The sequence below is a fragment of the Caballeronia sp. 11_S32 genome (assembly GCF_056930355.1).
In genome coordinates, this window is sequence record NZ_JBXOWH010000001.1 from 280,211 (window position 1) to 337,881 (window position 57,671).

Below are 57,671 nucleotides of genomic sequence, written 5' to 3' on the forward strand. Positions count from 1 at the left end.
CGGCGAACGCAGCGAAGACGAAGGTCTCTTCGTCGTGCAGCATGAATACTGGGTGAACGTCATGCGCGACGCCCTCAAGAAGGAACAAGGGGAGGCACTGGCATGAGCTTCGATTACCAGAAAATCTGCGCGACGCTGTACCGCGAAGCGCGCCTGCTCGATGACCGTCAATGGGACGAGTGGCTCGGCTGCTATGCGGAAGACGTCACGTACTGGATGCCCGCGTGGGACGACGACGATCAAATCACCGACGACCACGAAAGCCAGATCTCGTTGATGTACTACCCGGATCGCGGCGGCCTGGAAGATCGCGTGTTCCGCATCAAGACCGAGCGCAGCGGCGCTTCCATGCCCGAGCCGCGCACGAGCCACAACGTCACCAACGTGGAAGTGCTGGCCGAGCGTGAAAACGAAGTCGACGTGCGCTACAACTTCGACACGCTGAGTCATCGGTACAAGATCACCGATCATTTCTTCGGCACGATGTTCGTGACCCTGCGAAAGGTCGACGACATTCTGCTGATCTCGCACAAGAAGATTGTGCTCAAGAACGATTACATCCGTCAGGTGCTCGACGTCTACCACGTCTGATACCCACGGTGATGAGACAGGAAGTAGGAGGCAACATGTCCAGCTATAACATTGCACTGAATTTCGAAGACGGCGTGACGCGATTCGTCGAATGCAAGGCAGGCGAGAAGGTTCTCGATGCCGCCTTTCGCGCCAAGATCAATCTGCCGATGGATTGCTCCGACGGCGTGTGCGGCACCTGCAAATGCCGCGCCGAAAGCGGCAGCTACGATCTCGGCGATGACTACATCGAAGACGCACTGAGCGACGACGAGAAGGAAGGCGGCCTCGTGCTCACGTGCCAGATGGTTCCGTCGAGCGATTGCGTGATCGCGGTCCCGGCGTCTTCCACCGCGTGCAAGACCGCGCAAAGCAAGTTCGCCGCGACGGTCACGAAGGTCGAGCAGCATAATGACGCCGCCGTGGTGCTCGAACTGGACGTGGATGCCGCCACGGCTGCGCCGGTCTTCCTGCCGGGCCAGTACGTGAATATCGATGTGCCCGGCAGCGGCCAGCATCGGTCGTATTCGTTCTCGTCGGCGCCCGGTGAAACGAAGATCAGCTTTCTCATCAAGAAGATTCCCGGCGGCGTGATGAGCACGTGGCTCGAATCCGCGCAGGCAGGCAGCACGGTCGAACTGACCGGGCCGCTCGGCAGCTTCTATCTGCGCGCGGTCGAACGGCCGTTGCTGTTCCTCGCGGGCGGCACGGGTCTCGCGCCGTTCCTCTCGATGCTGGAAGTGCTGGCGCGCGCGAACTCGCAGCAGAAGATTCACCTGATCTACGGCGTGACGCGCGATCTCGATCTCGTGCAGGTCGAAGCCATCGATGCCTATACGGCGAAGCTGCCGAACTTCACGTTCAGCACGGTCGTTGCCGATGCGGATTCGGCTCATCCGCGCAAGGGCTGGGTCACGCAGCACATGCCGGCGGAATCGTTGAACGATGGCGATGTCGACGTGTACCTGTGCGGTCCGCCTCCGATGGTCGATGCGGTGCGCAAGCACTTCGACGATAACGGTGTGAAGCCCAACAGCTTCCACTACGAGAAATTCACTCCCAACGTCGCACCGGTGGCCGCATGAGCACGCAACGATTTGCCGGCAAGGTGATGGTCGTCACAGGCGCGGCGCAGGGCATCGGACGCGGCGTGGCGCTGCGTGCGGCCGCCGAGGGCGCGAAGGTGTTGCTGGTGGATCGCGCCGACTTCGTTGCCGAAGTCGCCGCCGAAGCGGAAGGCGCGGATACGGCAGGCTTCGTCGCCGATCTGGAGACGTATGAAGGCGCGGCGTCGGCGATGGCGTTTGCCGTGCGCAAGTTCGGCGGCATCGACATTCTGGTGAACGGCGTAGGTGGCGCGATCCGTATGCGTCCGTATGCCGAGTTCGAGCCCGCTCAGATCGACGCGGAAATTCGCCGCTCGCTGATGCCGACGTTGTACGCGTGCCATGCGGTGCTGCCGCATCTGATCGCGCGCGGCGGCGGAACCATCGTCAATGTGTCATCGAATGCCACGCGCGGCATCCGGCGCGTGCCGTATTCGGCGGCCAAAGGCGGCGTGAACGCGATGACGCAATCATTGGCGATGGAATACGGGGAGCACAACATTCGCGTGGTCGCGGCGGCGCCGGGCGGAACCGAAGCGCCTCCGCGACGCGTACCGCGCAATGCCGCCGGCGATAGCGAGCAGGAAAAGATCTGGATGGGCGAAGCGGTGGAGCAGGTCAGGGAATCGACCTTTTTCAAGCGCTATGGCACGCTCGACGAGCAAATCGCGCCGATTCTCTTCCTCGCTTCGGACGAGGCGAGCTATATCACGGGCGCGGTGTTGCCGGTGGCTGGTGGCGACAACGGCTGATTCAGCGGAGACACATTTCATGAGTGAACGCAAAGCTATCGTCCCTGCGGGAATGGAAGCCGTGTACGAGAAGATTCGCTACGCGCCCGCAGTCAAGGTCGGCAATACGATTTACGTGTCCGGGCAGATCGGGCGCGACGCGGCCATGCGACTCGTCGAGGATCGCGAAGCGCAGATCGTGCAGGCCTTCGAGAATCTCAAGCTCGTGCTCGAAGAGGCGGGCGCATCGTTGAGCGATGTGGTCGACGTGACCACGTTTCACACCGACATGCGCGATCTGCCCTTGTTCATGCAGGTGCGCGACCGGTATCTCACGACGCATCCGCTGCCGGCATGGACGGCGATCGGCGCGCATATGCTCGGCGGCGCGGCGGGCTATATCGTCGAAATCAAGGCCGTAGCCGTGCTGGGTTAGCCAGCAAACTGATTCATCCACGACAAGAATCACAAAGAAAGACCTCAGCGCAGTCCGTCAACGCAGGAAGAACATCAGCAAGACCCGCGACCCTGCTGCCCTTCGAAGGCAGCAGGCAAGGACGCGTTGCGTCCAGCGAAGCCGTCGAATCAATAAAAAACAAAATCGCGGAAGTAAATCGAGTCCTATATCAAGGAGACATCATGCGCCACATAGACATTCAAAAGTTATGCGACGACGCCAGGTTCAGGAAGTTTCATCTGCTGCTTCTTTGCTGGTGCGCGCTCATTATCATTTTCGATGGTTATGATCTCGCGGTCGTCGGGATCGCGCTTCCGTCGATCATGAAAGACATGGGCATTCAGCCGACGAGCGCCGGATTCATGGTGAGCTCCGCCTTGCTCGGCATGATGATCGGCGCGGTTTTCCTGGGCACGATCGCCGATAGAATCGGACGCGTGCCCGCGATCGTGATCTGCCTTCTGCTTTTCAGCGTATTCACCGCCGCAGCGGGATTTACCCGCGATCCCGTGACATTCGGCATCGCGCGATTCCTCGCGGGATTGGGCATCGGCGGTGTCATGCCGAACGTGGTCGCGCAAATGACCGAGTATTCCCCGCGCAAGATCCGCAGCACGATGGTCACCGTGATGTTCAGCGGCTACTCCGTCGGCGGCATGCTGGCGGCGCTGGTCGGAAAAGCGATGATCGAGCGTTACGGCTGGCAATCCGTGTTCATCGCGGCGGGCTTGCCTGCGCTTCTCGCGCCCGTGATCCTGAAGTTCATGCCCGAATCGCTGGCGTTTCTCGTGCGAACGGGCCGCTCGGAGAGTCTGAAGAAGATTCTTCCGCGCGTCGATCCCGCCTACGTGCCGCAACAGGCCGATAGCTTTTCGCTGTCCGAACGCGAAGCCGCGCCCGGCTCGACGATCAAGCGACTGTTCGCGGAAGGCCGCGGCTTGAGCACCGTCATGCTGTGGATCGCGTTCTTCATGTGCCTGTTCATGGTCTACGCATTGAGTTCGTGGCTGACGAAGCTCATGGCGAGCGCCGGGCATAGCCTCGGCTCCGCGCTCACCTTCGTTCTCGTGCTGAACTTCGGCGCGATGATCGGCGCTATCGGCGGCGGATGGCTCGCCGACCGCTTCAACATCAAGCACGTCCTGATCGTCATGTATGCGCTCGCGGCCATTTCCATCAGCCTGTTGGGCGTCAAGGTGCCGGTGGGCGTGCTGTTCTTCCTCGTCGGGCTGGCGGGCGCGTCGACGATCGGCACGCAGATCGTCACGTATGCGTTCGCGGGACAGTATTATCCGACCGCCATTCGATCGACGGGCATCGGCTGGGCGTCGGGCGTGGGGCGCAGCGGTGCGATTCTCGCGCCCATCGTGATCGGCTTTCTCGTGAGCAAGGCATTGCCGCTTCAGCAAAACTTCGTGGCCATTGCCATTCCGGGTGTCATCGCGATGCTGGCGGTTTGCCTGATCGATTCGCGCCGGCCTCGGCCGGACCGCATCGCTCCCGTCGCCGCGGAAGCCGATCCGGCGTAGACAAAACCATGAGACCGCGCTGCGCATTCATTCCTTCGGCGTTGCTGGTCGCGGGGCGCGCTTCGGCTGCTCGGGGGCGCCGCGTTGTATCGGCGCTCTCGTGCATGCGTCCGGTGGCGTGACATAGGGCAGGTCGTTGCAGCAGCACGCATAGACCGGAAAGCCGTATGCGTTCGTGCGGATGATGGTTGTCGGCCCGTGCAGCGGGCACACCGCTTTCATGACGCCTCCTGAAACACATTGCTCAACCGTTTCTATCGTACACGCCGTTTTGCCGGCCTGCCGGATGATCGCCGAGGGATTGCAGACTGGTTCGCAACAGGAACGACACGAGCTCCGCCTGGCGATGCGTGTCGGTTTTCGAAAGCACTCGCTTGAGATAACTGCGCGCAGTGCCGATTCCAATGTTCATCTGCCTGGCGGCCTGCCGCAGATCGGCTCCCTGAACGAGCCCGGCCGCGAGCGCAGCTTCGCGAAGCGTGAATCCGAACGTCGAGCTGAGGGACGAAGCATCGATCGCCGGCGGGCGATCCGGCTCCATGATGAAGACGATCGTGCGCGCGGCCGCGACCTCCAACGATGACGGGCAAGGCGGTCCCACGGGTATGACGCGCGCGACGAGCGGGCTTTGCGGCGGATTGCGATGAATCATGCATTTCCACGCCGATAAACCGAGCGTCGCCGATTCCGGCGCGCTGCGTCGTGTGCCGCCGAATCGTGTCGCCGATGCAATCGCATCGTCGAGGCTCTTTGCGTCGTCGGGGCGAATTGCGGATAGCCGGTGCGCTTCCAGCAGCAGGCCATCGCGCGATCGGGCCAAGGCTTCGGCGCAGGGATTCGCGAGAAGCGGACGCATCTTTTCATCGAGCAACACGACCCCGATATTCAGTCGCTCGATCGCTTCAAACGCGGCCGATGCCCGCCCTTCCGAATCCGCGATGCGTTGCCAGACTTTCAACGCAGTGACGAGATGCGAACCGATGAGACTCGTCGCGCGAACATCTTCCGCCGTGAAATCAGCCGCCCCCGCGTTACGCGCGATGGCCAGAAGTATTCGATGATCCGGCCCGCGAACGAGCGGTGCGACGATTCCATAGAAGCCGCCCGCCGGACGCACCGCGATGTTATACAGGTCCGATTTCCTGAACTCGGCATCCGATATCGCCGATGTCTGGCGCAATGCCGTGCCTGTGGGAATGGCTTCGATCCAGTCGGGAAGCCTGTGCTCGAGTTCTCGCCGAAGACGAATGACGTCATCCGCGCGAAAACCGCTGGAAATAGCGAGATTCGGTCCGTTCGACGCGGCCGCGTGAAGTATCGCCTTGTGCGCGCAGCCGGCTTGCGCCACGGAAGCTATCGCGGCTGGCCAGTTCTCCGGGGCCAGTGTCGCCTCGTAGATATGCTGGATCGCCCGATGAATTGCATCGGCCCGGTGCATGCCGCCTCCCGCCTCGAGTCTTCGCGCTTTTCACGTTCCCGCTTTCACGTTCCGGATGTGGGTCATTTAAGTAAGCCCGACGAAAAGTATATGTAAATTTCCAGCGATGTTCCTCCCAAATGGGAGTATCGATTCGCACGCGAAAGACGGACACTCAATAGTCATACGAAGACGTCCTTAACAACCGCGCGGGCCGATCGCACGTTCGTTAGAAAGCATTCGTCGACGAAACGCGGGGCATGGCCTCGCCAATTCGCATGGTCGCGAACATCAAGAAGAATTTCGTGTGGAGGTCGGCGATGAAAAGCAGCATGCGCATATCCCGTTCTTTGGCGCTGCCGGTATTGGCAATGGCCATGGTTGCGTTGCCTTCGGCCGGCTCGGCACAGACGCTTCCCAAGCAGGGCAATATCGAGGCGACTTATGTCGCGACAGGCGCGGACGTTCGCGAGATCGGCGCCGGCGGCGAAGACGCGGTCTATCTTTTCGAATCGACGCTTCTGATGACGAACGACAGCAAGGCGCCGTTGATGCATAACGTCACGGCGCGCTGTGTCGAAGCCGGTTTCAGCGCGGGCACCACGAGCGGCTACTGCGTGTACACCGACAAGGACGGCGACAAGTTTGTCGAGTCATTCAGCTATCGCGGCGGGTCGACGACGGGCAAGGGCACGCTCACTTCGGGCACGGGCAAATACAAGGGCATCGAAGGAAAATTCGACTGGCAGCAAGTGCAGGTCCTGCCCGCGGACAAGGGCACCTACAGCTACGTAGGCAAAAAGAGCGGCAGCTACCGTATTCCTTAGCCTTCAGTGAGACATCAGCACGGGCACGGTCATCGAAGCGAGAAAGGTGCGCGTCACGCCGCCCAGCACGAGCTCGCGCCAGCGTGCATGGCCGTATCCGCCCATCACGATGAGATCGGCGCCTGTATCGGCGGCGCGTGACAACAGCGCGTCGCCGGCGGACGCATCCGTTCCCGCCGTGCCCGACGCGACTTCCACCTTCACGCCATGCCGCGCGATGCACGCGGCGATGTCGGCGCCCGAGACGTGCTCGCCGTCGGACTTGCCCCCGCTGCCGTGGGTGTCGATGGTGACGACGGTCGCGCAGACGCATGATTTCAGCAACGGCAATGCGTCGTGGACGGCGCGCGCGGCTTCGCGGCTGCCGTCCCACGCGATCATCGGATACTGGCCCGGCGAGGGGAAGAAGCCCGTGTAGGGAACGACCAGCACCGGCGTTCCCGCCGACATGATGACGTTCTCGCGAAACTGATCACCGATATACGACTCGGGATCGCCCGGATCGTCCTGACCCGCGACCACGAGATCGGCGCATCGCGCGTGGTGCGATACGGCGCGGTCCGGCTGCCCGCTCGGCGCGATCCATTCGCCCGACACGCCGGCACGCTTCACCTCAGCGTGGAACAGCCGCTCGATGGCCCCCGATTGTTCGCGGCGCATGGTCGCCTGCACTTCGTAGTAGCCGGCGCTGCCGGCCATGACGTTGAACGCGCGCGCGTTGGGCTGAAACACCGCATAGAGGCCGATCAGATGCGCGTCGAAACGCTTCGCGAGGTGCAGCGCGGTTTCCAGACGCGGATGGGCGCGCACGCTCGAATCGAGGTGCACGAGAATCGTCTTGTAGCTCATGGAGTGACTCCGCGAGTCCGCTGAAAGGGGTTGGTTTCCGAGTCTACGGAGACCCCGAGCCACGCGGTTGACCCAGATCAACGGAACCCGGCCTTGCGGGACGACGCGCATGCGATTGATTCAGGTCAATTGCAGCGCCATCCTCCGACGATAGAGTGGGCGCGTCCGATCCACCTCATGCGTCCAGCAGGGAGCGCGCAGATGAAGGCACTCGTCTATCACGGTCCGGGGAACAAGTCGCTCGACGAGCGGCCACAGCCGGCGCTCGCAGCCGCCACAGATGCGATCGTTCGCGTGACGCGCACGACCATTTGCGGCACCGATCTGCATATCCTCAAAGGCGACGTGCCGACCTGCGAGCCCGGCCGCGTGCTGGGGCACGAAGGCGTGGGCATCGTCGAGCAGGTCGGCGCGGCCGTATCGGCGTTCAAGCCCGGCGATCACGTGCTGATCTCGTGCATTTCCTCGTGCGGAAAATGCGAGGCGTGCCGGCGCGGCATGTATTCGCATTGCGCGACGGGCGGCTGGATCCTCGGCAACAAGATCGACGGCACGCAAGCGGAATACGTGCGCATTCCCCACGCCGATACGAGCCTGTATCCGATTCCGGCGGGCGTCGAGGAAGAGGCGCTCGTCATGCTCTCGGACATTCTTCCGACCGGCTTCGAGTGCGGCGTGCTGAACGGCAAGGTGCAGCCCGGCAGCACGGTGGCGATCGTCGGCGCGGGGCCTATCGGTCTTGCCGCCTTGCTCACCGCGCAGTTCTATGCGCCGGCGCAGATCATCATGATCGACCGCGACAAACATCGGCTCGAGGTGGCGAGCACCTTCGGCGCGAGCGCATGCATCGATATCGCGAGCACGGAGCCGGTCGGCGAGATCATGCGTCTCACGGAAGGCGCGGGCGTCGATTGCGCGGTGGAAGCGGTGGGCTTGCCGTCGTCCTTCGAATTGTGCGAGGAGATCATCGCGGCGGGCGGGACCATCGCGAACGTGGGCGTGCATGGCGTGAAGGCGGATCTGCATCTCGAGAAGCTCTGGGACCGCAACATTACGATCACCACGCGCCTCGTGGATACCGTCAGCACGCCGATGCTGCTCAAGACCGTGCGCGCGGGCCGGTTGCAGCCGACGAAGCTCATCACGCACCGCTTCACGCTCGATCAGGTGCTCGATGCCTATGAAACCTTCAGCCACGCGGCGGAAACGAATGCGCTGAAGGTCATCATCGAAGTGGCCTGATCATGGAAAGCACGCACAAATCGAAAACGCTCGTGGTGTGGTACTCGCGCACCGGCAGGACGCGCGCACTGGGCGCCGCGCTGGCCGCGCGGCTTCACGCCGATTTCGAAGAGATCACCGAGCCGCTCGATCGCGGCGGCGCGGCCGGCTTCCTGCGTTCGCTCGCCGAAACGGTGTTCGGCTGCGATGTGCGCGTCGGGGCTGCGCTGAAGGATGTCGCGGCGTACGATGTGGTCGTGATCGGCACGCCGGTGTGGGCCGGGACGCTCAGCGCGCCCGTGCGCGCCTGGCTCGCCGCGAACCGGCGCAAGCTGCGGCACGTGGCGTTCTTCTGCACGCAGAGCATGCGCCGCGAGACGAACGCGTTGCGCGACATGGCGAGACTCACGGGCAAGCAGCCGGTCGCGCGCTGCGCGATCGCCGGTCATCCGCGCGCAGCGGACGAAGACCGGCTCGTCGAAGTGTTCGTGGACCGCATCGAACGCAAGCTCGTGCGCATCGACAATCTCAAGTGGGCGGCTTGAACGGGCAGCCGCGAAAGCAGGCGACATCATGTACCGCAATATCTTCTTGGCTCTCGATGGCAGTGACTGCTCGCAGCGCGCGCTCGATGAAGCGCTGCGCATCGGCGCGGGCGCCAGGGTGCGCGTCGTGCTCGTGCTCGACACGGCCGCGCTTTCGTCATATCCGGTGCGGTATCGCGCGAGCATGGCCGAGGAGGGCCGGCGCACGCTCGAAACCGCGCGCGCACGCCTGACCGGCGCCGGCATCGAATGCGAAACGGAACTGGCGGAAACCCGCAACGTGACCGATTCCGTGGCGCAATGCCTGCAGCGCCGCGCGGCGGATATGCCCGCCGATCTCGTCGTGATGGGCACGCATGGCCGCACCGGATTGAAGCGGCTCGCGCTCGGCAGCGTCGCGGAGGTATTCGTCAGGCGCTCCGAGTGCCCGGTATTGCTTACGCGCGCGTCGAAAGACGCGTAGGCACGTATGTGCAAACCGCATTGATCTGGATCAAAGCGGCGTCATGATCGATCGCAGACACTAAATGGATATGTTTTGCCCATTGAAACGTCGCATCACCGCTCTGCGAGGTATCGGCATGAACATCACGTTTTCGAGTCAGGCGCCCGTCTACCAAGGAGATGCGCCTTCGCTCACATTCGCCGCCGTCGCGGACGGCGAGCACGTCGAGTGCACCATATCCGCCGAGGCGCTCGAAGATCACTTCGGCGCCGCGTCATGGCGGGAGGAAGACCTGCAGCGGGCATTCGAGAGCCATCGGTCTTCTATCGAAGGGGCCGCCGAACAATTGCTGAGCCGCGTTGGCGCGACCTCGGTCATGCTGCGCAGCGGCTTCTTCCGCTTCCGCGAAGCGCGCGGTCAGACTTCTTCGAGCCGAGCCTGATCGAGAATCCGCACTTCCTTGCCGCGCGCGTCGATCACGCCGGCCTTTTGCAGCTTCGAGAACATGCGGCTGACGGTTTCGATCTTCAGGCCGAGAAAGCTGCCGATTTCCTCGCGCGTCATGCGCAGGACGAACTCCGCGCGCGAATAGCCGCGCGCCTTCATGCGCGTCGAGAGATTCAGCAGGAAGGCCGCGACGCGCTGTTCCGCCGTCATCGTGCCGAGCAGCATCATCAGGTTCGATTCGCGCACGATCTCGCTGCTCATCAGACGATGCACATGATGCTGGATCGTCTTGACTTCGCGGCACAGCAGTTCCAGGAGATCGAACGGAATGATGCAGACAACGCTGTCTTCCAGCGCGATGGCATCGCATGTGTGGTGGTCCGCGCTCACGCCGTCGAACCCGAGCGCGTCGCCCGCCAGATGGAAGCCCGTGACCTGCTCGTTGCCTTCGCGATGCATGATGACGGTCTTGAAGCAGCCGCTGCGCACGGCGTAGAGGCTGCGGAACGTATCGCCGCAGCGATACAGCGCTTCGCCGCGCCGCACCGTGCGCGTTGTGCAGATGAGCGCGTCGAGGCGCTCGTAATCGACTGTCGACAGGCCCGTGGGCATGCAGACTTGCTTCATCGAACACGTCGAGCAGCGCGTGCGGGAATTGTCAGCGGGAACGACGAACATGCTGCGCCTCCTGTCGGGACGGATTCGCGCAGAGGGAACGTGCTTCGGATCAGAAAGCCTGGAGCATCGATGCGCGGCCATTGGATCCCATGCATCGAATTATTCGCCGCGCCATCTCGAAAATATATCGGCGATGGCGGATCGTGCTGTAGGCATTCCGGAAGCCGTGTAGGGAAACCCTGACACGCGCCCGCGCGAGGTCAGCCGGTTTCGTCCTCGAAGAGCTTGTGGCGCACCGCATAGCGCACGAGCGCGGCCTCGTGCGGCATCTGCATCTTGTCCAGGACGCGCGCCTTGTACGTGCTGATGGTCTTCGCGCTCACGCACAGCGCCTCGCCGATATCGCTGATGGACTCACCCGCGCACAGCCGCCGGAACACCTCGAACTCGCGGTTCGAGAGGCGCTGATGCGGCAGCGTTTCGGCGGGCTCGGTCAGGCTCTGAGCGAAGCGCTCGGCCATCGCGAGGCTCACGTATGCGCCGCCCGCCGCCACCTTCGTGACCGCCGCGACCAGCTCCGCGCTCGCGCTTTCCTTGGTGAGATAGCCCGATGCGCCGGCCTTGAACGCGCGCGCGGCGTATTGCTGCTCCGCATGCATGGTGAGCACGAGAATGCGCAGCGCGGGCTTCTCGTCCTTGATCTGCTTGAGCAGGTCGAGCCCGCTGCGTCCGGGCATCGACAGGTCGAGCACGAGCACATCGGCGTCGGTCGAGCGAGCGAGCGCGAGGGTGCTCGGGCCGTCGCTGGCTTCGCCGGCGACTTCGAAGCCGCTCGCGTTGCCGAGGATATGGCGCAGACCGTCGCGCACGAGCGCGTGGTCGTCGGCAATCAGCACGTTGATCGTCATGGATGCGGTTCCGCGCGTCAGCCGTTCGCGTCGCCTTGCTCCGCCTCGCGGCCCGGCACCAGCAGCACCGGACAACGCGACAGACGCACGAAGCTCTCGGCCACACTGCCGAGCACGAGGCGCCGCCATCCTCGCCGCCCATGCGTGCCCATGACGATGAGGTCGGCGTGGAAATCGTCGGCGCAATGGCGGATCCGTTGAGCGATGTCGTCGCCCGCATATTCGACTTCGCAGACCCGCGGCGTGCCTTTCACACCCGCTTGCGCCATGCGTTCGGCGGCCATCGCCGAGAGCCGCCGGCCTTCTTCGAGCAAGGCATCGCGCAGGCTGGGATAGAACGCGCTCGTGGCCTCGTAGGAAACCGGCTGCATGTCGACGACATAGAGCGGCTGGAGCTCGGCGCCGCTCGCGTGCGCGATCTTCAGCGCTTCGTCGAACGCCTGCATGGCGGTCGGGCTGCCGTCGATGGGCAAGAGAATGCGGCTGTACATGACGACCTCGTGGTTCGATGTGACGGCACGGCGCGGGCCTGCGATCGATTCTACGGATACATCATCCGGCGCCGTTGACTCAAATCAAGGGAATATCGACGACGATGCGAAAGCCCTGGCCGGGCGCGCTGTGAAACTCGATGACGCCGCCGAGCTGGCGCACGCGCTCGCTCATGCCGAGCAGGCCGAAGGCGCCGACGGCGCGGGGCTGCGCGAGGTCGGCGCCGCGACCGTCGTCCTCGATCGACAAGCGGCAGCGCGAGCGCGCGCAGATGATCTCGATGCGCACCCCGCTCGCGCGCGCATGCCGCACGACATTGGTGAGGGCTTCCTGCACGAGCCGGAAAACCGAGGTGGACGCGATAGTGTCGAAGCCGGTTTCCTCGCCTTCGATGCGCAGATGGATATCGAGATCGTAGCGCCGGCGAAAGTCGCAGACGAGCCAGTCGATTGCGGCGAAGAGGCCGAGATCGTCGAGCACGGGCGGGCGCAGGCCGGCGGCGATCCGCCGCACCGAAGCGATGATCGTGTCGATCTGTTCGAGCGATTGCTGTTTGACGCGGACGCCTTGCCCGGAGGTGTCGAGGATCGAAAGCTGCATTTTCAGCGCCGCGAGCTGCTGGCCGAGATCGTCGTGCAGTTCCCGCGCGATCGATGCGCGCTCGTTTTCGAGCGCGGTCTGCACGTGCGCGGACAGCTCGCGGGCGTGTTGCAGTTCCGCGAGACGCAGCCGGTCGGTCATGTCGCGCGTGACCTTGGCGAAGCCGATCAGATCGCCGTGCGCATCGCGCAGCGCCGTGACGACGACGTTCGCCCAGAAGCGCGTCGAATCCTTGCGAACGCGCCAGCCCTCGTCTTCGACGCGTCCGTCGCGCGCCGCCGTGGCCAGCTCCACTTCGGGCTTGCCCGCCGCGATATCGTCGGGCGGATAGAAGACGGAAAAATGACGCCCGATGATCTCGTGCGCGTCATAACCCTTGATTCGCCGCGCGCCGTGGTTCCAGGTCGCGACGTTGCCGTGCGCGTCGAGCAGGAAGATGGCGTAGTCCTGGACCGCGTCCACCAGAAGGCGGAAAGCCGCGTCCGTTTGCAGTGAAGGCGCGAGCGGTGTGCTTTCGTTGTCCGGTTCCGGGGCGCAGGAGTTCATCGTCGTTGCAATGGGCAAGCGCGCATGCAACGCCCGACGCGTCGCGTTCTATTGCGCGGTCAACTGAAAAGGCGGCAAGGGCATTTCGTCGCCGTCGAGGAAAGCGGTTGCGCACCGGACCGCGAAACCGAGCGCGCCGTCCTTGCTGGCGAATGCGCCCAGGTTGCCCAGCGAGGTTGCGTGACCGTCCTCTTCGAGAATCGACGCCGTCGCGACGAATGCATTGCCCTTGCGTGTGACGGAGGGCTGAAAAGCCGCTCCCCGATGATAGATGATCATAGGTTTTTCTCGTCGAAATGATCGAAGGCGCGAGCGGCGTGCGTGCCGCCGCGCGCCCGGAATGAAGCGTGCTAGCGAACGCCGGTGTCCTGCGGCTGGCGGGGGTTCCCCGCGGGCTGCCGATGATCGATCTCGGCCATGCCATAAGCGAACGCATAGCGCACGGCGCCGATCGCACTCGCAAATTCGCCGAGCATGCCGCTCGCGCGGCGCGTGCCACTCGGATCTCGAACGACGAGCATCGCCGCGTACTTGTCCTGGTCAAGCACGGCGGTCGCGCTCAGAACGTGTCCTTTATAGACGACGTCGTTGGGTTGGGTCATTGCTCTCTCAGGTTCTATGTATCTGGTCAGGCAAACACGCCATCGGAACGAAATGCCGCCAGCGCATATGCCTGCGAGCAGTAAGCCTAACCGTTCAGATTTTGTCTTCTCACCCGATTTAAGCTTTTTTACTTTTCCTCGGTATACGCTTAAGTCTGATGAAGCGTAGCGTCCTGGTCACGCGGCATCGTTGCGTCTCGCGCGCAGGAAACGGGCAACCGATCGCACGGCGAGAACGAACAGCGCGCCGGACAGACCGAGGTCGGCACGGCTCAAAAGGTCGGTCAAATAGAACGTCGATTGCGCGACGAACGGGTGGTAAAGCACCTCACTGGTCAAGCGTTTCATCGTCTCACCTCGCCACTTCGGAAGTCGGGCAAGACCTTGCTGCGAATGATGGCTGATGCCGATGCGGTCCCGTCCTGTCACGTACTTTGCCGGTCACGAAGGGTGCCCGTCCTGCTCAGGTGTCGACGTGTTCTGCCCGATCGTCCGCGTTTTCGTGTATTGCTCGTAACAGGCATCGATAGCGTCGAGGTAATTGCGACACGAGCCGGCATCGCACGGTAAAACCGACGCGCCATGCGTAATCAATCTTCATACGCATGCACGAACGCCTCCGATCATTCCGCCAAACCCTAGCCGTCGCCCGACGATTTTTTTTCGGCTTGAAACGTCGCGGACAATAATCGCAAAGCACCGGGCTCGGCCCCTCCAACACGGAGACTCCGCAGATGAAAGGGCACTTATCGGTTGGCGTGATCGCAGTCGCTTTGGCAGCAATCATCGGCGGATGCAGCGGAGGAAGTTCGAACTCCGACACGGCCGCGACGACCGGAGGCGCCACCCCGGCCGCCTCGGGACCTTCGTCCGCATCGAGCCCGGCGGGGGCATCGAGCCCTTCGGGGGCATCGGCGGGTGGCGGGGCGAGTGCACCGTCGGGGGCGAGCGCTCCCACGACGAACAGGCCGTCCGCATCGAGTCCGATGGACGTCACCACGTATCACAACGACATTCGCCGCACCGCGCAGCAACTCGCGGAGACCCGGCTCACCCGCGCCAACGTCAATCCGTCGACGTTCGGCAAGCTCGGCTTCTATTCCGTCGACGGCGCCGTCGATGCACAGCCGCTCTTTCTCGCCAACGTGCCGGTCGCGGGCGGCACGCATAACGTGCTCTACGTCGTGACCGAGAACGCGAGCGTCTATGCGTTCGACGCCGACACGGGCACCGTGCTCTGGCGCGTCTCCACGCTGCTCGCGGGCGAAGTGCCGAGCGACGACCACGGCTGCGATCAGACCTCGCCGACCATCGGCATCACGGCGACGCCCGTCATCGATCGCTCGCGCGGGCCGAACGGCGCGATGTATGTCGTCGGCATGTCGCGCGACAGCGGCGGCGCGTATCACCAGCGCATTCACGCGATCGACATCGCGACAGGCGAGGAGCTCTTCGGCGGCCCGGCGGAAATCACCGGTTCGTATCCCGGCACCGGTTCGGGCAGCGTCAACGGCGTCGTGCCGTTCACGCCGGGCCAGTACATCGAGCGCGCTTCGCTGCTGCTGCTGAACGGCGTCGTCTATATGTCGTGGAGCTCGCACTGCGATACGCTGCCGTACACCGGCTGGGTGATGGGCTACAGCGCCGATACGCTGAAGCAGACGAGCATTTTGAACATCACGCCGAACGGCGAAATGGGCGGCATCTGGATGAGCGGCGCGGGGCTCGCGTCGGATGGCACGTCGATCTATTTCCTCGACGGCAACGGCACCTTCGATCCGACCATCAACGCGCAGGACATGCCTATCCACGACAACTTCGGCAACGGCTTCCTTAAGGTCACGCCGTCACCCACGCTGCATGTGGCGGATTACTTCCAGCCGTCGAACACGGTCATGGAGTCGAGCCAGGATCTCGATCTGGGCTCGGGCGGCGTGCTCGTGCTGCCCGATGTCACCGATATCAACGGCAATGTGAAGCATCTCGCGATCGGTGGCGGCAAGACGCGCGCGCTTTATATCGTCGATCGGGACAACATGGGCAAGTTCGATTCGAACAGCGATCACATCTATCAGGAGCTGTTCTCGACGATCTCCGGCCCGATGTTCACCGCGCCCGCGTACTTCAACAACACGATCTATGTCGGCCCGGCGGGCGATCATCTCAAGGCGTTGCCGGTTCAGAACGCGGTGGTGGCGACCACCGCTTCGAGTCAGAGCCAGAGTCCGGCGGGCAACTGGAGCTTCCCGGGTCTCGCGCCCGTGATCTCCGCGAACGGCAATGCGAACGGCATTGTATGGGGCGTGGAGAACGTGACGCCGGCCGTGCTGCACGCCTATGACGCGAGCAATCTCGCGAACGAGCTCTACAGCAGCAATTCGGCGGGCTCGCGCGATCAGTTCGGCCCGGGCAACAAGTTCGTCTCGCCGACGGTCGCGAACGGCAAGGTCTTTGTGGGCACGAAGACGGGCGTCGCCGTGTTTGGCTTGATCGGCGGTTGAAGTAGTCACGCCGTGACCGCGCAAGCGAGTCTGCGCGGTCACGGCGTGCCGGTAGAAGCGTCAGACGATCACGCGTTGGACATCACGCCGCGCTTGTCGTCGGCGCGTTGCTCGTTGCCGTGGCGCAGGCGCACGCTGCACACCGCCGCGATCAGCAATGCAACCGCGAGACACACGAGACCGTTCATCGCGCGGCCGGTCGTCTGCTCGATGATGCCCATCACCGTCGGTCCGACGAAGCCGCCCAGCAGGCCGCACGAGTTGACGAGGCCGAGGCCGCCCGCGAGCGCGCTGCCCGAGAGCCGCGACGACGGGAACGTGAAGATGATCGACTGCACGACGAAGAACATCGACGCGGACAGGCACACGCCCAGAAGCCCGATCGCGGGCGTCGACCATGCCGCGATCAGCATGCCCGAGGCCATGATGACGAGCCCGCCGATCAGCATGCGGCGGCTCTTCGACGAATCGCTCGCGAAGCGCGGCAGCGTGGCTGCGCCGATGGCCGCGGCGACCCAGGGCGTCGCGGTGAGCAGGCCGATCATCAGCGGCGAGAAATGCCCCGATTTGCCGATGATCCCCGGCAGAAAGAAGATCACCGTGTAGATCGTCAGTTGATGGCAGAAGTAGACGAGAATCGCGAGCCACACCTGGCGATCGCCGAGGACGCTGCGGAAAGCGCCTGCGCCATGACCGCTGCCTTGCGCGTCGTGCTCGGCGGCGAGGCGGCGCTCCAGCGCGAGGGCTTCGTCGCGCGAAAGCCAGGGCGCGCTCGTCGGGCGATCGGGCAGCATCTTCCACACGACGAAGGCGAGCAGGATCGCGGGCAGGCCTTCGATCACGAAGAGCCATTGCCAGCCGTGAAAGCCGAGCATTCCGTCGAGCTCGAGCAGCGCACCGCCGAGCGGCCCGCCGACGATATTCGCGACGCACACGCCGAGCAGGAAATAGCCGGTCGCGCGGGCGCGTTCCTCACGGCCGAACCAGTACGTGAGATAGAGCATCACGCCGGGAAAGAGGCCTGCTTCGGCGGCGCCGAGCAGAAGGCGCATCACATAGAACGAGGTCTCGCCGGTGACGAAGGCCATCGCGACGGAAAGCGCGCCCCACGTCACCATGATGCGCGTGATCCAGAAGCGCGCGCCCACTTTGTGCATGATGAGATTGCTCGGAATCTCGAAGGCCGCGTAGGTCAGGAAGAAGAGGCCCGCGCCGAGTCCGTAGGCGGCGGCGGAGATGCCGAGGTCGACGCTCATCGAATGCTTCGCGAGCGCGATATTCGTGCGATCGAGAAAGCTGATCACGTAGACGATCACGAGCAAGGGCATCAGCTTGCGCAGCATCAGGCTGTTGAGCGACGCGTGCTGTGCGGCGCTCGTGGTGTTGGGCTTGGACATGATGACTCCCGGAATCAGAAAGGACGCGCGATGCGCGTATGCAATGCGGTGTCGGGAAGGCGTTTCAAGGACGTGTCTCCGTAAGCGTTGTATTTTTTGTGTTGTGATTGCGTGAGCACGCGCCGCATGCACGGCGCGTGCGATTAGAGGATCAGGGGATCAGAAGTTGACGTTGTCGCCGCCTTTGAGCGACAACATCTGGCGCGCTTCGGCGGGCGTCGCGACTTCCAGCGACAGCCCTTCGATCACTTGCCGGATCTTGCGCACCTGCGCCGCGCTCGATTCGGCGAGCTGGCCCGGACCGATCCACAGCGAATCCTCCAGACCGACCCGCACGTTCGAGCCCTGCGCAACGCCGATCGAGCCGAGCGGGATCTGGTTGCGGCCCGCGCCGAGGATCGACCAGACATAGTCGTTGCCGAAGAGGCGGTCGGCGGTGCGCTTCATGTGCGCGAGATCCTCGGGATGCGCGCCGATGCCGCCGAGCAGACCGAACACGCTCTGCACGAAGAACGGCCCCTTGACGAGCCCGCGATCGACGAAATGCGCGAGGTTGTAGAGATGCGAGATGTCGTAGCACTCGAACTCGAAGCGCGTGCCGTTGGCCGAGCACGAGGTCAGGATGTATTCGATATCCGCGAATGTGTTCTTGAACACGAGGTCGCGGCTCTTCTCCAGATGCTGACGCTCCCAGTCGTGCTTCAGATCCTTGAAGCGATCGAGCATCGGATAAAGGCCGAAGTTCATCGAGCCCATATTGAGCGATGCCACTTCCGGCTGGAAGTGATGCGCGGGCTTCAGGCGTTCCTCGACCGTCATGTGCGGGCTGCCGCCCGACGTCAGATTGATGACCGCATCCGTCTCCGAGTTGATGCGCGGCAGGAAGCGCTGGAACACGGCGGGGTCTTGCGTCGGGCGGCCGTCTTCGGGATCGCGCGCGTGCAGATGCAGGATCGCCGCGCCTTCCTTCGCGGCCGCGAGCGCGGCTTCGGCGATCTGGTCGGGCGTGACCGGCAGATACGGCGACATCGACGGCGTATGGATCGCGCCCGTCGGCGCGCACGTGATGATGACCTTGCGTTTCGTTGCCATGGGTTCCTCGTTGTTCCTTAGAGCGTTTCGACGTTGCCGCAGACGGAGAGCGCCTGCCCCGAGATCGCGCTGCCGGCGGGCGAGCTGAGATACAGCACGCTGGCAGCGATTTCCTCTTGCGTGACCATGCGGCGCAGCGAAATCTTCGCGAGATACTGCTTTTCCATCTCTTCGTAACTGATGCCGAGCTGCTTCGCGCGCGCGGCGATCACGCCTTCCATGCGCGGACCCTTCACAATGCCCGGCTGCACCGCATTCACGCGAATGTTGTCGGGGCCGAGCTCGATCGCGAGACTCTTCGCGAGGCCGACCACGGCCCATTTCGTCGCGGAATAGGGCGTGCGGAAGCCGTAGCCGAGGCGTCCCGCCACCGACGACATGAACACGATCACGCCGCCATCGGCCGCCTCGCGCAGCATCGGCACCGCCTGACGCGAGAAGTAGTACTGGCTGTTCAGATTCACGTCGATGGTCTTTTCCCAGTCGTCGGAATCGATCGCGTCGATGCCGCCCGTCGGGCCCGCGATGCCCGCGTTGTTGATCAGCACGTCGAGTCCGCCGAGCTCGCGCTTCACGTCCTCGAACACGCGCTTCACGTCGTCCTTGTTCGCGACATCCGCGCGCGTGCCGGTGATCGACGGCGAAACGGTCGATACCGCGTCGATGGCTTTCGGATCGACATCGCAGACATGCACGCGCGCGCCCATCGACGCGAAAGCCTTCGCGATCGCGAGACCGATGCCCGATGCGCCGCCCGTGATGAGCACGCGCAAACCGGCGCGCGGCGTGAGCATTTTCGTGAAATCCATCGTCTGACTCCTTTCTGGTTATGGTTCGCGGGGACGTGCAACGTCCTCGCGCATGCGATTAGACATACTAATGATGATGTTCAGAGGCGCGAACCGCGCGCCTTCAAGACTCAGCTTTGCGCCTGACGCAGCATCCGTGCATCCGGCGACTGCAGACGCGTTTCGAGATCGCGCGCCGCGTCGCGGATATCCTTCGCGATGCCTTCACGCGCGGCCGCGCCGTCATGCTTCCACAGCGCGTCGATGATCTGGCGATGCGCTTCCATCGAAACGCGCATATGCGCGACATCGGGCGCGACCATGTTCAGGAAAGGACCGATGCGCATCCACATGTTCTGGATCGTCACGAGCGTCATCTCGCTCGCGCCGTGCCGGTAAATGCTCGTGTGGAACGCGAAGTTGCAGCGCAGATAAGCGCGCGCATCGTCGGCTTCGACGTGGGCGTCCATTTCGTCGAAGATGCGCTGCACGGCGGCCACGTCGTCGTTCGTCATGCGCGCCGCCGCACGTTCCGCGACACAGCCTTCGAGCGCGATGCGCACGTCGCGCAGTTCTTCGAGCAGCTCGGGCGTCATCGGCGGGACCATGAGGCCGCGCGACGGGCCGTCCACCAGCGCGCCTTCCGCGCGCAGACGCGTGAGCGCCGCGCGCACCGGCATCGTCGACAGGCCGACCCCTTCGGCGACACTGCGCAGGCTCAGCGGCTGACCGGCGGCGAAGCTGCCGCTCATGATCGCTTCGCGGAGCTGCTGATAAACCTTGGTCGCCATTGTCTCGGTGGCGATGACTTCGAGCTGCGGAATCGGCGATGCGGAACGGGGCGCCACGTACATGTCCTTTGATTGCTGATCTGTGATCACAGTTTGATTTCCGCATCGGTTTAAGTCAATGCAAATGGCCTAAGGGATAACCCTGCGGGCCGCGCATGAAGGCGCCGTGCGCGATTCATGGGCACAATGCTTGCGTAATCCATAGCCTGTCCGCCACTCAACATGCGACCCGCCGACTCAGACGTTGCTCCCGCCCTCGAATGCCGCCGCCTCACGAAAACGTACGGCGGTGGCCGCATCGTGCTCGACGCGCTCGACTTCGCGCTCGGCGCGGGCGAGTTCGTCGCGATCATGGGCGACTCGGGCGTCGGCAAATCGACGTTGCTCAATCTGATCGCGGGCCTCGATACCGCCGACAGCGGCGACGTGCTCATCGACGGCGCGCCGATCTCGAGCCTCTCCGACGATGCCGCCACGCGCCTGCGCCGGCAAAAACTCGGCTTCGTGTTCCAGGCGTTTCACGTGCTGCCGCATCTGACGCTGTATCAGAACGTCGCGGTGCCGCTGCTGCTGAACGGCATGCCGCCCGCGCCCGCGCGCGCGATGCTCGCGGCGGTCGGCCTCGAAGGACGCGACGGCGACATGCCGCGCCAGCTTTCCGGCGGCGAGCTGCAGCGCGTGGCGATTGCGCGGGCGCTGGTGCATCGGCCGCGCTTGCTGCTCGCCGATGAACCCACCGGCAATCTCGATCCGCACACCGCGCACGAAGTGCTCGAACTGCTGCGCGCCGAAACGAAAGCGACGCAAGCCGCGACCGTCATGGTCACGCATTCTGAAGCCGCCGCCGCGTTTGCTGATCGCGTGGTGGTGCTGAGCGACGGCGCGCTGCATGCCGCGACGCTCGCGCGATGAGCGATATGGCCGCCGCGCACCGGCGCTTCGACACGCTCACGCGCTGGCTGCTCGGCGCGCAATGGCGCAGCCATCGGGGCCGCGCGCTCGTCGCCATGTTGACGATCGCGCTCGGCGTCGGGCTGGGTTACGCGGTGCAGCTCATCAACGGCGCGGCGTTCAACGAGTTTTCCGCCGCCGCGCGCAGTCTCTCGGGGCAAGCGGACCTGCAGGTGCGCGGCGCGCAGCCCTTCATCGACGAGAACGTGTATCCGCGGCTCGCGGCGCATGCGGGCGTCGCGGTCGCGAGTCCGGTGCTCGAAGTCGATGCCGCCGTGCCCGGCAAGAACACGCCGCTCAAGGTGCTCGGCATCGACGTGTTCCGGGCGAAGCGTATCGCGCCGGACTTGACCGGCGTGCCGTCGCCGGATGCATCGCTCGATGTGCTCGCCGATGACGCCATCTTTCTCTCGCCCGCCGCCCAAGCCTGGCTCGCCGCGCGCGATGGCGGACAGGTTCGATTGCAGAGCGGCACGTCGCCGGTGAAGCTGCGCGTCGCGGGCGGCATTGCACGCACGCGGCCGGGGCAGCGCATCGCGGTGATGGATATCGCCGCCGTACAGACGCATTTCGCGATGATCGGCAAGCTGTCGCGCGTCGATCTGCAACTGGCGCGCGGCGTCGATCGCGATGCGTTCCGGCAGACGCTGCAGCGCGAACTCGGCGCGCGGCTCGTCGTAACTCAGACGCGCGATGTCGAAAGCCGCACCGATCGTCTGTCGCGCGCGTATCGCATCAACATGAACGTGCTCGCGCTCGTTGCGCTTTTTACCGGCGCGTTTCTCGTGTTCTCGACGCAGGCGGCGGGCGTCGTGCGCCGCCGCGCGCAATTCGCGATGCTGCGCGTGCTCGGCATGACGCGCGCCGCGCTGGTGCGGCAGATCATGCTCGAAGGCGCGCTGCTCGGCGTCGCGGGCGGCGTGCTCGGCATCGTGCTCGGCTTTACCGTCGCGGCGCTCGCGCTGCGCTTTTTCGGCGCCGATCTCGGCGGCGGCTACTTTCCGGGCGTCGAGCCGCGCGTCGCGTTCGAGCCGGTCGCCAGTGCGATCTTTCTTGCGCTCGGCATCGGCGTGGCGCTCGCGGGGACGCTCGTTCCGGCGCTCGAAGCGGCGCGCGCGCGGCCCGCGCCCGCGTTGAAGGCCGGCAGCGAGGAAGCCGCGCTCGCGCCGCTCGGCACACCGTGGCCCGCGCTCGCGTGCCTCGCGACCGGCGGCGCGCTCACGCAGGCGCCGCCCGTTTTCGATGCGCCCGTCGCGGGTTATCTCGCCGTCGCGTTTCTGCTCGTCGGCGGAATCGCGCTGATGCCGCGCCTCACGGCCATCGTGTTCCAACGCGCGGTGAAGCCGCGCGGCGCCGTCGCCACGCTCGCCCTCGCGCGGCTCGCGAATGCGCCGGGCCAGGCGTCGATCGCGATGGGCGGCGTGCTGTCGAGCTTCACGCTGATCGTCGCGATGGCGATCATGGTGACGAGCTTTCGCGTGTCGGTCGAAGACTGGCTCGCGCATTTGCTGTCGGCGGACCTGTATGTGCGCATGGCGGCGAGCGGCGATACCGGCGGGCTACGCCCAGACCAGCAGATGCAGCTTGCCGCCGCGAACGGCATTGCGCATGCGAAGTTCATGCGCACATCCAAACTGACGCTCGATGCCGCGAAGCCCTCTGTCTCGCTGATCGCGCGCGAGATCGACGCCGCCGATCCCGGCGCGACGCTGCAAATGACCGGCGACGTGTTGCCGCCGTCCGCGTGGCGCGCAGGCGAAACGCCGGTGTGGGCATCGGAAGCGATGGCCGATCTGTACGGCTATCGCGTCGGCGAGCGCGTGAACCTGCCGGTGGGCGGGGCGGGCGAGCGCTTCGTCGTCGCGGGCATCTGGCGCGACTACGTGCGTCAGACGGGCGCGCTGCAGATGCGTATCGCGGACTATCGGCGTCTCACCGGCGACACGGGCGCGACCGATGCCGCCATCACCTTGCGCGCGGGCGCCTCGGCGGCACAGGTCATCGATGCGATCAAAAAGCTGCCCTTCGGCGATGCGCTCGAGTTCTCGCAGCCCGGCGAGATCCGCGCGCGCACGCTGACCATTTTCGATCGCAGCTTTGCCGTCACGTATTTGCTCGAAGCGGTGGCCATCGTGATCGGTCTGTTCGGCGTCGGCGCGACGTTTTCGATGCAGACGCTCGCCCGCTCGCGCGAATTCGGCATGCTGCGGCACGTCGGCGTGACGCGCGCGCAAATCCTCGCGTTGCTGGCCTCGGAAGCCGGATGGCTCACGCTGCTCGGCATCGCGATGGGCTGCGTGCTCGGCTTCTCGATCAGTCTGATCCTCGTGTTCGTCGTGAATCCGCAGTCGTTTCACTGGAGCATGTCGCTGCATATTCCGTGGACGATGATCGCGGTCATCGCCTGCGTGATGCTGGCGTCGTCCTGCGCGACGGCGGTGCTCGCGGGGCGGCGCGCGGTGTCCGTCGATGCGGTGCGCGCCGTGCGGGAGGACTGGTGATGCGCGCGTCGCTGCTCGCTTTCTCGCTCGCGTTGCTGCTCTCGCCGATGACCGCGTTCGCCGATGAGCCGGCGTTCGCGCCCGTCGTGCCGGGGCATGCGATCGATTGGCCGGCGGACAGCGGCGCGCATCCCGCGTATCGCACGGAATGGTGGTACGCGACCGGCTGGCTCGAAACGCCGGAGCATCGGCCGCTCGGCTTCCAGATCACGTTCTTTCGCTCGAATACGGGCAAGAAGGCAGGCGCGAGCGCGTTCGATCCGTCGCAACTGATCATCGCGCATGCGGCGTTGTCCGATCCCGCGTATGGACGGCTCGTGCACGATCAGAACATCGCGCGGCAGGGCTTCGGCCTCGCGTATTCGAAGGAAGGCAACACCGACATCAGGCTCGACGCATGGCGCATGACGCGCGCGGCGGACGGCAGCTATACGGTTGTCGTCGATGCCGCCGGCTTCGCGCTCCATCTCACTTTCACGCCGACACAGCCGCCCATGCTCCAGGGCGAGCAAGGCTTTTCGCGCAAGGGCCCGCGGCCCGAGCAGGCGAGCTATTACTACAGCGAGCCGCAACTGAGGGTGACGGGCAGCGTGGTGCGGCCATCGGCTTCGGGGAAGGCGAATGCGGGCGTCGACGTGACGGGCCGCGCATGGCTCGATCACGAATGGTCGAGCACGCTCCTGTCATCCGAAGCCGCCGGCTGGGACTGGCTCGGCGCGAATTTCGACGACGGTGCCGCGCTGATGGCCTTCAAGGTCCGCGCTCGCGATGGCCGCGCAGTCTGGACGCACGCCGCGCTACGCGACCGCGATGGACGAACGCAGCAATTCGGCCCCGGCGATGTCGAATTCACGCCCGAGCGCGAGTGGCGCTCTCCGCGCACGAACACCGTGTATCCGGTGGCGATGAACGTGCGCGTCGGCGGGATGCGCTGGCGGCTGAGCCCGCTCATCGACGATCAGGAACTCGATTCGCGCGATTCCACCGGCGCGCTGTATTGGGAAGGGGCGGTGACGCTGGACGGCAATGGCGGCAAGGGGCGCGGGTATCTCGAATTGACCGGATATGCGAAGGCGCTGGAAGTGGAGAAGCGGTAATCGTTTCTGATCTATCGGCGTTCATCAGACGTTATCCGCACGTAATTTCCGTTAATCTTCATGCAAAAGCATTAAAAGGGGCAGCTTAAGTTTCGTTTAAGAAAACTCCCATAGTCTCGACTCGATCCCCGTCAAGCCGCGTTCAAAGCCGCATGCCAGCTCGCCGTTTCGCCTCAATATCCCCGACGTTCCGCCCATTTTCGCGGCAGATCGAGTAACGCGCGCGCTTTCCCGCCGCTCGCGGCCCGCGCGCCGCGCCTTCTGATCCTTCGAGTTCGAGCGCCCTATGCGCGCTTCGCTCGCTCTGCTTCCTCTCCGATGCCGTTCTCTCCCATTACCGCCTCGCCCGGCAAGGCAGGCCGATTGTTTTTCGCGTCCGCGATCGGTTCCGTGTGTACCGTCGTGCTCTGCAATGCGCTCCAGCGTCCGCATTCGCCGTCCGCCGTCAAGGACGACGCGCCCGCGGTTTCGCTCAGACAAAGCGCCGTTGCGCCCGCCGCGCCCGCATCGGCGCCGCCCGCCGCTGCGCCCGAGCCGGCGCGCATGACCGAAAGCGCGACCGTCGACGGGACGTTCTCCGATGCCGCGCAAAGCCTCGGGCTCGATTCGGCGACGATCGCGACCTTGACCCAGGCGTTCGCCGGCAAGGTCGATCTGAGCCGCGATCTCCGCAAGGGCGATACGCTGAGCGTCATCTACGACCGGCCGCAAGGCGGCGCGACGGCGCATGACGAACCGCTCGCCGCGCGTCTCACGACGGGTTCGTCGTCGCACGACGTGTTCCTGTATCGCGACGCGGAAGGCGAAGCGCGCTACTACTCGAAGGACGGCAAGAGCACGGAGCCCGCGTTCACGCGCTATCCGGTCGAATTCACGCGCGTGTCGTCGGACTTTTCGCTGCGGCGGCTCGATCCGGTTACGCATCGCTGGCAGAGCCACGACGGCGTCGATCTCGCCGCGCCCATCGGCACGCCGGTGCGCGCGACGGCGCAAGGCAAGGTGACGTTCATCGGCAGGCAGACGGGCTATGGCAAGGTCGTCATGCTGGAAAATCCGCCGCCTTATTCGACGGTGTACGCGCATCTTTCGCGCTTCGCGAAGGGCCTCAGGAACGGCGCAACGGTGGCGCGCGGGCAGGTGATCGGTTACGTCGGCCGAACCGGCTGGGCGACGGGACCGCACCTGCACTACGAAGTGCACGTCGACGACGTGGCGATGGACCCGCTCACGGTCGATCTGCCGGGCGACGATCGTCTGCGCGGCGAGGAGCGTCAGCGCTTCGCGAAGGAGGCGGAGAGCCTGAGCGCCGAACTGAGCGGCTGAGCCTTCAGGCGACGAGCCCGGCCGGCTCCCGCGCGTCCGCCGGCACCCAGCGGCTCTTGCCCGCGCGCTTCGCTTCGTAGAGCGCGTTGTCGGCGTGGCGCAGCACGCCGTCGAGCTCGTCGTGATGATGGTCGAACATCGCGATGCCGATGCTCACGCCGATCTCGAGCATCACGCCGGCATCGGTGAGAAAGGGCTTCGACAACTCATGCACGACGACGTCCGCGAGCGCGAGCGGATCGGCGTGCGGCGGCGTGACGATCACGAACTCGTCGCCGCCGAGCCGCGCGACCAGCGAGCCTTCCCCGGACAAGTGCCGCAGACGCCGCGCGACGAGCGCGAGCAGCGTGTCGCCGACTTCGTGGCCGTGGGCATCGTTGACGGCCTTGAAGCCGTCGAGATCGAGATAGAGCAGCGCGGTGCGGGCGCTGTCGCGTGCGTGTCCGGGGCCGCGCGAACGCACCGCCTTGAACAGGCCCGCGCGGTTGAGCAGGCCGGTCAGCTCGTCGTGACGCGCGCGGCGGTCGTTTTCCTGCTCGGCTTTCATCGTCGAGACCAGCATGCCGTTCAGGCGCCACGCGGCGGCGCTCATCGCGAAGAGATAGAAGGGGATCTGCAGGAGCGTGAGCCAGAGCGTCGGCTCGCCCGCCAGCACCGCGCCGATGCAGCACGGCCCGAGCGACAGGAAGATCATCACCGCGACGAGACGCGGCGCGCCGAAGTTGCGGAAGCAGATGCCGCCGACCATCGCGGCGGCGGACAGAAACGAGAGCGTCGACGAAACCCAGTCGCCCGATAGCACCGAGACGAGCGCGCCGTAACCGACCGTCGCACCCCAGAGCGGCGCGAGCAGCACGTAGGTGTCGGTCAGCGTGGAGCGGCGCTCGCGCGCCCGCCGCCGCGCGACGACGAGCACGACGAGCCGCGCGAGGCACACCGCGATTTCGAGCGCGAGCCAGATGTGGAAGGCCATCGTCGGGTGACGGCGATCCAGCACCCACGCCACCGCGACCGTGTTGAACACGCCGCCGAGGAAGATCGGCAGGGTGCCGAACAGGCTTCCGACGAGGGCGACGCGGATCGCGCGGGGGATATCGGCTCCCGCGTGCAGCAACCACGTCGCCGCACGTCCGCGCGGCAGGGTGAACACCTCAGTTTGATGATCCATGTTGGCTTCCGGCGGGGCCCGGCGATGGCTGGACCCTCGCGGGAAAGCCGGACCACACCTCGGATAACGGTTATCAAAATGCGAACTTTAGTCGTTGTGCCGCCCGAAGGCATGCAATCGCGGCCTTATTCGCGATAAAAAATATTCATTCCCTACGCGTTCTTGACATTTCGTCCGCTTCCCGGGCTTCCGCATCCACGCACGGAATGCGACGAAAAGGACGAAATCTTACGACCTGCTGTCATGTAGGGTCGGCGTTGAGAATGATTCGCGTTTACGCTAGCTTTGCGGCTCCTGGGAAAGTGGAGCACGATTCATGGCTTACATGCGCGTTCAGCAGGCATCGTCGAAACGGACTTCGTTCTCGCCGCCGCCTCCGTCAAATCGGTCTCTCGATGCGTACTGGCGCGAGCCGGTCACGCACGTCACGCCGAAGCCGTCGCCGCAGAAAAGTGCCGCGACGCCGAGCCTGCTCGATCTCGCCGTCGCCAACCGGCAGATGCTCGTGAACATGGCGCGCGGCGTCGTGGGTTGCGCGAGCCGCGCCGAGGACGTGGTGCAGGATGTCTTCCTCCATCTCATCGGCTTGCCGCAGCAGGACGACGTGCGTCAGCCGATGGGCTACATCGCGCGGATGGTGCGCAATGCGTCGATCGACGCGTGCAGGCGGCAAAGCCTCGAAAACATCTATCGCGCGGACGAGGAGGACGGCCTCGACGTGCCCTCGCAGGAACTGACGCCCGAAGCGAGCGTGCAGGCGCGCGACACGCTGCGGCGCGTCTGCGATGCGCTCGCGCAGTTGCCCGACCGCAGCCGCGCCGCGTTCGAAATGGTGCGCCTGCGCGAGGAGACCCTGCAAAGCACGGCGCGCGCGCTGAATGTCTCGCAGACGCTCGTGCACTTCATGGTGCGCGACGCGCAACAGCATTGCGCCGATTGCCTCGACGCGTGCGAGCGCAACGTGGAGTGTCCGGCGTTCGTCGGCGGGCGCGCGCGGCGGCGGTAAAAAAGCGCGCGCCCCGAACGTCTATTCGATGAAGGCGCTGCAAGCGCCGCGAACCCGAGAGACACATCACCATGACGCAACAGCAGAACCACGCAGCGGACGATCTCGTCTACACGGTCGTCATCAACGAAGAAGAGCAGTACTCGATCTGGCCGACCTTCCGCGAAGTGCCCGCGGGATGGCGCGAAGCCGGCAAGCGCGGCGCGAAGGCCGATTGCCTCGCGTACATCGAAACCGTGTGGACCGATATGCGGCCCGCGAGCCTGCGCCGTCACATGGACGCGTTGAGCGCGCAGGCGAATTCGCAACTCAACTGATTCGGGACATTGCATGACCGAACTCCCAGTGAAAGCGATCCAGTTAGCCGATTTGCGCATCGAGCCGGGCTTGCCGGTGGTCGTATCGCCGCGCGCGAGCGACGACATCGCGCTTGCCGACGCCGCGCCGCTGCTGCATGCGATCGTCGCCGAATCGCTCGAACGCGCGGGCGGCGTGCGCTTCACCGGCTTTCGCGTCGACTCGATCGAGACGTTCCAGCGCTTCGCCGCATCCTTCGGCGATCCGCTGATCGGCTATGAATTCGCATCGACGCCGCGCAGCCAGGTCGAGGGCGCGGTGTACACGTCGACGGAATATCCGCCGCATCGCTCGATTCCGCTGCACAACGAGCAGTCGTACACGCGCGAATGGCCAATGCGCATCTGGTTTCACTGCGCGCTCGCGGCGCGCTCGGGCGGCGCGACGCCCATCGCCGACAGCCGCGCGGTGTATCGCGCGCTCGATCCGGCGCTCGTCGAACGCTTCGCGAAGCGCGAGCTTCTGTACGTGCGCAACTTCGGGCAAGGACTCGATTTGCCGTGGCAGAACGCGTTCGGCACGGAAGATCCGCGCGAGGTCGAGCGCATTTGCGCGGCACGCGGCATCGCATGCAGCTGGCGCGACGGCGAGGACGACGAGCTGCTTCTGCGCACGCAAGAGCGCTGCCAGGCGGTCGCGCGCCACCCGCGCACGGGCGATAGCGTCTGGTTCAATCAGGCGAATCTCTTTCATCTCTCGACGCTCGACGAGGACATGCAGGAAGCGCTCGTCGATGCCGTCGGTCTGGAAAACGTGCCGCGCAACGTCTATTACGGCGACGGCGCGCCGCTCGAAGCCGATGCGCTCGCCGAGATCCGTGCGGCGCTCGACAGCGAGCGCATCGTGTTTCCCTGGCTCACCGGCGACGTGCTGATGCTCGACAACATGCTCACCGCGCACGCGCGCGATCCGTTCGAAGGGCCGCGCAAGGTCGTCGTCGCGATGGCGCAGAGCTACCGCGAGGCGCGATGACGGACCGCACGGCGCTTCGCGCGCGTTCATTGACGGTGGCTTATCGCGACGACGTGGTCCTGGCGAACCTCGACATCGATATCGCGGCGGGACGCATCACCGCGCTATGCGGGCCGAACGGATGCGGCAAGAGCACGCTGCTGCGCACGCTCGCCGGATTGCAGCCCGCGCGTTCGGGCGAAGTGACGGTGAACGGCCAGCCGATCGCGTCGATGCGCCGCCGCGCGCTCGCCCGCACGCTCACGATGCTCGCGCAGTTCAACCAGATTCCGGCGGGCCTCACGGTGCGCGAGCTGGTCGCGTATGGGCGCTACGCGCACGGCGGCTGGATGCGCGGCCTCACGCGCGCGGACCACGCGGCCATCGACGCGGCGCTGGACGCGAGCGGCCTCATCGACGACGCCGCACGCGATGTCGCCGCGCTCTCGGGCGGCGAGCGTCAGCGCGCGTGGATCGCGATGGCGCTCGCGCAGGAAGCGCCCATCGTCCTGCTCGACGAGCCGACGACGTATCTCGACATCCATCATCAGCTCGACATACTGCGCGAATTGCGCCGATTGAATCGCGAGCGCGGCCTGACGATCGTCTGGGTGCTGCATGACCTGAATCAGGCGGCCGCGTTTTCCGACGAGATCGTGCTGATGCGCGCGGGAAGCATCGTCGCGCAAGGGACGCCCGAAGCGATCATCGATCCGCGCCATTTGCAGGAGACCTTCGGCGTGCGCATGCTGCGCGTCACGCATCCGCAGACGGGCGCGCCGATGTGCGTGCCCGCGTATGACAACGCCAGGGAAAGGGACATCGCGGCATGACGACGCTTTCCACCCGGCGCCGCCTGCATCGCGCGAATGCCTTCTGGGCGCGCGTGTCCTTCGTCATCGATCTGATCGCGGGGCGCGGCAGAACATGACGATGCTCGCCACAACCAGGGCATCGCGGCATCGCGTGGCCGCGCCGGATCGTGTCGGCGTGATTGCCGCTGCGTTGATCGCGCTGATTCTCGCGCTCGCCGCGCTGCGTCTCGGTCCTGAATGGCGCGCGTGGCTCGATGCGCCATCGGGCAGCGATGCCGCGCAGCTCGCGCATGTGTTCCTCTTCGATCTGAGCGCGCCGCGCGTCGCGGCGGCGCTGATCGCGGGCGGCTGTCTCGCGGTCGCGGGCGCGCTCTTTCAGGCGTTGACGCGCAATCCGCTCGCCGCGCCCGATCTGCTCGGCATCACCGGCGGCGCGCAACTCGGCCTGCTCGCGGCGATGATCGTGCCGCAATTCGTCGGCCCGGCGTCCGTGCCGTTGCTGTTCGTGTGCGGCCTCGCGGCGGCGGGCTGCGTCGCGGCCGCGGCGGGCGGCTGGCGCGCTACGCCTTTGCGGCTCGTGCTCGCGGGCAGCGTGTGCATGCTGCTCTTCTCCGCGATCTCGACGCTGCTGCTCGCGTTCTTCGAGCAGACGGTCGTCGGTGCGTCGCTGTGGGCGAGCGGCAGTCTGTATCAGCCGGGCGCGTCGGGATTGATGTCGGCGCTCGGTTGGCTCGTGTTGCCGCTCGTCGCGTTGCCGTTCGTGATGCGTCCGCTCGATCCGCTCGCGCTCGGCGACGATGCCGCCGCCGCCGCGGGCGTCAATGTCGACGCGGCGCGCCTTTTTGCGATGACCGCCGCCGTCGGCTTCGCGAGCGTCGCGGTGGCGATCGCGGGGCCGCTGTCGTATGTCGGGCTGATCGCGCCGAATCTGCTGCGTCAGATGCGCGGCGCGAAGTCGTCGAAGCTGGCGGCGCTCGTGCCGCTCTCGGCGCTGGCGGGCGGCGCGCTGGTGCTTGCCACAGACAGTGCCGTCCTCGCGCTCGATTTCGATTCGACCTTGTCGACGGGCGTCGCCATCGCGTTCGTCGGCACGCCGCTGATGCTCGCGATGATCCGCGGCGGCGCGGCGTGGTCCGGCGCGCTGCACGCGGGCCAGGCGCGCGAATCGGTGAAGCACGGCCTGCGCGCCGTTCGGGCGATGTGCGCGCTGCCGTGGCCCGCGCTCGCGGCGTTGCTGCTTGTGAGCGGATGCGCGGTGCTCGTGATCGGCGCATCCATCGGTCCGACGATGCTCGGCCCCGCGCGCTGGATCGATGCGCTCACGCATCGCGACGACATCGCCCGCATGCTGCTCGAACTGCGTATCCCGCGCCTGCTCTGCGCATTGCTCGCGGGCGCGCTCTTCGCGGCGAGCGGCGTGCTGATGCAAAGCATCGTGCGCAATCCGCTCGCGGGCCCGGAAGTGCTCGGCGTGACGCAGGGCGCGGGACTCGCGACGCTCGCCGCGCTCATGATCTGGCCGCTCGCGGGCCATCTCTTTCTCGCTGCCGCTGCATTGATCGGCGGCGGCGCCACGCTCGCCATCACGCTGCTGCTCAACCGGCGGCATCGCTATGCGCCGCTCGCGGTGGCGTTGACGGGCATCGTCGTCGGGACGCTGTGCACGACGCTCGCGCAATGGCTCATCACGCAGCAAAGCGTGCAGCCGGCGCGCTTCGTCGTGTGGCTCGTCGGCGGCACGTATGGGCGAAGTTGGGGCGAAGTCGCGACGATCCTGCCGTGGTGCGTGCTCGCGTTGCCGGTGTTCGCGGCGATCGCGCGTCCGCTCGATCTGCTCGCGCTCGGCGACGATCAGGCGTCCGCGCTCGGCCTTCCTATCGCGCTGCTGCGCCCGCTCGTGCTGACGGTGGCGACGCTCGCCGCGTGCGCGGCGGTGGCGGCGGTGGGGCCGGTCGGCTTCATCGGACTGATGGCGCCGCATCTCGCGGCGATGCTCGGCGCGCGCTCGCATGGCGCGCGCCTCTGGCTCGCGGCGCTGCTGGGCGCGCTGATACTCGCCGCCGCCGATCTCGCCGCGCGCACGCTGCTCGCGCCGCGCGAGATTCCGGCGGGCGTGCTGACCGCGCTGATCGGCGCGCCTTATATGCTGGCGCTGCTCGTCATCGAGACGCGGCGCGACAATCGAAGAGGCCGCCCGCGATGACGCATCGAGCGCGCAGCTTCGCGGAGTTCGCGCCGGCCGCGCTTGCGCCGTATCTGCAAAACGTGTGGCTGGGGACGCCTTGCGAATCATCCGGCGACGATGCCCTGCGCATCCCGCTGACATCGCTGCACGCACACCGCGACGCGCTGCTCACCGCGATGACCGCGCTCTATGGCGGCGATGCCGTACTGCATGCGCGCGCGTTGCTGTCGCAATGGAGCAAGTACTACTTCGGCCTTGCGGCGCCCGCGGGCGTGGCGGCGGCGCGGCTGCTCGGGCGTCCGCTCGATATGTCGCCCGAACGCACCTGGCTCGTGCTGAAAGCAGGCATGCCCGCCGCGCTTCATTTCGATGCCGGCGCATTGTGCGCGCCCGCTGCCGATCCCGCGCGGCGTTATGCGGGCCTCGTCGCGCATCTGGATAGCGTGATCGGCATGCTCGCGGGCATGACGAAGATCGCGCCGCGCGTGCTGTGGAGCAACGCGGGCAATCTGCTGGATTATTTGCTGGCGAATTGCCCGTCGAATATGGGCGATGAAGACATCGACGCCGAATGGCTCTTTCGCCCCGACGGTGCGAACCCGCTGCGCACGCCGATACGCGACACGACGCCGCGTTCGCCGCTGTTGCCGAGCCCGTTTCGCGCGCGCCGCGTGTGCTGCGTGCGCTATGAGATTCCAGGAGAGACGCAACTGTGCGCAAGCTGCCCGCTGCTTTTGACGATGCGCGACGACGAACTCGCGTTGCAGGACGCCATCCGATGAAGCGCGCGCTTTCGCTTGCGGCCTGCGTGTGCTTCGCATTCGCCGCACGCAACGCGCTCGCGAGCGGCACGAACGCATGCGCGCCGCTCGCGGGCAACCCGACCATTTCGCAGTTCAGCAAGACGATGCCCGTGCATCCGAAGCGCATCGTCGTGCTCGAATTCATGTTCGCGGAGGATGTGGCGGCGCTCGACATGACGCCCGTCGGCGTGGTCGATCCCGAGTATTACGATGGCTGGATCGGTTACGACAGCGCGCGCTTCAAGGGCGTCCCGACGGTCGGCACGCGTCAGGAGCCGAGCCTGGAAGCGATTGCATCGACGCGGCCGGATCTGATTATCGGCGTGGGTTATCGGCATGCGCCGATTTTCGCGGCGCTCGATCGCATTGCGCCGACGGTGCTGTTTCAGTTCAGCCCGGATGTCGCGAACGGCAACGGCAACGGCAACGGCGCGCGCACGCAGCTCGAATGGACGCGCAGCATCTTTCACACGATCGCCTGCATGACGGGACGCGAGCAGCAGGCGCGCGATGCCGATGCGAAACTCGATGCGGGCCTGGCCCGCGATGCCGCGCGTCTGAAGGAGGCGGGATTGTCGGGCACGCGCTTCGCGCTTTTGCAGGAACTCGGCTTGCCCGACCGCTATTGGGCTTACACGGGCAACAGCACGGCGGCGGGCGTGGCGCGCGCGCTCGGCGTGAAGCTGTGGCCGGAGAAGCCGACGCGCGAAGGCACGGTGTACGTGACATCGGCGGACTTTTTGAAGCGGCCCGACGTGGCGGTGTTGTTCGTGACCACGTCGGGCGCGGATGCGCCCATCGATACGAAACTCGCGTCACCCGTATGGCGTTTCGTGCCCGCGAGGAAGGAAGGGCGCGTGACGCTCGTCGAGCCGAATATCTGGGGATTCGGCGGGCCGATGTCGGCGTTGCGGCTCGGGGATGTGATTACGGAGAAGTTGCTGGCATTGCCGCGCACCGCTCCGTAGCTCCGTTCGAACGATCCTTGACGACGGGGCTTCACGCCCCGCCGCACCTTCACCCCACCGTCCCATTTCCCTTCACGTCCACCACCGCGCTCCTGACTCCAGCGCCCCGCGTCTCACTCACCACCACCCCGTTCTCCAGCTTCAACACGCGGTCCGCGATCGAAAAATACCGGTCATCGTGCGTAACGACGATCACCGTCTTCCCACGCGCGCGCAGCTCCGGCAGCAACTGCTCATAAAACACCGCCTTGAACGCCGGATCCTGATCCGCCGCCCATTCATCGAAGAGATAAAGCGGCCGGTCCTCCAGATACGCCACCACCAGCGCAAGCCGCTTGCGCTGCCCGGTCGAGAGCGAGCGCGTGGAAAAGGCGCCGTCGACCACCTTCACCTTGTGATCCAGCGCCAGCTTCGCGACGAGCGCATTCGCCCGCTCATCGGCTGCCGCGCGCGACGCATCGTCCGGATCGACGATGCCGAGCAGCGCATCGAACAGATGGAAGTCGTTGAACACCGCCGTGAAGCGCTCGCGATAAGTCGCACGCTCACTCATGCCGATAGCCTTGCCATCGACCTCGATAACACCCGACTCCGGCTCATAAAGCCCCGTCAGCACTTTGGCAAGCGTGGTCTTGCCGCTGCCGTTGCCGCCGACGATGAACACCAGCTCGCCCGGCCTGAGCGTCAGATCGACGGGGCCGATACGGAACATGCGCTCGTCGCGCTCATGAAAATACGAATGCGTGATGCCGCGCATCGTGAGCGTTTCGAAGCCTGCATCGAGCGTCGATGAAACCGGCGGCCCAGGCACGCGCAGACCGCCGAACTCCGCCATCACCTTCTCGATGCGCGCAAGCGAAACACGCGCCGCATTCAATGTCGGGATGTTGTTGAGCAGGCCATCGAGCGGCACGAGCATGAAGAGAAACACGACGACATAGCCCGCGGTCGCGGCAGCATCGGCGCGCACGCCGAGCGAAGGCCAGAACGCCGCAGCGCCGAGGAACCCATAGAAGAGAAAGATGATCCAGCCGACGCCGATCGCATACGCGCTGAACGCACGCCGGCGATGATCGCGCACCTCGCCGATAGCCGCGCCGAGTTGTCCGTCCACGAACTGTTGCGAGCGCGCGCGATGCAGCTTCAATTCCTTCGCGCCCGCGAAGAGCGCGCCGAGATAGCCGAACAACTTGTCCTGCGATTGCCCCGCGGCTTCGAGCGATGCAATCGCGCGCTTGTCGCCGAGGTGATAGCCGAGCGATCCCGTGACGATGGCCGCGAGCGCGAGCAGGCACACCGGCCACGACAGCCACGCGAGATAGCCGAGGCAGCCGAACACGATAGATCCATGCATCACGATGTTGGGCAACGCGAAGAAGAGCATCGAGACGTTGGTGGCATCGTCGGTCAGGACGGATTGCACGGGCGCCGCGCCAATGCGCTCGACATCGCGCAATTCGGCAGACGCCACGCGCCGCGCGACATGCTCGCGCAATTGCGCCATCGTGTCCTGCGAGAGCCGCGCGAAGAGCACGCCGGAGATGACGCGCGTGAACAATGCGATGACCGCGCACAACGCGAAGCGCCACGCGAGCGTGCCATCGGCCGATGAAGGCGCGGACAGCGCGCGATTGAGCGTCGCGACGAGCATCACGCTCGCGATGCCGTTCATCACGCAGGCGATGAGCGCGATCGCGAACGCGCCGCGCGCGCGCTTGAGCAGTGCGAGGATCAGGCGCGCCGCGGGCTTCTGTCCGGCGGAAAAGTCTAAAGGCTCGTTGATAGCAGTCATTGGAAAGGCATCACTGAAGTCGGGAAGATGGCGCTGAATGCGCCTCTAGATACAGACGTTTCAGCACGCCGAATCTTTAGCACGTGAGAAGCGGTAAAAATTTTCTCGCGCGAATCGTCATCCCGAGTGAAGCCGCATTTCAAGCGGCGCCCCGTTCATGCCGCAGCTTTTTCCGGCGCGGCCAGAACCCCGAAGGAATTTCATGCCGATGACGAGCTTTCCGACCGCGCTGCATCTTCGTATCAAAGCCCTCGCGCGCCTTCAACCCGAAGCGGCCGCGCTCGCATTCGATGCCCATAACGATACGCGTCTCACACGCGGCGAACTCGATACCCGCGCGTCGCGACTCGCGGCGCGGCTGCGTGCGGCAGGTGTCGGCGCGGAAGTGCGCGTCGGCGTATGCGTCGAGCGTTCCTGCGAACTGTTCGTCGCGCTCCTTGCGGTGCTGAAGGCGGGCGGCGTGTTCGTGCCGCTCGATCCACATCATCCCGCCGCGCGTCTCGACTGGATTGTGAGCGATGCGAATCTCGCGCACGGCATCGTCGATGCAAACGCCGACGATGCGATGCGCGCTCGCTTCAACCTATGCTTCGATGTACAGAATGACGAGGACGGTTCGCACTTTCTCGACGACGAAGCACCCGTGCATCCGCGCTCGGCTGCATACATGATCTATACGTCGGGCTCGACGGGCACGCCCAAAGCTGTCGTCGTCGAGCACGGCCCGCTCGCCGCGCATTGCGATGCGCTTGCGGCGGCGCTTCGCATCGGCGAAGGCGATAGCCTGCTGCACTTCGCGTCGGTCAATTTCGATGCCGCGCACGAATGCTGGCTCGCGCCGCTCGCGGTGGGCGCGCGCGTCGTCATCACGGCGCCGCCGCCGTTCGCGCCTGAGGCTGCGCATGCGCTGATCCAGCGCGAAGGCGTGAACGTCGCGGCGTTTCCGCCCGCTTATCTGCGCGAGTTCGCGGCCGTTGCCGAACGCGAAGGTGTGCCCGCATCGCTGCGCGTGCTCGCGTTCGGCGGCGAGGCGCTGTCACGCGAAGCGTTCGCGCGTGTGCGCCGTGTGTTCGCGGCGCAGCGTCTCATCAACGGTTACGGGCCGACCGAAGCCGTCATCTCGCCGATGCTCTGGCCCGTCGAGCCGCACGTCACGCCCGATTTCAGCGATGGCGATGCCTATGCCTCGCTGCCCATCGGACGCGTGATCGGGCCGCGTGTCGCGCGCATCGAAGAAGGCGAGCTGTTGCTCGGCGGCGTGTGCATAGCGCGCGGTTATCACGGACGCGCGGCGCTGACAGCCGAGCGCTTCGTGCCCGATCCTTCGGGCGAGCCGGGGTCGCGCATCTATCGCACGGGCGATCTCGCGCGCGAACGTGCCGATGGCGCCTACGATTATCTCGGCCGCATCGACGATCAAGTGCAGGTTCGCGGCGTGCGTGTCGAGCCCGCGGAGATCGCGGCGTGCCTGCGCGCGCATCCATCGGTTCACGATGCAGCCGTGCTCGCCGATTCCACGAACGGCCGCACGCGACTGACGGCCTGCTTCGTTTCCGCCGATGAAGCTGCGAACGAGACCGCATTGAAGACGTATCTCGCGCAACGATTGCCCGCGGCGTGGCAGCCGCATCGCTATGTGCGCGTTGCGCGCCTGCCTTATACGTTGAACGGCAAGCTCGACCGCGATAGCCTGAAGGCACACGTGGCTTCAATATCGGCGCGGCATGGCGCGGATCACCTCGAGCCCGCTACCGATACCGAGCGCCGTCTCGCCCGAACCTGGCAGCGCATTCTCGACGATGCCGCGCCCATCGGCCGATCGGACCGTTTCTTCGAACGCGGCGGCGATTCGCTCGCGGCGATGCAACTGCAAGCGGCCATTCGCATCGACTGGTGCGTGAACCTGCGTCTCGACGCGATCTTCGACGATCCATCGCTCGAAGCGCTGGCAGCATTGATCGATGCGAGCGACAAGGAAGCGAGCGGCGTGTCGATCGTGAAGAGCGTGGCATCGGCGAACGCGCGTCATGTGGATCGACCCGCATCGTTCGCGCAGCAGCGCTTCTGGGTGCTCGCGCAAACGCGCGACGCGAGTTCGGCGTATCACGTCGCGGGCCATTGGGAGATCAGCGGCACGCTCGATGCGAACGCGCTGCAACGCGCGCTCGATCATGTGATCGAGCGTCACGAGGCGTGGCGCACGACGCTCGTGGAGAACGACGACGGCATCGTCATGCAGCGTATTCACGCGTCTTTGCCGGTGACGATAGAACGCGTGGCTATCGAAGCATCCGTCGATGCCCACGCGCTCGCGCAACGTCACGCAAGCGATGCGTTCGATTTGTCCAACGGTCCGCTGTTGCGCGCGACGCTCGTCTCCTTCGACGATACATTCCATCGCCTGATGCTGACGGCGCATCACGCGATCACGGATGGCTATAGCTCGCGCATCGTCTTCGATGAACTCGCGCACGCGTATTCGGCGTATGCGCAAGGCAACGCGCCTTCGCTGCCCGCGTTGCCGATCCAGTACGCGGACTACGCGCAATGGCAACGCGATCTCGTCGCGGGCGCAGAGGGCGAGCGTCAGCTTGCTTACTGGCGTGAGGCGCTCAGCGCGTTGCCCGGGCCGCTCGCACTTCCCTATGACCGCGCGCGTGCCGCTGAACGGGATCATCGCGGTGGACGCGTGTCGTTGCGCTTGTCTGTCGACACATCGCACGCATTGCGCCAATTTGCGCGCAGTGCGCACGCGTCGCCGTTCGTCGTGCTGCTGGCCGCATTCCATGCGTGGCTGCATCGACTGACCGGCGCAAACGATTTCGTGATCGCGGCGCCGGTCGCGCATCGGCAGCGGCCTGAGACGGCATCGCTCATCGGCTTGTGCCTCAACACACTGGCATTGCGCGCGCGCGTCGATGCTGATCGAACCTTTTCCGCATTGCTCGATGATGTGCGCGCCGATGCGCTCGCTGCATTCGCGCATCAGGACGTGCCCTTCGATCGCGTGCTCGACGCGGTAAAGCCGCCCGTCGCGCGTGGTGACGAATGGTTGCGGGTGAAATTCGCGCAGCAATTCGATGCGGAACTGAAGGCGACGTTGCCGGACGCATCGGCGATCGCGACGCCCGGTCCGGACCTCGCGGCGCGCTTCGATTTCGCGCTCGATTTCACCGACGATGCGCGCGGCATCGAACTCGTCGCGGCACATGCGCTCGATTGCATCGATGACGCAACGGCACGCGCATGGCTGGCGAGCTTCGCAACGCTCGTCGCCGATGCGGTGCGCGATCCGTCGCGCCCGATCGCATCGTTGAATTGCACGGCACACCGCGAAGGGCAACGAGGCCGCGCGCTCACTTTCGACGCCAACGATGTCCTTGCGCTGATCGCGCAGCATGCGAGCGCCATGCCGCATGGCATCGCGCTGGCCGATGCGCACACGCAACTCAGCTTCGCCGAGCTCGACGATGCATCGAACCGCATCGCGCTCGCGTTGCGTCAGCAAGGCGCGCGGGCGGAGCAGGCGGTTGCCGTCTGCATCGAACGCTCGGCGCGCTTCGTCGTCGCGTTGATCGGCGCGATGAGGTCGGGTGCCTATGCGGTGCCGCTCGATCCCGCGATGCCGCAAGCGCGCCTCGACGCCGCGATCGAAGCGTGCGGCGCACGTCTCGCGCTCGTCGCAATGAAGGACGATAACGCGCCGCGAGCACTCGGCAACGCGAGATTGCTCGATGCCGATACCCTCGCGCATGACGCATCGCTTGCGAACGCCGCGGCGCAACGCGTGCAGCCCGCGTCGGAACAGACCGCATACGTCATCTTCACGTCCGGTTCGACGGGGACGCCGAAGGGCGTCGCGGTACCTCATCACGCGCTCGCCGATTACGTGCAAGGCATGCTCGACGAACTCGCGTTCGCGCCCGGCGCATCGATGGCGATGGTCTCGACCGTCGCCGCCGATCTCGGTCACACGACGCTCTTCGGCGCGCTGTGCTCGGGACGCACGCTGCATCTGCTGCCCGCACAGTGCGCGTTCGATCCCGACCGCTTCGCCGCCGAGATGCGCACACGCGATGTTGGCGTATTGAAGATCGTGCCGAGTCATCTGCATGCGTTGCTCGAAGCCGAGCATCCCGCCGATGTATTGCCTTCGCATGCGCTCGTGACGGGCGGCGAGTTGCTGCCCTGGACGCTCCTCGATCGCGTGAAGAGATTGAAGCCCGCGTGCCGCGTGATCAATCACTATGGCCCGACCGAAGCGACAGTCGGCGCGCTCGCGTGCGAGGTATCCGACTTCAATGACGATGAACGCCGCTCGCATGGCGCGCCGCTCGGACGCCCGTTGCCGAACGCTCACGCTTATGTCTTCGATCCGGCCGGCGCATGCGTGCCACCGGGCGGGACTGGCGAGTTGTATCTCGGCGGCGCTGGCGTTGCGCGTGGGTATCTTGGCCGTGCGGCCGCGACAGGGGAGCGTTTCGTGCCGCATCCCTTCGCGCGCGGCGAACGGCTTTATCGCACGGGCGATCGCGTGCGTCTTCTTGCCGATGGACGTATCGCGTTTCTCGGGCGGCTCGACGATCAGGTCAAGATTCGCGGCTATCGCGTGGAGCCGGGTGAAGTGAGCGCGGCGCTGTGCGCGATCGATGGTGTCGTCCAGGCGGAAACGCTGCCGATCGATCGCGATGGCCGCTTTCAGCTCGCGTCCTTCGTGACCGGTTCTGGAAGCAACGAAGCCACGCTGCGCGATGCACTGGCCGCGTGCTTGCCGGACTACATGGTGCCCGCGACGATCGTCCTGCTCGATGCCTTGCCGGTGACGGCGAACGGCAAGATCGATCGCGCCGCGCTGCGCGATATCGCGATGAAGCCGGCCGAAACCGCCGCCACGAGCGATGAGCCACAAGGCGACGTCGAGGAAGCGATTGCATCAGTGTGGCAGGACGTGTTGAAGGCGAAGCATGTCGGCCGGGACGATAACTTCTTCGAACTCGGCGGCGATTCGATTCTCGTGCTGCAGGTGATCGCGCGTCTGCGCAAGCGCGGGCTGCGCGCGACACCGAAGCAGGTTTTCGACAACGCGACGGTCGCGCAACTCGGGCGCGTCGCCACGAGGATAGAGACGACCGAAGCGAAAGCGCCCGCAGTCGTGGCGAAGCAAACGGAACGAGCTTCGGTGCTGACGCCCGCGCAACTGCGCTTCTTCGCGCTCGATATTCCGCAGCGCGGTCACTGGAATCAATCGATTGAATTCGATACGCGCGCGCCGTTCGATCTCGATACCTTCGCGCGGGCCTTCGATGCGCTGCTCACGCATCACGAGATCTTCCGGCAACGCTTCGAGCATGATGGCGCCGCGAATGCATGGCGCATCGTGCACGCGCAGAAGGCATTCGAAACGCTGCCGCTCGCAGCCGTCGCAGCCAGCGATGAAGCCGATGCGCTCGCACACTTCGATGCGATTCAACGAACGCTGGATATCTCGCGCGGCCCGCTCGTATGTGCGCTTGCCGCATCGCTGCCGGACGGACGCACGAAGCTCTATCTGGCGATTCATCACTTGATCGTCGATGGCGTGTCGTGGCGCATCCTGCTCGATGATTTGCAGAGCGCCTATCGCGCGGCTGAAACGCGTGGCATCGCGAGCCTGACGCGAACGGGCGCGAGCGCGGCGCAGTGGGCCGCGCGTCTTGCCAACGCCGCACGCGATCCGCATTCACCATTCACCGGCGAAGCGACATACTGGACCACGATAGCCGCATCGGGCGATGACCTGCGTCTCGATCATCCGCACGCGAAGGCCACGAACGCCGATGCAATGGTCATCGAACAGACGCTCGATGCCGTGCTCACCGAAGCGAACGCCGCGTATCGCACGCAGACGGTCGAGCTGTTGATCGCGGCGCTCGCGCATGCAATAGGCGCGACGTGCCGCATCGAACTGGAAGGGCATGGCCGCGAGCCCCTCTTCGACGATATCGACGCAAGCCGCACGCTCGGCTGGCTGACGAGCCACTATCCGGTGTCGCTGCCTGTGAAAGCATCGGCGATAGAGACGCTCGCCGCGACGAAAGATACGTTGCGCGCCGTTCCGCACAAGGGTCTCGGCTTCGGCGCGCTGCGCCATTACGGCGACGATGCAACGCGCGTCGCGCTCGAAGCGCTGCCTCGTCCGCGCGTGACCTTCAATTATCTCGGGCAGTTCGATTCGCACGGCACGCGCGACGCCGCGTTTTCGCCGCGCTTCGGCGGCGCGGGCAGCGAGCGCGATCCGGCAGGCCCGCTCGGCAACGCGCTCGCGATTCACGCCTATGTCGACGACAGCGACGAACGCAGGCTCAAGCTGCATTGGGTCTATGGCTCGACGCAGTTCGAGCGCGCGACGATCGAGGCGCTCGTTCAGCGTTTCGAGCATGCACTCGGCGATATCGTCAAGGCATGTGCCGCGCGCATCGAACAGAAGGGCGCGGGCGCGACGCCGGGCGACTTCCCGCTTGCACGCGATGGCGGCCTGACGCAAGCGGCCCTCGATCGTGTGCCGTTCGATATGCGCGCTGTCGCCGATATCTATCCGCTCACGCCGATGCAGAAGGGCATCCTGTTCCATTCGCTGTTCGCGCCGGAGCAATCGACCTATGTGAATCAACTCGCGGCAACGCTGATCGCGCCCGATATCGACCGGTTGCGCGCGGCGTTCGAAGCAGCCGTGCCGCGTCACGATATTCTGCGAACCGGCTTCACGCCCGATGAAGCCACGCCGATGCAGATCGTGCATCGCCAGGCGCGCATCCCGTTCGACGTGCTCGACTGGCGCGGTCGCAATGACGCGTTGGCTTCGTTCGAAACATGGCTCGCCGATGACCGCGCACGCGGCTTCGATCTCGCATCGCCGCCATTGATGCGCCTCACGCTGATTCGATTGACGGACGACGAATGGCGCATTGTGTGGACACGTCATCATCTGCTGCTCGATGGATGGAGCACCGCGCGCATGTTCGCGGACGTGCTGCGCGATTACATCGAGCCGCCGCGCGCGCAGCCGTTCGCGACACCGGCGAAGACGCGTTATCGCGATTTCATCGCGTGGCTCGCAGCGCGCAACGCGCAAGCGGACGAAGCGTTCTGGCTCGAACGGCTCGCACGCCTCGACGAACCGACGCGCATCGCGCAACGCGAGGCGAGCGCTCAACCTTCGCTCGCTGATCACCGCACGTGGCGCGCGACACTCGATGCCGCAACGACCGCGCGCCTCACCCATACCGCGCGCCGTCTTCGCGTGACGCTCAACACGCTCGTTCAAGGCGCGTGGGCGCTCGCGCTGCAACGCATGACGCATCGCACGAGCGTTGCGTTCGGCGCGACGGTGGCGGGGCGTCCCGACGCGCTTGCCGGCATCGACGACGTGTTGGGTCTCTTCATCAACACGATCCCGGTCATCACGGCGCCGCTGCCGCAGCGCGCCGTATCGGCATGGCTGCGCGAACTGCAGGCCGATAACGCCGCGGCGAACGAGCATGCACATACGCCGCTCGCGGAGATTCAACGCTGGGCGGGGCAAGGTGGCGGCGAGCTTTTCGATACGCTCGTCGTGTTCGAAAACTATCCCGTCGACGAAGCATGGGCTGGCCGCGATGCGCGCGCGCTGAGCATGCGCGATGTGCGCAACATCGAAGCGACGGACTTCGCATTGACGCTGGTGGTGGAGGCGGGCGAATCGATCGTCATCGATTACGGATACGACGCGGCGCGTCTCGATGAATCGCGTGTGGCTGCGCTGCATCGCACGTTGTCCGCGTGTCTCGATGCATTCGCCGCGAATGCGGATGCCCCGTTGGGTGCGATATCGATCGCCGATGACACCGCTCGCTTCAACACTACCGCGCGCGCATGGAGCGATGCGCAAAGCGCGCCGCTGCATCGGCAATTCGAACACATGGCGAAGGCCGTGCCCGATGCCATCGCGCTCGAAATGAATGGCGGCAATGGCACGTCGAATCGCATGACATATGCGGAACTGAACGAACGCGCGGATCGCATCGCCGCTGCGCTAGTCGCCGCGGGCGTCGCACCGGACACGGCAGTTGCGCTGTGCGTGGAGCGTTCGTTCGAGATGGTCGTCGCGCTGTTCGGCGTGTTGAAGGCGGGTGCGGCCTATCTGCCTGTCGATCCGGATTATCCGGCGGAACGCATCGCGTATCTGCTCGACGATGCGAAGCCCGCCATCGTGCTCACGCAAGCGCATCTGCGCGAACGTGTCGAGGCGGTCGCGTCGACTGCGCGTGTTTTCGATATCGGTGCGCTCATGCAAAGCGATGCGACGCTCGCAACACACGTCGATGTCGCCGACGCGCAGCTCGCCTATCTCATCTACACGTCAGGCTCCACGGGCAAGCCCAAGGGCGCGGGCAACACGCACGGCGCGCTGGCGAACCGCATCGCGTGGATGCAGGACGCCTATCGCCTGACCCGCGACGACGTCGTGCTTCACAAGACGCCTTTCGGCTTCGATGTATCGGTATGGGAATTCGTCTGGCCGCTCGCGACGGGCGCAAAGCTCGCCATCGCGGCGCCTGGCGATCATCGCGATCCGGCGCGGCTCGTTGCCACGATCGAAGCGCATCGCGTGAGCACGCTGCATTTCGTGCCGTCGATGCTTGCGGCGTTCCTTGCACATCTCGATGAATTCGGCGGGGCAGCGCGCTGCGCGAGCGTCGAACGAATCATCGCGAGTGGCGAGGCGCTCGCGCCCGAGCTGGTCGCGCGTGTCGCAAGGCTCTTGCCCAATGTGCGGCTCTACAACCTTTACGGCCCGACCGAAGCGGCCATCGACGTATCGCACTGGACTTGCGGGGCAGGCGATATCGACGCGCCTTCGGTGCCCATCGGCTATCCGATCGCGAACCTGCAACTGCATGTGCTCGATGCCGCGTTGCATCCCGTGCCCATTGGCGGCCTCGGCGAGCTGTATCTGGGCGGCGCGGGACTCGCACGAGGTTATCTCGGTCGCGCCGCGCTGACCGCCGAGCGCTTCGTGCCCGATCCGCTCGTCCCGGGCGCGAGGCTCTATCGCACCGGCGATCTCGCGCGTCGCCGCGATGACGGCGCGCTCGACTATCTCGGCCGCATCGATACGCAAGTGAAGCTGCGCGGACAGCGCATCGAACCGGGCGAGATCGAAGCGCTGCTGCGCGCGGAGCCGAATGTGCGCGACGCGGTCGTGATCGTGCGCGACGAGCAGTTGATCGGCTACATCGCGTGCGCCGCGCCCGATACGTTCGATGAAGCCGCCGTGCTGAAGTCGTTGCAAATGCAACTACCCGTCTACATGGTGCCCGCCCAAGTGGTCGCGCTCGACGTGCTGCCCGTCACGCCGAACGGCAAGTGCGACCGCAATGCGCTGCCCGCGCCGATGCGCAGGCAAAAGACGATCGAGGCACCGCAAACGCAGACCGAGCGCGAGCTCGCCGCAATCTGGCAACGCGTGCTGCATATCGAAGGCATCAGCCGCGATGACGACTTCTTTGCACTGGGCGGACATTCGCTGCTCGCAACGCAAGCCAACGCGCAAGCCAATCTGCATTGGTCGATCACGCTGCCGCTGCGCACGCTCTTCGACGAACGCACGCTCGCGCGCTGCGCTGCCGCGATCGACGCGGCGCTTGCTCGACGCAATGCCGAAGGCGGCGCGCAAAACGCGGCGAGCGCCATCGACGCCTTGCTCGATGAACTGGAGACGCAATGAGGCACGCAATGAAATACGCAATACAAAGAGGACACGCATGACGAAGGCACAACCCGATCTGCTCTCGCTCGCGACGCGCTTCGCGCAGTTGCCCGATGTGCAGCGCAAGGTGTTCGTCGCACGGCTCGCCGATGTCGGCATCGACTTTCGCATGCTGCCGATACCGCCGCGTCCGCGAGGCGATGCACGCGATGCATCGGAGGCCGGCGTGCCCGCATCGTTCGCGCAGACGCGCCTGTGGCTGCATGCGCGCATGATCGACGAGCCCGCTGCATATCACATTACCGAGCGCCTGCAACTCGATGGCGCGCTCGATGCAAACGCGCTACGCCTTTCGTTCGATGCATTGATCGCGCGCCACGAAGCCTTGCGCACGACCTTCGCGGAAGGCGCGGATGGCGTGCTGCAGACCGTGCATGCGCCGATGCGTTGTCCGTGGCAGTCGGTGGATCTCACGCACGTTCCGGTCGACGAACGCGAAACGCGCGCCGCCGCGCTCGCGCTCGCCGATGAATCGCGCCCCTTCGATCTCGCGCACGCGCCGCTCGTGCGCGCGCATCTCATCAGGCTCGATGCGAACACGCACTGGCTTTCGCTGACGACGCATCACGTCGTGTCCGATGGGTGGTCCGCCGATGTCGCGCTGGCCGAGCTCGCATCGTTCTATCGCGCATATGCGAAGGGCGAAGCCGTGTCCGTCGCGCCATTGCCGATTCAATACGCGGATTACGCGCTCTGGCAGCGACGTTGGCTCGATGCGGGCGAGCGCGATCGGCAACTCGATTTCTGGCGCGCGCGGCTCGACCCATCGCGCGACGTGCTGATGTTGCCCGATGCGGGGCCGCGTCCCGGCGAGCGCAGCGCGCGCGGTGCGCGTCATGTGTTCGCGCTCGATGCGGCGCTTGCCGCGCGCCTGCGCGCCTTCGCGAACGAATGCCGTGCGACGCCTTTTGCCGTGCTGCTCGCCGCGCTCGATGCACTCTTCGCGCGTGCATCGGGCGAGGCGCATATCCAGATCGGCGTGCCTGCGGCAAACCGCGAGCGCCCGGAGACGGCGGGACTCATAGGCTTCTTCGTCAATACGCTGACGCTCGCTACGCGGGTGGATGCGACGTGGCCGTTCGCCACACTCGTCGATGCGGCGCAACGCGCGCTCGTCGATGCGCAATCGCATCAGGACGTGCCCTTCGAGCAAGTGGTCGAAGCGCTCGGCGTCGTTCGCAGCGCGAGTCATCATCCGCTCTTTCAGGTGATGGCGGCATACGGCGCGCGCCGTGCGTTGCCCGCTTTCGCCGATGTGCGCGCGACCGAATTGCCGTCCGGCACGCCTTTCGCGAAGTTCGATCTGACCGCGAGCTTCGAGGAGCGTGCGGACGGGTCGCTCGCGGCCGCGTTCATCTATGCGCTCGACCTCTTCGAGGCCGATGCCATCGAGCGGCTCGCACGCCGGTTCATCGAACTGTTGCGCAACGTGCTCGACGCACCACAAACGCTCGTGGGCGATGTGCAATGGCTGCCGCACGACGAGCGCGCGCAGCTCGACGCATGGAATCGCAATGCGACTGAACGTGCACCGGAATTCGTCGCCGTGCACGAACTCATTGCGCGTCATGCGCGTGCAAGACCCGGCGCACGCGGCGTCGCCGATATGCAACGCGCGTTCACGCGCGCCGAAGTCGATGCCCGCGCGACGCGCATCGCACAACGCTTGATCGGCATGGGTGTGCGTGCGGAGATGCGCGTCGGCGTGGCGTTGAGCCGTTCGGTCGATCTGCTCGTCGGTTTGATCGCGGTGCTGAAGTCGGGCGGCGCGTTCGTGCCGCTCGATCCGAGTCATCCGCGCGAACGTCTCGCGCAAATTCTCGACGATGCGCATATCGAGCACATCGTGACCGAGCGCGCGAGCCTGGATGCGCTGCCCGTGCCTGCCAACGCGAGCATCCTGCTTCTCGACGATGAAACCCTCTACGCCGACGATGAAACCTCGCGAATCGCGTTGCCCGATGTCGCCGCCGAACAAGCGGCTTATGCGATCTATACATCGGGCTCGACTGGCAAGCCGAAGGGCGTGATCGTCGATCACGGTTCGTTCGCGCGCCATTGCGTTGCGATCGCCGAGCGTTATGGTGCGACCGAGCAGGACACCTTCATGCTGTTCCAGTCGGTCAACTTCGACGGCGCGCACGAAGGCTGGTTCTCTCAGTACATCTCGGGTGCGGCTGTCGCGATCACGGCTGACACGCTCTGGCCGCCCGCGCTGACGTGCAGGCTCATGAACAAGGAAGGCGTCACGATGACCTACGTGCCACCCGGCTGCGCGGCGCAACTCGCGGAATGGGCGCTCGTGCACGGCGCGCCGCCTACGTTGAAATCAATCACGGTGGGCGGCGAAGCGACATCGCGCGAAGCCTTCGCATTGATGCGACGCGCGTTTCCGAACGCGCGCATCGTCAACGGCTATGGCCCCACGGAGACGGTCATCACGCCGATGCTGTGGATGTTCCACCCCGGCGACGATCCCGCGAAGCTCGCGGATTGCGCGTATCTGCCGATCGGCACGCTGGTCGGCGCGCGCACCGCGCATGTGCTGGATGAGCGGCTGAATCGTTTGCCTGTAGGGGTGATCGGGGAGTTGTATCTCGGTGGCGAAGGCGTGGGCGTCGCGCGCGGCTATCTCGATCGCCCGGCGCTGACCGCAGAGCGCTTCGTGCCCGATCCGTATGGCGAGCCAGGCGCGCGTCTTTATCGCACGGGCGATCTCGTGCGGCGCCGCGCCGATGGCGTGTTCGATTTCATCGGCCGCGTCGATCATCAGGTGAAGCTGCGCGGCTTGCGTATCGAGCTGGGTGAGATCGAGGCGCAACTCGCGGCGCATGACGATGTGCGCGAAGCGTGCGCCATAGTGCGCGGCAAGGGCGCGCAGGCGGCCCTCGTCGCATATGTCGAGTTGAAGGCCGATGCACGCGAACGCGCCGCGCTCGGCCGTGCCGCCGATTCCGCCGAGCTCGACGCGCATCTGCGCCGCACGTTGCCCGATTACATGGTGCCTGCGCATATCGTCGTGCTGGATGCGTTGCCGCGCAATGCGAACAGCAAGGTGGATCGCGCGGCGCTGCCCGAGCCGCCGAGGAAGGAGCGCGTGTATGAAGCGCCGACGGCGGGCATCGAAGCGGCACTCGCGAAGATTTGGCGCGAGGTGTTGAACATCGAACGGGTGGGACGAGCCGATCATTTCTTCGAGCTGGGCGGACATTCGCTCGCGGCGGTGCGTGTCGTGATGCGCATCGTGGAGACGCTCGAACGCGACGTGCCCGTGCGTGCGTTGTTCGAAATGCCGGTGCTGTCGCAATACGCGAAGCGCGTGCTGCAGGCCAATACTTGCGAAGGTGCATCGGATGTCACGCAAACCGCATTCGAACCCGATGAGCATGGCGTGTGGCCGCTTTCCGCCGCGCAACTCGGCCTCTGGTTCTTGTGGCGCGCGCAGCCGCAGAGCGCCGCGTACAACATTCCGGTCGCGGTGCGTCTGCGCGGGTCGCTCGATGCGGATGCCTTGCGCGAAGCACTTGCTCAGGCGGCGGCGCGTCATCCGGCCTTGCGCACGCAACTGGTCGAACGCGAAGGCGCGTTGCCGGGTCAACGCATCACCACGATGTGGCGTTTCGAGTTGCCGGTGACGGATGTCGCGGGATGTATCGATGAAGCGAAGTGCATCACCGATGAAGCCGCGCTCACTCCCTTCGATCTCGCCAACGCAAGACATCTATGGCGCGCACGTCTGATCCGTCTTTCCGACGACGATCACGTGCTCTCGCTCGTCGTTCATCACATCGTGTCCGATGGCACGTCGATCGATCTGTGGCTCGACGATATCCGCGCAACCTACGTCGCGCTGCAAAAGGGCGCGTTGGTGTCGGAGCGGCCGTCGAACGCTTTGGTGCTGCCGTCGTCCGCAACGGGCGCGCGTCTCGCCTTCTGGCGCGATACGCTTCACGACTTGCCCGCGATGACATTGCCCGCGCCCGCTGCGGGCCGCGCCGACGATCCGCAATGGCTCGCGAGCCGCATCGCATTCGAGCTCGACGATGCGCTCGTCGAACGTGCCCGCGCGCTTGCGCTCGAATGTCACGCCACGCTGCCGATGCTGCTGCACGCGGCATTGAACGCGGCGCTGCATTATCTGACGGGCGCGCACGATCAACCGGTCGGCGTGCTCGCATCGACACGCGAATCGACGGGCGATGCCGCGCGCGATGCACTGGGCCTCTTCATCAACGCGGTTGTCGTGCGCACGCGCATGACGAAGGACGACACGCCCGCGACACTGCTCGCCACGGTGCGCGACGCCGCGCTCGCCGCATACGCGCACGCCGATGTTCCCTTCGCCGATGTCGTAGCCGCGCTGAGCGCGGAGCGTCCCGGCGCGCGCAATCCGCTCTTTCAGGTGATGTTCAACTATCTTCGCCCCGCCGCGATGGCCACGCGCGAATGGGCGGGCCTCGCGATCGAAGGCTTCGACGACGTGCGCCATCGCGTGGTGTTCGATCTGGAACTGGACGTCACCGAGTATGCGGATGGCCGCGTGAGCTGCGCGTTTTCATATGCGAATGAACACGTCGATGGCGCGTTCGCCGACGCACTTGCGAAGCGCTATATCGCGACGGTCGAGCAGTTCGCCCACGCGCCGCACGACGTCTTCGACCCATGCGAAGCAGTGTTGGAACGCGTTCAGCGCATAGCGGCACCGGAGCCTTCGAACGAGGAGACCAGCGAAGCACGATCGCTTGCCCATATCTGGCGCACGCTCTTCGACGGCCAGGCGCCCACGCTGCGCGATGACCTCTTTGAAGCAGGTGCAACGTCGTTCGCCGTCGTGCGCTTCGTCGATGCGGCGCGCAAGGCCGGCTTCGATATCGCCATTCAGGACGTATTCGCCACGCCGCACTTCGCGGGCCTCGCGGCGACGCTCGCGCGCCGCTTGTCGACGGCATCGACCAATGACATCTGAGAGACACAGGAACTATGAAGAACGAAACCGTATTCGATCTGATCGGCGTTGGCTTTGGGCCGTCGAATCTGTCGCTTGCCGTGCGGCTTGCCGAAGAACGCGGCGCATTGAACATGAAGCATTGCTATATCGAGCGGCAGCCGGAGTTCGGATGGCATCGCGACATGTTGCTCGACGATTGCCGCATGCAGATCTCCTTCCTTAAGGATCTCGTCACCCAGCGCGACCCGACGAGCCGCTTCACGTTCATTAACTATCTGTTCGAGCGCGGGCGCTTGAACGAGTTCGTGAATCTGAAGAACTTCTATCCGACGCGTGTCGAGTTTCACGACTATCTGAGCTGGGTCGCGCAGGCTTTCGATGACCGCGTGCATTACGGTCAGCGCGTCACGGCCATCGAGCCCATGCTCGACACGAGCGGCGACGTGAGCACGCTGCGCGTCGTGTCGCAGGACGAGGACGGCCGCGAATGGCGCCGCCTGACGAAGGCGCTCTCGATCGGCGTAGGCGGCACGGCGCGCGTGCCGGAACCGTTCGCGTCGCTCGGGCCGCATAACGTGATTCACTCGTCGGCGTATCTGAGTTCTATCGAGCATGTCGCGGGCGATGATCGCGACGGCAAGAAGCGCATCGCCGTGATCGGCGCGGGGCAGAGCGCGGCGGAAGTGTTCACGGATCTCACGCGCCGCTTCCCGCACGTCGACGCGACGCTCGTGATTCGCGCGAGCGCGCTCAAGCCTGCCGACGACACGCCATTCGTCAACGAGATCTTCAGCCCCGAATTCACGGATGTCGTCTATGCGCAATCGGAAGACGGGCGCCGCTCGCTGATCGAGCGCTTCCGCGACACGAACTATGCGGTCGTCGATCGTCCGTTGATCGAGCAGATTTACGAAATGCTCTATCTGCAAAAGGTTTCCGATGAAACGCGGCATCGGTTGCTGGCGAATATGGACATCGAGAACAGCGCGCGCCGCGCCAACGGCCAGATCGAGTTGACCATGCGCGACATGCTCACAGGGCACGCGGACGCGGAACGTTTCGATGCGCTCGTGCTCGCGACGGGTTATCGGCGCGACACGCATCTCGCGCTGCTCGACGGACTCGCGCCGCATCTAGGCGATGCGCTCACGGAGCGGAACGTGGGCCGCGATTATAGGCTCATCACGCCGTCGAGCTTCAAGGCGCGCATCTATCTGCAAGGCTGCTGCGAAAACAGCCACGGTCTCTCCGACACGCTGCTTTCCGTGCTTGCCGTGCGTTCCGATGAGATCGCCGCATCGCTTGCCGGTGCGGGACAAAAAAACATCGCACAGCAAGCAGCCGATACAAAGAAAAACGGGGTGAGCAGCGGCCGCGTGGCCGTGGCTCTTTGACAAAGTAGCGGCGAATGCGAAGCCGCATTGCGATTGGAGAGAAGAAGAATGATGTGGGGAAGAGGGACGCGCCGGGCGATCGCCGTAGCGGCGAGCACGGCGTTTTGCCTGGCGGCGGCCGATCATGCGTTGGCGCAACAAATGGATGCACAAGCGGATGCACAGCCGGATGCTTCGCAGACGAGCACATTGCCGGCCGTACGCGTGAACGCATCGGCGGACAACGACACCGTGGGACTCGTCGCGCGCAAGAGCCGCACTGGAACGAAGACCGATACGCCTATCGATGAAATTCCGCAGACGATCAACGTCGTCACAGCGGCGCAGATCGAGGAGACGGGCGCGACCACCATCAACGAGGCCTTGCGCTATGTGCCGGGCTTTTCATCGTATGGCTCGGACGTGCGCTCCGACTGGTACTCGGCGCTGCGCGGCTTCACGCCAACCGTGTTCGTGGACGGCTTGCAGGTGCCCAATACGCTGAACTTGTCGAGCTGGCGCGTCGATCCGTACATGATCGACAGCATCACGATCCTGCGCGGTCCGACATCGGTGCTGTACGGGCAGGGCGATCCGGGCGCGATCGTCGATGTGCAAAGCAAGCTTGCCGATGGCGGGCGTTATCGCGAAGCGGGCGTGCAGATAGGCAACTACGCGCGCAAGCAGGTGATGTTCGATATCGGCGACAAGATCGACAAGGATGGAAGGTTGTCGTATCGCGTGCTCGCAGTAGGACGCGACGGCAACTCGATGACCGGTCCGCACGCGGAACAGCGCTTCGCGATTTCGCCTTCGGTTCGCTGGCAGCCGAGCGCGAGTACGTCGTTGACGATCGCGGCAAGCTATTTGCAGGACTGGGGCGATGCATCGAACAACTTCCTGCCCGCGCAAGGCACGGTGCTGCCCAATCCGAACGGCAAGATCTCGCCTGACCTCTATACCGGCGATCCGACGTACTCGTACTACCGCAAGAAGGAATGGTCCATCGGTTATCAGCTCGAGCACAAGTTCAACGACATCTGGACATTTCGTCAGAACACGCGCTGGATGCATCTGTCGCTCGATAACGGCGCGGTGTGGGGCGCGGGTCTCGATCCGGCCGATCCGACCGAGCAGACGCTTGCGCGCTTTGCGGGCCTGTTCCAGCCGAACTACAGCCGCTTCGATATCGACAATCAGGCGCAGGCGCGCTTTAGCACGGGACCGCTCGAACATACGGTGCTGCTCGGCTTCGAGTACAACCGCCAGAACTCGACCGACAGCGAATGGCTGGCGCTCGGTCCGAGCCTGAACATGTACAACCCGGTCTATACGCCGGTTTCGACCGCGATCTTCAGCGGCCCGGATTCTTTCGGCCAGACCGACACGCGCACGACGCTCGATAGCTTCGGCCTCTATGCGCAGGATCAGGTGAAGTGGAACCGCTGGATGCTGACCATCGGCGGCCGCGAGGACTGGAGCAATACGAAGCAGGATGACATCGTCGGCGGCACGCAACTGAAGCAGGACGACAGTGCGTTTACGGGGCGCGTCGGCCTGACGTATCTCGGCGATTACGGCCTGTCGCCGTATATCAGCTATTCGACTTCGTTCAATCCGATCATCGGCGTGAAGATGGCCGATGGTGGCCTGCCCGCGCCGACGAAGGGACGTCAGATCGAAGCGGGCCTGCGCTGGCAGCCGCCGGGCAAGAACCTGATGCTCGGCGCGGCGGTGTATCAGATCAACCAGACGAATGTCCTCACACCTGATCCGACCGACCCGACCGGAACGTTCTCGGTGCAGACGGGCGAAGTGCGTTCGCGTGGCATCGAGCTTTCGGCGGTGGGTAACGTGACGCGCAATCTGTCGGTGATTGCGGCTTACGTCTATCAGGATGTGAAGAACATCAGCGCGAACGACGTGACGCTCGACAAGTGGCCGGTATCGATTCCGCTGCCGCGCCAGATGGCATCCCTATGGGCTGACTGGACGTGGCATTCGGGACCGCTCGATGGGCTTGGCTTTGGCGCGGGCATTCGCTATCAGAGCGGTCTTGCCGGCGCGGCGGACAACTCGCTCTATGTCCCGAGTTATACCGTGTACGACGCGGCCGTTCATTACGACATGCCCCATTGGCGTTTCGCGGTGAATGCATCGAACATTTTCAATCGCACGTTCGTGAGCGGTTGCCAGTCGGATTCGGCGTGCTTCTATGGCAATCCGCGCACGGTGATCGCGAGCGCCCGTTATAACTGGTAATGATCGTCGGCGGCGCTGACGTTGATCGGAGCCGCCGTTTTCGAAGCGGAATTCAATGACGAAGATAAAACTGGTCTACATCATGTCCTTGCGCAACGCGGCGGCGGATCGCGCGGGACAGCATATCGAATACAAGGGCGGCACGCGGTATATGAAATCGCCACTCGAGTTTCTCGTCGAGCAGCTCAATCGATCGCCGTTGGGGGATCTTTATTCGCTCGAAGGCGTGATCTATGACGATGACGAAGGCTCGCCGCGGGATCGGGAAAAGCTCACTGGATACGGCTTTCGGCCTGTGTTGGGCGGACAGTGGATTCATCCACCGGAGCTTGCTGTGCAAGACGTGCCCGTGATGAGTCTGCTTCATGCGATTCCGTCTTCCTATCGCCGCTTGCCTATGGATACTGTCGTCGAGCGCGCGGTGCAAAAGAGTGCGTTCGAGAAGTGCTTGCTCGACAAGCTTCATGCGCTCGATGCGGATTTCGTCGTGCTCGATGGCTTGCTCGTGATTCTCGATGAACTGGTTCGGCCTGGCGCGGAGTTCTGTCGTCGCATCGCGAATATTCATCCTGGGGTTACGCGGCTCAGTTCGCCGTTTGAGAGGCGTGGTGCCTATGCGACGCTCGATGCGCTGTATGGTGCGCGCGGTCAACGCGTGGCCGACTGGAGCACGATGCGCGTAGAGCCCGCGCCGGTGATCGATAGGACCGGAGCCTCGTTTCACTATGTCGATAACGGCATCGATTCGGGGGAAGTCATCTTTGATGTGCTCGGCACGAGTATCGATCCTGTGGACTCCATTCTGGAGTTGCGCTGGAACAACTTTCAGCGGAGTTTGTTTCCGGCGCTTGAAGGGGGGCTTTTGGTTATGGCTGAGAGTTTTGCTAAGGACCTCGTGTAGGGGTGTGGGTTTGGGTGGGCTTGTGGGCTTCGCCGGATCCCGGTTTCGCGTCGGTCTATTGGCGTTGCCCCTATGCGGGGCGGCAGTCACTTTCTTTGCTGCTGCAAAGAAAGTAACCAAAGAAACAGCTTGTCCCATCCAAAGTGCTTCAGGCCGGCCCCGGCACAGAAGATAGCAAGTGGACCGGCAGTAGCGAGTGCCCTCGTAGGCCTAACCGGGCGTGGACCGCGCACGGTCTGACAAGCTAGAACATTGAGGGCACTGGTTCAGCACCAAATAGTTCCGGCACAGCGCTACGCGCTGCCGCTGGGTGTGCAAGGGAAACCAACGGAAGGCAAACACAGTGAGATAGAAGCGTTAGCCAGCAAAGAAGCGCGCGCGGACCCGATGGACCGGTCGGCCGCGAAGCGGGCCGGAGCTATTTGGCGCCTTACCAGTCAGTTGAGCGGCGCGATGTGGCAGACCGTGCGCGATCCAAGCCCGATTAGGCCTTTGAGGGCACTCGCTACTGCCGGACCACTTGCGCCGTTCTGTGCCGGGGCCGGCATGAAGCACTTTGGATGGGGATAGCTGTTTCTTTGGTTACTTTCTTTGCAGCAGCAAAGAAAGTGACTGCCGCCCCGCATAGGGGCAACGCCAATAGACCGACACGAAAACAATATCCGCCAGAAGCCTGAACCAACTGAGAGAGAACTACCAGAGAGGCTCAACAATGAACACAGCACTAGACGCAGAAGAAGCAAGAGCAACAAAAGCGGACCGCACATTGCCCGCATGGGCACAGCACTACAAGCCAGAGACACTGCTCAACGCCCTAAGCGACATTTACTGCAACGAGCCTGAGCGCCGCACGGCGACGTTATCCTTACCTCATGCGCGAAGCGAAGCCGAACAAGCAACAGCCTTCGCCGCGCAGGCGCGAAACGAAAACCTGATCGACAAGGCCGATCACCGCGATGATCACATTCTGCTCACCACATCGCGCAAAACCTTCTGGCAAAGCCCCCGTCCTTGGCTAAAGGCTCCCCCATCGAGCGAAACCCTTCTGCGTTACACGCAAAGCAGCAACGGCGTCACCCACCCGATAAGACCCGAAAACACCGAAGGTACGATCTACGAACGCCACTTCCCGCAGATCGACATGACCTTCAGCTTGCGCACCGCAGACCCTGAAGCAGATTCAAAAGTCTTCAGCGAGTGGATGAACCTCGACCGCGTAGCGCACTTCTGGGACCAGCGCGGCACGCGCGCCGAGCATGCGGCTTATCTCGCGGAACGTCGCGAAGACGCGCACATGCATCCGATGATCGGCTACTTCGACGACAAGCCCTTCGGTTACTTCGAGTTCTATTGGGCGAAGGAAGACCGCCTCGGCCCGTTCTACGATGCGGGTGACTTCGACCGCGGTCTGCATCTGCTGATCGGAGACGCGCAGTTTCAGAGCGCGGGCAAGCTGAAGGCATGGTGGAGCGGCGTGCTGCACTACATGTTCATCGATGATCCGCGCACCAAGCGGCTCGTCGGCGAACCGCGTGTCGATCATGTGCGGCATATCGCGTACATGCATCGCATGGGTTTCTACACGCTGAAGGAATTCGACTTCCCGCACAAGCGCGCCGCGCTCACGGTGATGGAGCGCGAAAAGTTCTTCAACGACTTCCGCTTCTGATGCGACCTAGGCCGCCGCGCTGCCCGCTTCGGTGATCGCCTGCATCAGCAGACGCACGCCGGGCGAAAGCGGAGCATCGCGGCGCGTGACCATTTCATAAGGCTCGCTGCGCGATGACAGCGCGACGGGCAGCGTGCAGACGATGCCATGCGCCGTGCAGAAGCGCGCGACATCGACGGACACGAGTGCAACCAGCGACGGGTCCTTCTGCAACAGCGAGAGCGTCGCGAACGCCGATGTCGTCTCCAGCAGATGCGAGGGGAAGCGCAAGGCCGCATCGTGAAACTCGCGTTCGAGCAGAAGCCGCATTGGCATGTTCGCGCGATACACGACCC

47 protein-coding genes (2 of these 47 running past the window's edge) are annotated in these 57,671 nt (G+C 64.8%); 29 read left to right on the top strand and 18 right to left on the bottom strand.

Annotation, left to right across the window (positions count from 1 at the left end; genetic code table 11):
• From AC1Z32_RS01355 to AC1Z32_RS01380, 6 genes are all read left to right on the top strand, one after another.
• A protein-coding gene (locus AC1Z32_RS01355; protein WP_483476915.1) for a Rieske 2Fe-2S domain-containing protein crosses the window boundary here: on the top strand, positions 1-106 show its 3' portion. It extends 1,253 nt beyond the left edge of the window; 106 of the gene's 1,359 nt are visible here — the last part of the coding sequence; its start codon lies beyond the left edge, outside the window; it ends in the stop codon at positions 104-106.
• The gene (gene benB, locus AC1Z32_RS01360) at positions 103-591 is read left to right on the top strand and encodes a benzoate 1,2-dioxygenase small subunit (RefSeq protein ID WP_062610446.1); all 489 of its coding nucleotides are present in this window, start codon (positions 103-105) and stop codon (positions 589-591) included. Before AC1Z32_RS01355 ends, benB begins: the two co-directional genes overlap by 4 nt.
• A gap of 35 nt (positions 592-626) precedes the next feature.
• The gene (gene benC / locus AC1Z32_RS01365) at positions 627-1,655 is read left to right on the top strand and encodes a benzoate 1,2-dioxygenase electron transfer component BenC (RefSeq protein ID WP_483476916.1); all 1,029 of its coding nucleotides are present in this window, start codon (positions 627-629) and stop codon (positions 1,653-1,655) included.
• On the top strand, positions 1,652-2,428 hold the full coding sequence (gene benD, locus AC1Z32_RS01370; protein WP_483476917.1) for a benzoate diol dehydrogenase BenD: 777 nt from the start codon (positions 1,652-1,654) through the stop codon (positions 2,426-2,428). Before benC ends, benD begins: the two co-directional genes overlap by 4 nt.
• A 19-nt stretch (positions 2,429-2,447) precedes the next feature.
• Positions 2,448-2,843: a RidA family protein gene (locus tag AC1Z32_RS01375; RefSeq protein ID WP_483476918.1), complete on the top strand. Its 396-nt coding sequence runs from the start codon at positions 2,448-2,450 to the stop codon at positions 2,841-2,843.
• A gap of 203 nt (positions 2,844-3,046) precedes the next feature.
• On the top strand, positions 3,047-4,393 hold the full coding sequence (locus AC1Z32_RS01380; protein WP_483476919.1) for an MFS transporter: 1,347 nt from the start codon (positions 3,047-3,049) through the stop codon (positions 4,391-4,393).
• A gap of 27 nt (positions 4,394-4,420) precedes the next feature.
• Here AC1Z32_RS01380 and AC1Z32_RS01385 read toward each other — a convergent pair whose 3' ends face one another.
• From AC1Z32_RS01385 to AC1Z32_RS01395, 3 genes are all read right to left on the bottom strand, one after another.
• Complete coding sequence (locus AC1Z32_RS01385) at positions 4,421-4,615, bottom strand: hypothetical protein (protein ID WP_483476920.1); 195 nt, start codon at positions 4,613-4,615, stop codon at positions 4,421-4,423.
• A 22-nt stretch (positions 4,616-4,637) separates the two neighbouring features.
• A complete protein-coding gene (locus tag AC1Z32_RS01390; protein WP_483476921.1) occupies positions 4,638-5,831 on the bottom strand; it encodes a helix-turn-helix transcriptional regulator in 1,194 nt (397 codons plus the stop codon).
• A gap of 208 nt (positions 5,832-6,039) precedes the next feature.
• Entirely contained in the window at positions 6,040-6,189 is a 150-nt protein-coding gene (locus AC1Z32_RS01395) for a hypothetical protein (protein ID WP_483476922.1), read from the bottom strand.
• Here AC1Z32_RS01395 and AC1Z32_RS01400 point away from each other — a divergent pair.
• On the top strand, positions 6,188-6,637 hold the full coding sequence (locus tag AC1Z32_RS01400; RefSeq protein ID WP_483476923.1) for a hypothetical protein: 450 nt from the start codon (positions 6,188-6,190) through the stop codon (positions 6,635-6,637). The genes AC1Z32_RS01395 and AC1Z32_RS01400 overlap by 2 nt on opposite strands.
• A 3-nt stretch (positions 6,638-6,640) precedes the next feature.
• On the opposite strand, the gene AC1Z32_RS01405 is transcribed toward AC1Z32_RS01400, so the two are convergent.
• Positions 6,641-7,486 (bottom strand): universal stress protein, encoded by an 846-nt coding sequence (locus tag AC1Z32_RS01405; protein WP_483476924.1) that lies wholly within the window; start codon positions 7,484-7,486, stop codon positions 6,641-6,643.
• A gap of 201 nt (positions 7,487-7,687) precedes the next feature.
• Between AC1Z32_RS01405 and AC1Z32_RS01410 the strand changes: the two genes are divergently transcribed.
• The 4 genes from AC1Z32_RS01410 (at position 7,688) to AC1Z32_RS01425 (ending at position 10,139) form a co-directional block, all read left to right on the top strand.
• A complete protein-coding gene (locus AC1Z32_RS01410) occupies positions 7,688-8,728 on the top strand; it encodes a zinc-dependent alcohol dehydrogenase family protein (RefSeq protein WP_483476925.1) in 1,041 nt (346 codons plus the stop codon).
• A 2-nt stretch (positions 8,729-8,730) separates the two neighbouring features.
• Positions 8,731-9,252, top strand: coding sequence for a flavodoxin family protein (locus tag AC1Z32_RS01415; protein ID WP_483476926.1), 522 nt, complete (start codon positions 8,731-8,733; stop codon positions 9,250-9,252).
• Between the two features lie 28 nt (positions 9,253-9,280).
• Complete coding sequence (locus tag AC1Z32_RS01420; protein ID WP_483476927.1) at positions 9,281-9,715, top strand: universal stress protein; 435 nt, start codon at positions 9,281-9,283, stop codon at positions 9,713-9,715.
• Between the two features lie 118 nt (positions 9,716-9,833).
• Positions 9,834-10,139, top strand: coding sequence for a DUF1488 family protein (locus AC1Z32_RS01425; RefSeq protein ID WP_483476928.1), 306 nt, complete (start codon positions 9,834-9,836; stop codon positions 10,137-10,139).
• Here the strand turns inward: AC1Z32_RS01425 and fnr are convergent.
• From fnr to AC1Z32_RS01460, 7 genes are all read right to left on the bottom strand, one after another.
• Complete coding sequence (fnr, locus tag AC1Z32_RS01430) at positions 10,115-10,822, bottom strand: fumarate/nitrate reduction transcriptional regulator Fnr (protein WP_483476929.1); 708 nt, start codon at positions 10,820-10,822, stop codon at positions 10,115-10,117. The genes AC1Z32_RS01425 and fnr overlap by 25 nt on opposite strands.
• 200 nt (positions 10,823-11,022) lie before the next feature.
• The gene (locus AC1Z32_RS01435; RefSeq protein WP_483476930.1) at positions 11,023-11,670 is read right to left on the bottom strand and encodes a response regulator; all 648 of its coding nucleotides are present in this window, start codon (positions 11,668-11,670) and stop codon (positions 11,023-11,025) included.
• A gap of 17 nt (positions 11,671-11,687) precedes the next feature.
• On the bottom strand, positions 11,688-12,161 hold the full coding sequence (locus AC1Z32_RS01440) for a universal stress protein (protein ID WP_483476931.1): 474 nt from the start codon (positions 12,159-12,161) through the stop codon (positions 11,688-11,690).
• Positions 12,162-12,240: 79 nt separating this feature from the next.
• Positions 12,241-13,308 carry a PAS domain-containing sensor histidine kinase gene (locus AC1Z32_RS01445; protein WP_483476932.1) on the bottom strand — a complete coding sequence of 356 codons (1,068 nt, stop codon included), beginning with the start codon at positions 13,306-13,308 and terminating at the stop codon, positions 12,241-12,243.
• A 48-nt stretch (positions 13,309-13,356) separates the two neighbouring features.
• Positions 13,357-13,587: a hypothetical protein gene (locus AC1Z32_RS01450; protein ID WP_483476933.1), complete on the bottom strand. Its 231-nt coding sequence runs from the start codon at positions 13,585-13,587 to the stop codon at positions 13,357-13,359.
• Between the two features lie 71 nt (positions 13,588-13,658).
• Positions 13,659-13,910 carry a hypothetical protein gene (locus AC1Z32_RS01455; protein WP_483476934.1) on the bottom strand — a complete coding sequence of 84 codons (252 nt, stop codon included), beginning with the start codon at positions 13,908-13,910 and terminating at the stop codon, positions 13,659-13,661.
• 177 nt (positions 13,911-14,087) lie between these two features.
• Positions 14,088-14,339 carry a hypothetical protein gene (locus AC1Z32_RS01460; protein WP_483476935.1) on the bottom strand — a complete coding sequence of 84 codons (252 nt, stop codon included), beginning with the start codon at positions 14,337-14,339 and terminating at the stop codon, positions 14,088-14,090.
• Positions 14,340-14,644: 305 nt separating this feature from the next.
• Between AC1Z32_RS01460 and AC1Z32_RS01465 the strand changes: the two genes are divergently transcribed.
• Positions 14,645-16,411, top strand: a complete 1,767-nt coding sequence (locus tag AC1Z32_RS01465) for a pyrrolo-quinoline quinone (protein WP_483476936.1) — start codon at positions 14,645-14,647, stop codon at positions 16,409-16,411.
• A gap of 68 nt (positions 16,412-16,479) precedes the next feature.
• Here AC1Z32_RS01465 and AC1Z32_RS01470 read toward each other — a convergent pair whose 3' ends face one another.
• From AC1Z32_RS01470 to AC1Z32_RS01485, 4 genes are all read right to left on the bottom strand, one after another.
• On the bottom strand, positions 16,480-17,808 hold the full coding sequence (locus AC1Z32_RS01470; RefSeq protein ID WP_483476937.1) for an MFS transporter: 1,329 nt from the start codon (positions 17,806-17,808) through the stop codon (positions 16,480-16,482).
• Positions 17,809-17,967: 159 nt separating this feature from the next.
• Positions 17,968-18,900, bottom strand: a complete 933-nt coding sequence (kce, locus tag AC1Z32_RS01475; protein WP_483476938.1) for a 3,5-dioxohexanoate:acetyl-CoA acetone transferase — start codon at positions 18,898-18,900, stop codon at positions 17,968-17,970.
• Positions 18,901-18,917: 17 nt separating this feature from the next.
• A complete protein-coding gene (locus AC1Z32_RS01480) occupies positions 18,918-19,709 on the bottom strand; it encodes an SDR family oxidoreductase (protein WP_483476939.1) in 792 nt (263 codons plus the stop codon).
• A gap of 110 nt (positions 19,710-19,819) precedes the next feature.
• Complete coding sequence (locus AC1Z32_RS01485) at positions 19,820-20,536, bottom strand: GntR family transcriptional regulator (RefSeq protein ID WP_483476940.1); 717 nt, start codon at positions 20,534-20,536, stop codon at positions 19,820-19,822.
• A 165-nt stretch (positions 20,537-20,701) separates the two neighbouring features.
• Here AC1Z32_RS01485 and AC1Z32_RS01490 point away from each other — a divergent pair, with 165 nt between their 5' ends.
• The 4 genes from AC1Z32_RS01490 (at position 20,702) to AC1Z32_RS01505 (ending at position 26,351) form a co-directional block, all read left to right on the top strand.
• A complete protein-coding gene (locus AC1Z32_RS01490; RefSeq protein ID WP_483476941.1) occupies positions 20,702-21,391 on the top strand; it encodes an ABC transporter ATP-binding protein in 690 nt (229 codons plus the stop codon).
• Positions 21,388-23,931, top strand: a complete 2,544-nt coding sequence (locus tag AC1Z32_RS01495) for an FtsX-like permease family protein (RefSeq protein ID WP_483476942.1) — start codon at positions 21,388-21,390, stop codon at positions 23,929-23,931. The genes AC1Z32_RS01490 and AC1Z32_RS01495 overlap by 4 nt, the downstream gene beginning before the upstream one ends.
• Positions 23,931-25,028 carry a lipocalin-like domain-containing protein gene (locus AC1Z32_RS01500; protein ID WP_483476943.1) on the top strand — a complete coding sequence of 366 codons (1,098 nt, stop codon included), beginning with the start codon at positions 23,931-23,933 and terminating at the stop codon, positions 25,026-25,028. Before AC1Z32_RS01495 ends, AC1Z32_RS01500 begins: the two co-directional genes overlap by 1 nt.
• A gap of 363 nt (positions 25,029-25,391) precedes the next feature.
• Positions 25,392-26,351, top strand: a complete 960-nt coding sequence (locus AC1Z32_RS01505) for a M23 family metallopeptidase (protein ID WP_483476944.1) — start codon at positions 25,392-25,394, stop codon at positions 26,349-26,351.
• A 4-nt stretch (positions 26,352-26,355) separates the two neighbouring features.
• On the opposite strand, the gene AC1Z32_RS01510 is transcribed toward AC1Z32_RS01505, so the two are convergent.
• On the bottom strand, positions 26,356-27,519 hold the full coding sequence (locus AC1Z32_RS01510) for a diguanylate cyclase domain-containing protein (protein ID WP_483476945.1): 1,164 nt from the start codon (positions 27,517-27,519) through the stop codon (positions 26,356-26,358).
• A 316-nt stretch (positions 27,520-27,835) separates the two neighbouring features.
• Between AC1Z32_RS01510 and AC1Z32_RS01515 the strand changes: the two genes are divergently transcribed.
• The 7 genes from AC1Z32_RS01515 to AC1Z32_RS01545 all read left to right on the top strand — a co-directional run bounded on the left by AC1Z32_RS01515 (position 27,836) and on the right by AC1Z32_RS01545 (position 34,604).
• Entirely contained in the window at positions 27,836-28,525 is a 690-nt protein-coding gene (locus tag AC1Z32_RS01515) for an RNA polymerase factor sigma-70 (RefSeq protein WP_483476946.1), read from the top strand.
• A gap of 71 nt (positions 28,526-28,596) precedes the next feature.
• Entirely contained in the window at positions 28,597-28,842 is a 246-nt protein-coding gene (locus tag AC1Z32_RS01520) for an MbtH family protein (protein ID WP_483476947.1), read from the top strand.
• A 13-nt stretch (positions 28,843-28,855) separates the two neighbouring features.
• A complete protein-coding gene (locus AC1Z32_RS01525) occupies positions 28,856-29,854 on the top strand; it encodes a TauD/TfdA family dioxygenase (RefSeq protein ID WP_483476948.1) in 999 nt (332 codons plus the stop codon).
• The gene (locus AC1Z32_RS01530; protein WP_483476949.1) at positions 29,851-30,666 is read left to right on the top strand and encodes an ABC transporter ATP-binding protein; all 816 of its coding nucleotides are present in this window, start codon (positions 29,851-29,853) and stop codon (positions 30,664-30,666) included. Before AC1Z32_RS01525 ends, AC1Z32_RS01530 begins: the two co-directional genes overlap by 4 nt.
• 94 nt (positions 30,667-30,760) lie before the next feature.
• Positions 30,761-32,851 carry a Fe(3+)-hydroxamate ABC transporter permease FhuB gene (gene fhuB / locus AC1Z32_RS01535; protein ID WP_483476950.1) on the top strand — a complete coding sequence of 697 codons (2,091 nt, stop codon included), beginning with the start codon at positions 30,761-30,763 and terminating at the stop codon, positions 32,849-32,851.
• On the top strand, positions 32,848-33,615 hold the full coding sequence (fhuF, locus tag AC1Z32_RS01540; protein WP_483476951.1) for a siderophore-iron reductase FhuF: 768 nt from the start codon (positions 32,848-32,850) through the stop codon (positions 33,613-33,615). Before fhuB ends, fhuF begins: the two co-directional genes overlap by 4 nt.
• Entirely contained in the window at positions 33,612-34,604 is a 993-nt protein-coding gene (locus AC1Z32_RS01545; protein ID WP_483476952.1) for an ABC transporter substrate-binding protein, read from the top strand. Before fhuF ends, AC1Z32_RS01545 begins: the two co-directional genes overlap by 4 nt.
• A 49-nt stretch (positions 34,605-34,653) precedes the next feature.
• Here AC1Z32_RS01545 and AC1Z32_RS01550 read toward each other — a convergent pair whose 3' ends face one another.
• Positions 34,654-36,396: a cyclic peptide export ABC transporter gene (locus AC1Z32_RS01550; RefSeq protein ID WP_483476953.1), complete on the bottom strand. Its 1,743-nt coding sequence runs from the start codon at positions 36,394-36,396 to the stop codon at positions 34,654-34,656.
• A gap of 208 nt (positions 36,397-36,604) precedes the next feature.
• Here AC1Z32_RS01550 and AC1Z32_RS01555 point away from each other — a divergent pair, with 208 nt between their 5' ends.
• The 6 genes from AC1Z32_RS01555 (at position 36,605) to AC1Z32_RS01580 (ending at position 57,336) form a co-directional block, all read left to right on the top strand.
• On the top strand, positions 36,605-46,141 hold the full coding sequence (locus AC1Z32_RS01555) for an amino acid adenylation domain-containing protein (RefSeq protein ID WP_483476954.1): 9,537 nt from the start codon (positions 36,605-36,607) through the stop codon (positions 46,139-46,141).
• Between the two features lie 37 nt (positions 46,142-46,178).
• Positions 46,179-51,149: an amino acid adenylation domain-containing protein gene (locus AC1Z32_RS01560; RefSeq protein WP_483476955.1), complete on the top strand. Its 4,971-nt coding sequence runs from the start codon at positions 46,179-46,181 to the stop codon at positions 51,147-51,149.
• A 14-nt stretch (positions 51,150-51,163) separates the two neighbouring features.
• A complete protein-coding gene (locus AC1Z32_RS01565) occupies positions 51,164-52,525 on the top strand; it encodes a lysine N(6)-hydroxylase/L-ornithine N(5)-oxygenase family protein (protein ID WP_483476956.1) in 1,362 nt (453 codons plus the stop codon).
• Positions 52,526-52,573: 48 nt separating this feature from the next.
• On the top strand, positions 52,574-54,766 hold the full coding sequence (locus AC1Z32_RS01570; protein ID WP_483476957.1) for a TonB-dependent siderophore receptor: 2,193 nt from the start codon (positions 52,574-52,576) through the stop codon (positions 54,764-54,766).
• A gap of 55 nt (positions 54,767-54,821) precedes the next feature.
• The gene (locus AC1Z32_RS01575) at positions 54,822-55,667 is read left to right on the top strand and encodes a formyl transferase (protein WP_483476958.1); all 846 of its coding nucleotides are present in this window, start codon (positions 54,822-54,824) and stop codon (positions 55,665-55,667) included.
• Positions 55,668-56,379: 712 nt separating this feature from the next.
• On the top strand, positions 56,380-57,336 hold the full coding sequence (locus AC1Z32_RS01580) for a GNAT family N-acetyltransferase (RefSeq protein WP_483476959.1): 957 nt from the start codon (positions 56,380-56,382) through the stop codon (positions 57,334-57,336).
• Positions 57,337-57,342: 6 nt separating this feature from the next.
• Here the strand turns inward: AC1Z32_RS01580 and AC1Z32_RS01585 are convergent, their stop codons facing one another.
• Positions 57,343-57,671: the end of a LysR family transcriptional regulator gene (locus AC1Z32_RS01585; RefSeq protein WP_483476960.1), read on the bottom strand. 607 nt of this gene lie beyond the right edge of the window; only the last 329 of its 936 coding nucleotides appear in the window; its start codon lies off the right edge, out of view; the stop codon is at positions 57,343-57,345.

Bases quoted from the DNA above. Each gene is read 5' to 3' on its own strand.
- benC (WP_483476916.1), top strand. From the start codon at position 627: ATGTCCAGCTATAACATTGCACTGAATTTCGAAGACGGCGTGACGCGA.
- benD (WP_483476917.1), top strand. From the start codon at position 1,652: ATGAGCACGCAACGATTTGCCGGCAAGGTGATGGTCGTCACAGGCGCG.
- AC1Z32_RS01510 (WP_483476945.1), bottom strand. From the start codon at position 27,519: ATGGATCATCAAACTGAGGTGTTCACCCTGCCGCGCGGACGTGCGGCG.
- AC1Z32_RS01420 (WP_483476927.1), top strand. From the start codon at position 9,281: ATGTACCGCAATATCTTCTTGGCTCTCGATGGCAGTGACTGCTCGCAG.
- AC1Z32_RS01520 (WP_483476947.1), top strand. From the start codon at position 28,597: ATGACGCAACAGCAGAACCACGCAGCGGACGATCTCGTCTACACGGTC.
- AC1Z32_RS01380 (WP_483476919.1), top strand. From the start codon at position 3,047: ATGCGCCACATAGACATTCAAAAGTTATGCGACGACGCCAGGTTCAGG.
- AC1Z32_RS01425 (WP_483476928.1), top strand. From the start codon at position 9,834: ATGAACATCACGTTTTCGAGTCAGGCGCCCGTCTACCAAGGAGATGCG.
- AC1Z32_RS01390 (WP_483476921.1), bottom strand. From the start codon at position 5,831: ATGCACCGGGCCGATGCAATTCATCGGGCGATCCAGCATATCTACGAG.
- AC1Z32_RS01465 (WP_483476936.1), top strand. From the start codon at position 14,645: ATGAAAGGGCACTTATCGGTTGGCGTGATCGCAGTCGCTTTGGCAGCA.
- AC1Z32_RS01525 (WP_483476948.1), top strand. From the start codon at position 28,856: ATGACCGAACTCCCAGTGAAAGCGATCCAGTTAGCCGATTTGCGCATC.
- AC1Z32_RS01530 (WP_483476949.1), top strand. From the start codon at position 29,851: ATGACGGACCGCACGGCGCTTCGCGCGCGTTCATTGACGGTGGCTTAT.
- kce (WP_483476938.1), bottom strand. From the start codon at position 18,900: ATGGCAACGAAACGCAAGGTCATCATCACGTGCGCGCCGACGGGCGCG.
- AC1Z32_RS01375 (WP_483476918.1), top strand. From the start codon at position 2,448: ATGAGTGAACGCAAAGCTATCGTCCCTGCGGGAATGGAAGCCGTGTAC.
- AC1Z32_RS01555 (WP_483476954.1), top strand. From the start codon at position 36,605: ATGACGAGCTTTCCGACCGCGCTGCATCTTCGTATCAAAGCCCTCGCG.
- AC1Z32_RS01455 (WP_483476934.1), bottom strand. From the start codon at position 13,910: ATGACCCAACCCAACGACGTCGTCTATAAAGGACACGTTCTGAGCGCG.
- fhuF (WP_483476951.1), top strand. From the start codon at position 32,848: ATGACGCATCGAGCGCGCAGCTTCGCGGAGTTCGCGCCGGCCGCGCTT.
- AC1Z32_RS01415 (WP_483476926.1), top strand. From the start codon at position 8,731: ATGGAAAGCACGCACAAATCGAAAACGCTCGTGGTGTGGTACTCGCGC.
- AC1Z32_RS01560 (WP_483476955.1), top strand. From the start codon at position 46,179: ATGACGAAGGCACAACCCGATCTGCTCTCGCTCGCGACGCGCTTCGCG.
- AC1Z32_RS01450 (WP_483476933.1), bottom strand. From the start codon at position 13,587: ATGATCATCTATCATCGGGGAGCGGCTTTTCAGCCCTCCGTCACACGC.
- AC1Z32_RS01570 (WP_483476957.1), top strand. From the start codon at position 52,574: ATGATGTGGGGAAGAGGGACGCGCCGGGCGATCGCCGTAGCGGCGAGC.
- AC1Z32_RS01490 (WP_483476941.1), top strand. From the start codon at position 20,702: ATGCGACCCGCCGACTCAGACGTTGCTCCCGCCCTCGAATGCCGCCGC.
- AC1Z32_RS01400 (WP_483476923.1), top strand. From the start codon at position 6,188: ATGGTTGCGTTGCCTTCGGCCGGCTCGGCACAGACGCTTCCCAAGCAG.
- AC1Z32_RS01500 (WP_483476943.1), top strand. From the start codon at position 23,931: ATGCGCGCGTCGCTGCTCGCTTTCTCGCTCGCGTTGCTGCTCTCGCCG.
- AC1Z32_RS01565 (WP_483476956.1), top strand. From the start codon at position 51,164: ATGAAGAACGAAACCGTATTCGATCTGATCGGCGTTGGCTTTGGGCCG.
- AC1Z32_RS01440 (WP_483476931.1), bottom strand. From the start codon at position 12,161: ATGTACAGCCGCATTCTCTTGCCCATCGACGGCAGCCCGACCGCCATG.
- AC1Z32_RS01515 (WP_483476946.1), top strand. From the start codon at position 27,836: ATGGCTTACATGCGCGTTCAGCAGGCATCGTCGAAACGGACTTCGTTC.
- AC1Z32_RS01575 (WP_483476958.1), top strand. From the start codon at position 54,822: ATGACGAAGATAAAACTGGTCTACATCATGTCCTTGCGCAACGCGGCG.
- AC1Z32_RS01545 (WP_483476952.1), top strand. From the start codon at position 33,612: ATGAAGCGCGCGCTTTCGCTTGCGGCCTGCGTGTGCTTCGCATTCGCC.
- AC1Z32_RS01445 (WP_483476932.1), bottom strand. From the start codon at position 13,308: ATGAACTCCTGCGCCCCGGAACCGGACAACGAAAGCACACCGCTCGCG.
- fhuB (WP_483476950.1), top strand. From the start codon at position 30,761: ATGACGATGCTCGCCACAACCAGGGCATCGCGGCATCGCGTGGCCGCG.
- AC1Z32_RS01480 (WP_483476939.1), bottom strand. From the start codon at position 19,709: ATGGATTTCACGAAAATGCTCACGCCGCGCGCCGGTTTGCGCGTGCTC.
- benB (WP_062610446.1), top strand. From the start codon at position 103: ATGAGCTTCGATTACCAGAAAATCTGCGCGACGCTGTACCGCGAAGCG.
- AC1Z32_RS01470 (WP_483476937.1), bottom strand. From the start codon at position 17,808: ATGTCCAAGCCCAACACCACGAGCGCCGCACAGCACGCGTCGCTCAAC.
- AC1Z32_RS01405 (WP_483476924.1), bottom strand. From the start codon at position 7,486: ATGAGCTACAAGACGATTCTCGTGCACCTCGATTCGAGCGTGCGCGCC.
- AC1Z32_RS01395 (WP_483476922.1), bottom strand. From the start codon at position 6,189: ATGGCCATTGCCAATACCGGCAGCGCCAAAGAACGGGATATGCGCATG.
- AC1Z32_RS01495 (WP_483476942.1), top strand. From the start codon at position 21,388: ATGAGCGATATGGCCGCCGCGCACCGGCGCTTCGACACGCTCACGCGC.
- AC1Z32_RS01410 (WP_483476925.1), top strand. From the start codon at position 7,688: ATGAAGGCACTCGTCTATCACGGTCCGGGGAACAAGTCGCTCGACGAG.
- AC1Z32_RS01385 (WP_483476920.1), bottom strand. From the start codon at position 4,615: ATGAAAGCGGTGTGCCCGCTGCACGGGCCGACAACCATCATCCGCACG.
- fnr (WP_483476929.1), bottom strand. From the start codon at position 10,822: ATGTTCGTCGTTCCCGCTGACAATTCCCGCACGCGCTGCTCGACGTGT.
- AC1Z32_RS01550 (WP_483476953.1), bottom strand. From the start codon at position 36,396: ATGACTGCTATCAACGAGCCTTTAGACTTTTCCGCCGGACAGAAGCCC.
- AC1Z32_RS01435 (WP_483476930.1), bottom strand. From the start codon at position 11,670: ATGACGATCAACGTGCTGATTGCCGACGACCACGCGCTCGTGCGCGAC.
- AC1Z32_RS01580 (WP_483476959.1), top strand. From the start codon at position 56,380: ATGAACACAGCACTAGACGCAGAAGAAGCAAGAGCAACAAAAGCGGAC.